Source organism: Ruminococcus sp. SR1/5 (genome assembly GCF_000209835.1).
In the GTDB taxonomy this organism is placed as follows: domain Bacteria; phylum Bacillota; class Clostridia; order Lachnospirales; family Lachnospiraceae; genus Blautia_A; species Blautia_A fusiformis.
Genome location: NC_021014.1, coordinates 405,463 through 447,952, shown reverse-complemented (window position 1 = coordinate 447,952; position 42,490 = coordinate 405,463). Strand labels below are relative to the sequence as shown.

Annotated in this window: 41 protein-coding genes, 4 pseudogenes and 1 riboswitch; all 45 genes and pseudogenes read right to left on the bottom strand. The window is 44.8% G+C overall.

Going from position 1 to position 42,490, the window contains the following annotated elements:
- Positions 1–24: 24 nt before the first annotated feature.
- The 45 genes and pseudogenes from CK1_RS18745 to CK1_RS02050 all read right to left on the bottom strand — a co-directional run bounded on the left by CK1_RS18745 (position 25) and on the right by CK1_RS02050 (position 42,349).
- A pseudogene (locus CK1_RS18745) lies at positions 25–1,525 on the bottom strand (class I SAM-dependent DNA methyltransferase).
- A 112-nt stretch (positions 1,526–1,637) separates the two neighbouring features.
- Complete coding sequence (locus tag CK1_RS17870) at positions 1,638–2,105, bottom strand: Fic family protein (RefSeq protein ID WP_353611104.1); 468 nt, start codon at positions 2,103–2,105, stop codon at positions 1,638–1,640.
- Positions 2,054–2,593, bottom strand: a complete 540-nt coding sequence (locus CK1_RS17865) for a Fic family protein (protein WP_015524697.1) — start codon at positions 2,591–2,593, stop codon at positions 2,054–2,056. The genes CK1_RS17870 and CK1_RS17865 overlap by 52 nt, the downstream gene beginning before the upstream one ends.
- A 250-nt stretch (positions 2,594–2,843) precedes the next feature.
- A pseudogene (locus CK1_RS02245) lies at positions 2,844–3,406 on the bottom strand (Fe-S-containing hydro-lyase).
- A 1-nt stretch (position 3,407) separates the two neighbouring features.
- A complete protein-coding gene (locus CK1_RS02240; RefSeq protein ID WP_015524694.1) occupies positions 3,408–4,250 on the bottom strand; it encodes a fumarate hydratase in 843 nt (280 codons plus the stop codon).
- Between the two features lie 50 nt (positions 4,251–4,300).
- The gene (locus tag CK1_RS02235; RefSeq protein WP_353611210.1) at positions 4,301–5,587 is read right to left on the bottom strand and encodes an FAD-binding protein; all 1,287 of its coding nucleotides are present in this window, start codon (positions 5,585–5,587) and stop codon (positions 4,301–4,303) included.
- A 44-nt stretch (positions 5,588–5,631) separates the two neighbouring features.
- Positions 5,632–5,910: a hypothetical protein gene (locus tag CK1_RS17860; protein ID WP_015524692.1), complete on the bottom strand. Its 279-nt coding sequence runs from the start codon at positions 5,908–5,910 to the stop codon at positions 5,632–5,634.
- 13 nt (positions 5,911–5,923) lie between these two features.
- Positions 5,924–6,532: a 4Fe-4S dicluster domain-containing protein gene (locus tag CK1_RS02230; RefSeq protein ID WP_015524691.1), complete on the bottom strand. Its 609-nt coding sequence runs from the start codon at positions 6,530–6,532 to the stop codon at positions 5,924–5,926.
- Between the two features lie 337 nt (positions 6,533–6,869).
- On the bottom strand, positions 6,870–7,724 hold the full coding sequence (locus CK1_RS02225; RefSeq protein ID WP_015524689.1) for an FAD/NAD(P)-binding protein: 855 nt from the start codon (positions 7,722–7,724) through the stop codon (positions 6,870–6,872).
- A complete protein-coding gene (locus CK1_RS02220; protein WP_015524688.1) occupies positions 7,717–8,754 on the bottom strand; it encodes a 4Fe-4S dicluster domain-containing protein in 1,038 nt (345 codons plus the stop codon). Before CK1_RS02220 ends, CK1_RS02225 begins: the two co-directional genes overlap by 8 nt.
- A gap of 3 nt (positions 8,755–8,757) precedes the next feature.
- Positions 8,758–9,732: a 4Fe-4S dicluster domain-containing protein gene (locus CK1_RS02215; RefSeq protein WP_015524687.1), complete on the bottom strand. Its 975-nt coding sequence runs from the start codon at positions 9,730–9,732 to the stop codon at positions 8,758–8,760.
- Positions 9,720–10,163 carry a hydrogenase iron-sulfur subunit gene (locus tag CK1_RS02210; RefSeq protein ID WP_015524686.1) on the bottom strand — a complete coding sequence of 148 codons (444 nt, stop codon included), beginning with the start codon at positions 10,161–10,163 and terminating at the stop codon, positions 9,720–9,722. The genes CK1_RS02215 and CK1_RS02210 overlap by 13 nt, the downstream gene beginning before the upstream one ends.
- On the bottom strand, positions 10,154–12,142 hold the full coding sequence (locus CK1_RS02205) for a CoB--CoM heterodisulfide reductase iron-sulfur subunit A family protein (RefSeq protein ID WP_059085575.1): 1,989 nt from the start codon (positions 12,140–12,142) through the stop codon (positions 10,154–10,156). Before CK1_RS02205 ends, CK1_RS02210 begins: the two co-directional genes overlap by 10 nt.
- Before the next feature lie 4 nt (positions 12,143–12,146).
- Positions 12,147–12,536 carry a 4Fe-4S dicluster domain-containing protein gene (locus tag CK1_RS02200; RefSeq protein ID WP_015524685.1) on the bottom strand — a complete coding sequence of 130 codons (390 nt, stop codon included), beginning with the start codon at positions 12,534–12,536 and terminating at the stop codon, positions 12,147–12,149.
- Positions 12,533–13,327 carry a CoB--CoM heterodisulfide reductase iron-sulfur subunit B family protein gene (locus tag CK1_RS02195; RefSeq protein ID WP_015524684.1) on the bottom strand — a complete coding sequence of 265 codons (795 nt, stop codon included), beginning with the start codon at positions 13,325–13,327 and terminating at the stop codon, positions 12,533–12,535. Before CK1_RS02195 ends, CK1_RS02200 begins: the two co-directional genes overlap by 4 nt.
- A 373-nt stretch (positions 13,328–13,700) precedes the next feature.
- Positions 13,701–15,140, bottom strand: coding sequence for a L,D-transpeptidase family protein (locus CK1_RS02190; RefSeq protein WP_015524682.1), 1,440 nt, complete (start codon positions 15,138–15,140; stop codon positions 13,701–13,703).
- Positions 15,141–15,354: 214 nt separating this feature from the next.
- Positions 15,355–16,599, bottom strand: a complete 1,245-nt coding sequence (locus tag CK1_RS02185) for a 3-isopropylmalate dehydratase large subunit (protein WP_015524681.1) — start codon at positions 16,597–16,599, stop codon at positions 15,355–15,357.
- 22 nt (positions 16,600–16,621) lie between these two features.
- Positions 16,622–17,113, bottom strand: coding sequence for a LeuD/DmdB family oxidoreductase small subunit (locus CK1_RS02180; protein ID WP_015524680.1), 492 nt, complete (start codon positions 17,111–17,113; stop codon positions 16,622–16,624).
- A gap of 135 nt (positions 17,114–17,248) precedes the next feature.
- Positions 17,249–18,499, bottom strand: coding sequence for a 3-isopropylmalate dehydratase large subunit (locus CK1_RS02175; protein WP_015524679.1), 1,251 nt, complete (start codon positions 18,497–18,499; stop codon positions 17,249–17,251).
- Positions 18,500–18,502: 3 nt separating this feature from the next.
- Entirely contained in the window at positions 18,503–18,655 is a 153-nt protein-coding gene (locus CK1_RS17855) for a 3-isopropylmalate dehydratase small subunit (RefSeq protein WP_353611103.1), read from the bottom strand.
- On the bottom strand, positions 18,652–18,984 hold the full coding sequence (locus CK1_RS02170; RefSeq protein WP_353611102.1) for a LeuD/DmdB family oxidoreductase small subunit: 333 nt from the start codon (positions 18,982–18,984) through the stop codon (positions 18,652–18,654). The genes CK1_RS17855 and CK1_RS02170 overlap by 4 nt, the downstream gene beginning before the upstream one ends.
- Before the next feature lie 139 nt (positions 18,985–19,123).
- Positions 19,124–20,260, bottom strand: a complete 1,137-nt coding sequence (fliB, locus tag CK1_RS02165; RefSeq protein WP_059086870.1) for a flagellin lysine-N-methylase — start codon at positions 20,258–20,260, stop codon at positions 19,124–19,126.
- A gap of 139 nt (positions 20,261–20,399) precedes the next feature.
- A complete protein-coding gene (locus CK1_RS02160; protein ID WP_330383238.1) occupies positions 20,400–21,767 on the bottom strand; it encodes an MATE family efflux transporter in 1,368 nt (455 codons plus the stop codon).
- Positions 21,768–21,908: 141 nt separating this feature from the next.
- Entirely contained in the window at positions 21,909–22,451 is a 543-nt protein-coding gene (locus CK1_RS02155) for a collagen-like domain-containing protein (protein WP_015524676.1), read from the bottom strand.
- A gap of 187 nt (positions 22,452–22,638) precedes the next feature.
- The gene (locus CK1_RS02150; protein WP_015524674.1) at positions 22,639–23,652 is read right to left on the bottom strand and encodes a tetratricopeptide repeat-containing glycosyltransferase family 2 protein; all 1,014 of its coding nucleotides are present in this window, start codon (positions 23,650–23,652) and stop codon (positions 22,639–22,641) included.
- A gap of 104 nt (positions 23,653–23,756) precedes the next feature.
- A complete protein-coding gene (locus CK1_RS02145) occupies positions 23,757–24,407 on the bottom strand; it encodes an HAD family hydrolase (RefSeq protein ID WP_059085572.1) in 651 nt (216 codons plus the stop codon).
- 15 nt (positions 24,408–24,422) lie between these two features.
- Positions 24,423–24,887, bottom strand: a complete 465-nt coding sequence (gene ribH, locus CK1_RS02140; protein ID WP_436286269.1) for a 6,7-dimethyl-8-ribityllumazine synthase — start codon at positions 24,885–24,887, stop codon at positions 24,423–24,425.
- 38 nt (positions 24,888–24,925) lie between these two features.
- Complete coding sequence (locus CK1_RS02135) at positions 24,926–26,143, bottom strand: bifunctional 3,4-dihydroxy-2-butanone-4-phosphate synthase/GTP cyclohydrolase II (RefSeq protein WP_015524672.1); 1,218 nt, start codon at positions 26,141–26,143, stop codon at positions 24,926–24,928.
- 18 nt (positions 26,144–26,161) lie between these two features.
- Positions 26,162–26,815 carry a riboflavin synthase gene (gene ribE / locus CK1_RS02130; protein WP_004844978.1) on the bottom strand — a complete coding sequence of 218 codons (654 nt, stop codon included), beginning with the start codon at positions 26,813–26,815 and terminating at the stop codon, positions 26,162–26,164.
- Positions 26,797–27,923 (bottom strand): annotated as a pseudogene (gene ribD / locus CK1_RS02125) (bifunctional diaminohydroxyphosphoribosylaminopyrimidine deaminase/5-amino-6-(5-phosphoribosylamino)uracil reductase RibD). The gene ribE and the pseudogene ribD overlap by 19 nt, the downstream one beginning before the upstream one ends.
- 274 nt (positions 27,924–28,197) lie before the next feature.
- A riboswitch (FMN riboswitch) is annotated at positions 28,198–28,312 on the bottom strand.
- A gap of 94 nt (positions 28,313–28,406) precedes the next feature.
- Positions 28,407–28,739, bottom strand: a complete 333-nt coding sequence (locus CK1_RS02120; protein WP_306288691.1) for a hypothetical protein — start codon at positions 28,737–28,739, stop codon at positions 28,407–28,409.
- A complete protein-coding gene (locus CK1_RS02115; RefSeq protein ID WP_015524669.1) occupies positions 28,699–29,199 on the bottom strand; it encodes a zinc ribbon domain-containing protein in 501 nt (166 codons plus the stop codon). The genes CK1_RS02120 and CK1_RS02115 overlap by 41 nt, the downstream gene beginning before the upstream one ends.
- Before the next feature lie 183 nt (positions 29,200–29,382).
- On the bottom strand, positions 29,383–30,321 hold the full coding sequence (gene tsf, locus CK1_RS02110) for a translation elongation factor Ts (protein WP_015524668.1): 939 nt from the start codon (positions 30,319–30,321) through the stop codon (positions 29,383–29,385).
- Between the two features lie 36 nt (positions 30,322–30,357).
- Positions 30,358–31,101 carry a 30S ribosomal protein S2 gene (gene rpsB / locus CK1_RS02105; RefSeq protein WP_044960678.1) on the bottom strand — a complete coding sequence of 248 codons (744 nt, stop codon included), beginning with the start codon at positions 31,099–31,101 and terminating at the stop codon, positions 30,358–30,360.
- 198 nt (positions 31,102–31,299) lie between these two features.
- Positions 31,300–32,044 (bottom strand): annotated as a pseudogene (locus CK1_RS02100) (pseudouridine synthase).
- Positions 32,044–32,955 (bottom strand): DUF6449 domain-containing protein, encoded by a 912-nt coding sequence (locus CK1_RS02095; protein ID WP_015524665.1) that lies wholly within the window; start codon positions 32,953–32,955, stop codon positions 32,044–32,046. The pseudogene CK1_RS02100 and the gene CK1_RS02095 overlap by 1 nt, the downstream one beginning before the upstream one ends.
- Positions 32,955–34,226 (bottom strand): hypothetical protein, encoded by a 1,272-nt coding sequence (locus tag CK1_RS02090; RefSeq protein ID WP_015524664.1) that lies wholly within the window; start codon positions 34,224–34,226, stop codon positions 32,955–32,957. Before CK1_RS02090 ends, CK1_RS02095 begins: the two co-directional genes overlap by 1 nt.
- Positions 34,201–35,103: an ABC transporter ATP-binding protein gene (locus CK1_RS02085; RefSeq protein WP_015524663.1), complete on the bottom strand. Its 903-nt coding sequence runs from the start codon at positions 35,101–35,103 to the stop codon at positions 34,201–34,203. Before CK1_RS02085 ends, CK1_RS02090 begins: the two co-directional genes overlap by 26 nt.
- A complete protein-coding gene (locus CK1_RS02080; protein ID WP_015524662.1) occupies positions 35,096–35,470 on the bottom strand; it encodes a GntR family transcriptional regulator in 375 nt (124 codons plus the stop codon). The genes CK1_RS02085 and CK1_RS02080 overlap by 8 nt, the downstream gene beginning before the upstream one ends.
- 279 nt (positions 35,471–35,749) lie before the next feature.
- Complete coding sequence (locus CK1_RS02075; protein WP_242872534.1) at positions 35,750–36,544, bottom strand: CPBP family intramembrane glutamic endopeptidase; 795 nt, start codon at positions 36,542–36,544, stop codon at positions 35,750–35,752.
- Between the two features lie 32 nt (positions 36,545–36,576).
- A complete protein-coding gene (locus CK1_RS02070) occupies positions 36,577–37,224 on the bottom strand; it encodes an HAD family hydrolase (RefSeq protein WP_015524661.1) in 648 nt (215 codons plus the stop codon).
- A gap of 46 nt (positions 37,225–37,270) precedes the next feature.
- Positions 37,271–38,179, bottom strand: coding sequence for a hypothetical protein (locus CK1_RS02065; protein WP_015524660.1), 909 nt, complete (start codon positions 38,177–38,179; stop codon positions 37,271–37,273).
- Positions 38,157–39,398, bottom strand: a complete 1,242-nt coding sequence (locus CK1_RS02060) for a serine/threonine protein kinase (RefSeq protein WP_173760951.1) — start codon at positions 39,396–39,398, stop codon at positions 38,157–38,159. Before CK1_RS02060 ends, CK1_RS02065 begins: the two co-directional genes overlap by 23 nt.
- Positions 39,399–39,673: 275 nt before the next feature.
- Positions 39,674–41,440 carry an arginine--tRNA ligase gene (argS, locus tag CK1_RS02055; RefSeq protein WP_015524659.1) on the bottom strand — a complete coding sequence of 589 codons (1,767 nt, stop codon included), beginning with the start codon at positions 41,438–41,440 and terminating at the stop codon, positions 39,674–39,676.
- Between the two features lie 39 nt (positions 41,441–41,479).
- Positions 41,480–42,349 (bottom strand): DegV family protein, encoded by an 870-nt coding sequence (locus CK1_RS02050; RefSeq protein WP_015524658.1) that lies wholly within the window; start codon positions 42,347–42,349, stop codon positions 41,480–41,482.
- Between the last annotated feature and the right edge of the window lie 141 nt (positions 42,350–42,490).

The following is a 42,490-nucleotide window of genomic DNA, read 5'->3' as shown; positions in this document are numbered from 1 at the left end:
TTTTCGAATCTGCCATCCTTTCTTCTATAATCCCAACAACCGTTCCAGCTCATCCATTTCTTTTCCGATTTCCAGCTCCAGTTCCCGGATATTGGCCATGATTTCTGATGTTGGAGGATATTCCACTGGGGTGTATTCAATTTCTTTGTATTTATTGATGCTGAGATCATAATCATTCTCTACAATATCTTTTTTCGGTACCATAAATGACTGGTCTGTTCGTTTCCGTTCTGCTTCTTTATCAAGGTTTTTGAAACGCTCTATAATATCCGGAATGTCATTCTCTGTGACCGGAGTACGTTTATCGTCCAGACTGAATCCGTCTGCATTCATATCGTAGAACCATACCTGATCTGTTCCACCGTGTTCTGTTTTTGTAAAAATGAGGATCGCTGTGGATACTCCTGCATAGGGTTTAAATACACCGGAAGGCATGGATATTACAGCTTCCAGTCTCTGATTCTCAACGATTTCTTTTCGGATGGATTTATGTGCCCGTGATGATCCGAAAAGTACACCATCTGGTACAATACAGGCGCATCTTCCTCCAATTTTCATAATCCTCAGGAACAAAGCCAGAAATAAAAGTTCTGTTTTCTTTGTCTTGCAAACTTTAAGAAGATCTCCTGAAACAGATTCTGCATCCAGGCTTCCTTTAAAAGGAGGGTTTGCCAGCACAAGAGAATACTGATCTTTATCTGCATTCTGATCAGATAAGCTATCCCGATACTCAATATAAGGATTTTCTATTCCGTGAGTCATCATATTCATAGCTCCAATACGAAGCATGGTGCGGTCCATATCGTATCCATGGAACATATGATTCATGTAATGATTTTTTTCTGCTTATCATAAAAAATTTCTTCTTTTCTTTTTTCTTTCAGATATTCTCCTGCTGCAACCAGAAATCCGGAGGTTCCACATGACGGATCACAGATAATCTCATCACTGGACGGATCCATCATCTCAACCATCATCCGGATAATATGTCTTGGTGTACGGAACTGTCCATTCCGTCCGGACTGAGCTATTTTTGAAAGAAGATATTCATATACATCTCCTCTGACATCTGCTGTCTGGATTTCATTCATAAGTTTGTAAATTTCATCCAGAGAATCCACCACTTTGGATAAAAGGAGTGGTGTCGGAAGCTTAAATATCGCATCGTCCATATATTTGGAATATGCACTGTTTTTATCATTATGAAGATTTTTTATAAACGGAAATACCCATTCCTGCATGATCATATACATTCTGTCTGCCGGAAAATCATGGAATACGGACCATTTCAGCTGACTTCCGTCAATTGTTCTCTCACCTATTTTTACTTCTCCGGAAAAAATACTCTGAAATGGCAAGCCAAGCATTGCACTTTCTCTTGCACGCATATTATCGGAATCATCCAGATCATGAATAAACATCAGGTATGTAATCTGTTCGATTACTTCCAGTGGATTGACAAGTCCTCCTGCCGCAAATATATCCCATAAACCATCTATTTTGTTTTTAATTCACCAGTGATCATTTTTTATCTCCCATCTATCGTTCATTATTCCAGGTATATTTCGTATACCTGCCACCGCCGATTTTTAAAATTTTTTCTGCTGTCAGTAATTCTGCCAGTGTTCTCTGTATCGTTACCACACTGATATCCGGACATTTTTCTGCGATTTCTTTTTTGTAATTATACCCGGATTATTTTTTATAATCTCTTCTATTCGCTCCGGTTTTGATATATTCTGCGTTATCAGCAATTTTATCCTTGAAGAAAATTCTCTGTATGCTCCTACGATAACGCCAAGCATATATTTTACAAATGGTATATAATCATTCTTATTCTCATACCAGTTCTCAGAACTTTCCCTTAAACATTCATAGTATAATTCCTTTGAATTTTCTATCATTCTCTCGATACTGATATATTTTCCCACAATATAGCCGGATCTGTACAAAAGTAATAGTGTAAGTAAACGGCTCATTCTTCCATTGCCGTCATTAAACGGATGTATGCATAGGAAATCCAGAATAAACATTGGAATCAAAAGAAGTGGATCTATTTCTCCTGTTGCCATTGCCTCTTCAAATGCTCTGCATAGTTCTTCCATTGCTTCCGGTGTTTCCCAGGCCGGTACTGGTTTAAACCGTATTTTTTTATTCCCCGGGAATCTTCTTCCTCAATTATATTATCCGCAGTTTTATATTTCCCTCCAATATTGTAGCTTTCAAATTTATACAAATCTCTGTGGAGCTGTAAAATAATCGCAGACTTTGGTGGGATATGGTCATGACTTTCATGAATTGTATTCAATACATCTCTGTATCCGGCAATTTCCTGTTCATTTCTTGTCCTTGGCCTTGTTTTGTCTTTTACCAATTCCCGCAATCTGATATCTGATGTATAAATACCTTCTATTTTATTGGAACTTTCCGTACTTTGAATCTTGGCGATTTCAACTAATTGTGTAAGAGTATCTGCTTTGGCCTCAATAAAAAGAGTTTGTTCTCCTTTAAATTCATGTATCTGTGTCAGGTAAGATACAATTTCAGGAGTCAACAGATTTTTCCACTTTTCCCGATAATCAAACTGTCTCATATATTTTTCATCACCTTCTTTATCACTCTTTTTTCGATTTTATTTACTTCAAGTATATAAATCAATCTTATCATTGTCAACTTTAATTTGATCATTTTCTCAAGAATGATTAAATTGAAAGTGAAATGATAAAATTAAAAAGCCCAACAATAAATGCTTCTGCACGGATTTTCAGCATTTACTGTCGGACTTTTATCCTTTTTTATTCCTTTTTGAAATATATCACAATATCATATTGTAGAGCAAAAGATTATTCTGCATGGTCTTTCAGGTACTCTGCACGCCCCTCTTCGTAGAGGTTATTTCCCTCGCTGTCAATGATGACTACAAGCGGCATGTCTTCCACATAAAGCTTGCGGAGTGCTTCTGCTCCGAGGTCTTCGTAAGCGATAAGCTCTGCTTTTTTGATGCATTTTGCAAGAAGTGCACCTGCACCGCCGATGGCTCCGAAATATACGCCGTCATATTTTTCATTGCATCTACGACTTCCGGAAGGCGGGCACCTTTTCCGATCATTCCTCTGGCGCCTACGGACATCATAGTCGGTGCATAGGCATCCATACGGCCGCTGGTTGTAGGGCCTGCGGAGCCGATGACTTCGCCTGGTTTTGCCGGAGTCGGACCTACATAGTAAATAGTAGCATCTGTAGGGTCAAAAGGAATCTTTTCTCCTTTTGCAAGGGCCTCGCACATTCTCTTGTGACCTGCATCACGGGATGTATAGATGGTTCCTGTCAGTAAAACCTGGTCGCCTGCATGGAGAGTTCTTGCCAGCTCTCTTGTCAGAGGCAGTGTGATCTTTCTTCTTTCCATATTAAAGCACCTCCGTTTTATGACGTGTTACATGGCAGTTGATGTTAACTGCACATGGCATACCTGCGATATGAGTAGGCATAGTCTCAATGTTCAGACCGATAGCTGTGGTCTTTCCGCCAAAGCCCTGAGGTCCGATACCAAGCTTGTTGATCTTCTCCAGCATCTCTTTCTCAAGATCTGCATAGTAAGGATCCGGGTTCTCTGTATTCAGAGGACGCATCAGCGCTTTCTTTGCAAGAAGTGCACATTTGTCAAAAGTTCCTCCGATACCAACACCAACTACCATAGGCGGACATGGGTTCGGACCTGCAGTTTCTACAACCTCAAGAATGAAATCCTTGATTCCCTGAAGGCCTGCAGATGGCTTGAACATACGGATCTGGCTCATATTCTCGCTTCCGAAGCCTTTTGGTCCTACAGTTACTTTCACCTGATCTCCAGGAACGATCTCTGTATAGATCATAGCCGGTGTATTGTCACCTGTGTTTCCACGGCGTACCGGATCCTTGACAACGGATTTTCTCAGGTAACCTTTATCGTATCCGCGGCGTACACCTTCATTGATGGCATCATTTAAATCTCCGCCTGTAAAGTGGACATCCTGGCCAATTTCAAGGAATACGCATGCCATTCCGGTATCCTGACAGATCGGAACATTCTCACTGTCCGCAATATCAAAATTCTCGATAATGTTATCAAGGACACCTTTTGCGATCTCGCCGTCCTCGCAGGCACGGCAGGTTTTGATAGCATCCTTCACATCTTCCGGGAGATGTTCATTGGCTTCGATACAGAGTTTTTCGATAATCTCTGTAAGTCTGTTTACTTCGATTTCTCTCATAATAGACTCCTTTCGCTTATCTCATATGTTTTTATTATCATAACATATTGTTAACGTTCGTGGCGGGCATATTTCGGCAGAAGCATAGGAGATACGTCTCCTGTATCAACTCCTGCATTTTTCAGTTCCTCTTCATATTTTCTGATATGATCCAGATTCATAGTGCCAAGCTCTACCTCTTTGCATTTGGCAGCTGCTTTTTTACCTGCATTTCGTCCGAATACAATTACATCAAGAAGAGAGTTGCCCATCAGTCGGTTTCTTCCGTGGATTCCGCCTGCTGCCTCTCCTGCAACCAGAAGGTTCGGGATTTCTTTTGTAAAGCCGTCTCCGTTGATCTCAAGACCACCGTTCTGATAATGAAGGGTCGGGTAGATCACGATCGGGACTTTTCTCATATCAATGCCGTAATTCATGTACATACGGAACATGGCAGGGATCCTCTTTTCGATAGTTCCCTCACCGCCCAGGATCTCGATCATCGGAGTATCCAGCCATACACCTTTTCGTCCACCTGGAACTTCAACGCCACGGCCTTCCTCACACTCGCGGATAACACCGGAAGCATTTACGTCACGGGTTTCCAGCGGATGAATATAAGCCTCTCCGTTTGCATTTACAAGCTGTGCACCAACGGAACGAACCTTCTCTGTTACCAGGGCACCAAGGATCTGTGACGGATAGATCGCACCTGTTGGATGATACTGGATAGAATCCTGGTAAAGAAGGGAAGCGCCTGCTCTGTATCCAAGCACGAGTCCGTCAGCAGTTGCTCCGTAGTGATTGGAGGTCGGGAATCCCTGATAATGCATTCTTCCTGCACCACCGGTTGCAATTACAACTGTTTTTGCTCTTGCAACGGAATAGTCTCCGGTTTCCATGTTGAGAAGAACTGCACCGGCAGTCTGACCTTTTTCATCCTTCAGAAGTTCTACAGCGGATGTAAATTCCACTACCGGGATCTTAAGATTTAAGACCTCATCACGGATAGTACGCATGATCTCTGATCCGGAATAATCCTTTGCAGCATGCATTCTCTTTCTGGAGGTACCGCCGCCATGTGTAGTGACCATGGTTCCGTCTTCTGCTTTATCAAACTCAACACCAAGGTCGTTGAGCCATTTGATCGCATCCGGTGCTTCCATTACCAGTCTTTTTACAAGCTCCGGTTTTGCGGCAAAATGTCCGCCTCCAAAGCAGTCCAGATAATGCTGTACCGGGGAATCATTTTCTTTATCTGCTGCCTGGATCCCGCCTTCTGCCATCATGGTGTTGGCATCACCGATACGGAGTTTTGTAACGATCATAACGTTGGCACCTGCGTTGTGGGCCTCGATGGCACAGGAAGAGCCTGCTCCACCACCGCCGATGATCAGTACATCTACATCATAATCGATTTTTGTAAGATCGATTTTTCGTTGAGCAGACGGCTTTCTGAATGGAGCATTTTTGTCAGTTCCAGTGGTGCTTTCTGTCCCTTGTTCGGTCCTACCTTAATCTCTGCAAATGCATCCGGGTTATAGTCCGGATGGAATTTTTTGAGAAGAGCATCTTTCTCATCTGCACTCAGACGTCTTGGCTCTGTTGCCATACGCTCCGCTCTTGTAGCCTCTACCTTTTTGATGGATTCCATCATATTTTCTGGATATGGTGCATACATGTTTTACGCCCTCCTACTTCTCGATTTCTCTGCTGTTGTAAAGTTCCTGCATCTCTGTGATCGGCTTCTGCATGATCTTCTCGATCATATCGTCAAATTTGCCCTCGTGGATCTCTTCCACACGTTTCTCCAGATGCTCGCTTTTCGGCGCAATATATTTTCCGGTGAGACGTCTTGCCAGAAGGCCTACCATCGGATGGGAAATTCCTGCCGGACATCTTACGGAACAGCAGCCGCAGCTTACGCAGTCAAAGGATTCCTCTGCACATTTTTCAAGCTCGCCTCTCTGCGCATATGCAATATACTGCATGACATTTAAGTCCTGTGTACAGGCCTTTGTGCAGGCATTGCATCCGATGCAGCTGTAGATCTCCGGATAAAGCTCCATCATTACCTGCTGGTTCGGCTTAAGATCTTCTATATTATAAAGTCTCTTGTCTGTAGGGAAGAACGGGATACTTGCCACATACATTCCCTCCTGCACCTGTGTCTGACAGGCGAGACAGGTTTTCAGCTCATTCTGTCCCTTGATCCTGTAGATGGTCGCACAGGCACCGCAGAATCCGTGTCTGCAGCCGCATCCTCTTTTTAATGTGTAACCGGCATATTCCATAGCTGTCATAATGGTCAGATCACCGGGAACGCTGTATTTTTACCGAAAAAATATACGTTTACCATATTATTTTCCATGTTGGTGTCCTTTCTTTTATCCAAATCGTACGCCATGTGGAACAGCCATCTCACACGTGCCCGTCGCAACGCTCTGCTGAACTAAGTACTAACTGCGACTAAGGAGTTCAGGAGAGCCTTCACTCCTAAGTCTTCGTAAGTACTGGATTTCAGCGCCGCTAAAATCGCTCCTAAAATGGGCATCTTAGCGAGATGGCTGTTCCACATGGCTGTGTACTGGCTATAACCAGCGCATATATTTGAAAGTTTCTTAAGGTGCAATCTATAACTTAGTACTCATTAGGTAATTCATCCACCTCATCACATCGGAATACTGGGCCGTCTTTGCAGACGTATTTGTCTCCGATGTTGCAGCGGCCGCATTTTCCGACACCGCATTTCATACGAAGCTCCAGTGTGGTATATACCTGATCTCTGGAGAAGCCCAGCTCTTCCAGTCCTGCCAGAACGAATTTGATCATGATCGGCGGGCCGCAGACCAGAGCGGTCTTATTGGTATCAAAACCAATCTCCTTCAGATAATTCGGAACAAATCCTACATGACCGTCCCAGCCTTCCTGCTCACGGTCAATGGTAAGATATACATTTACACCTTCTGTTTTCATCCATACTTCCTGGATTTCCTTAAGCTGCACCAGATCATCTGCGGAACGGGAACCATAGAGAATATCTACTGTTCCGTAATCCTCACGGTTATCCAGCACATAATTGATCACGGAACGAAGAGGTGCCAGACCGATTCCACCTGCGATGAACAGGAGATTTTTTCCCTTTAACTTATCTTCCACCGGAAAATGATTTCCGTATGGTCCGCGGACTGCGATCTCATCTCCAACCTGAAGGCTGTGGAGATAATCGGTAAGGGATCCGCATTTTTTGATGCTGAATTCCTGATAATCCTTTACAGTCGGAGAAGAAGTAATGGAAAACATACCTTCACTGACGCCTGGTGCACAGACCATGGCACACTGTCCTGGCATATGCTCGAAAAGCTTTCCACCCTCCGGAGCTTCCACACGGAAGGTTTTTACATCCGGTGTCTCCTGACGGATATCTGTGATCACGCCAACCTTGGGGATCAGCGTATCCAGTGTATAATTTTTATGACAGGTACATTCACTCATTCTTTTCACCTCCCTGTGTTTCAAAGGCCTTGATGACTTTTACGATATTTAAAGATTCCGGACATTTCTCCACGCAGCGGCCGCAGCCAACACAGGAGAACATGCCGTCATTATTTAACGGATAATAAACAAGCTTATGCATAAATCTCTGACGGAATCTCTGCATCTGGCTGGTACGGTTGTTTCCGTGAGCCATCATGGTAAAATCAGAGTACATGCAGGAATCCCAGCAGCGGTAACGGTGAACACCGTGCCCTGTGTCGTAATCCTTAATGTCATAGCACTGACAGGTCGGACATACGAAGGTACAGGTTCCGCAGGCAAGACAAGGCTTGTACAGTTTCTCCCATACAGGAGAATTGAAACGGTCCATGTATTCTTCCTGCGCCCATCCTTCCAGTGAAAGATGTGTATATGGAAGAAGCTCGATAATACCACGGATCGCCTTCTTCTCCTCTTCTACCTTTGTCTCATCAGCATCTGCCAAAAGCTCCTTCACAGCTTCTGTCAGAGCATTTCCTTTTTCTGTGAGAGGCTTCCAGAAAAGTTCTCCCTCGATGATCCAGGCTGCAACATCTGCTTCCGGATCTGCGGCATCAATGCCAAATACTTTACAGAAGCAGCTTTCCTCCGGTTCATGACAGGCAAGAGCTACGATAGTTCCATGTTCTCTTCTTGCCTGGTAAAAAGTATCCACCGGATCCCCAAGGAACACCTTGTCGAGAACCTTCACGCCCTGTACATCACAGGCTCTCATTCCGAATACGACAAAATTCTGGTCTTTCAGTGCCTGAGGCTCAATGCTGATATTTTTCCCATCTTTTTTACAGGTATAGAGATTTTCACTCTGCGGAAAGAAAGCATCCTTCGGTGATTTCACGGTTTTCAGTGTTTCAAGGGAAACTTCTGCATCCTCGCTCCATGCCTTGAAGTTCACCTGCTCACTTACCTTTACCGGTAAATATAATTCCTGGTCTGCGGCAATTTTCCGGAATAATGCCGGCAGATTTTCTACTGCGATCTTATACATACATTATCCCCTTTCTGCCACGATCCCTGGCTCTACATCCTCAAAGGTAAAGCTGGTAAGCGGACCCTTTGACTCCGCATCCTCGCCTGCCTGATACTCACCGTAAAACGCATCAATATCCTTGATAAACTTACGGTTAAACAGATGAAGGGGAATTCCCTGCGGGCAGACTCTGCTGCACTCGCCACAGTCCGTACATCTTCCGGCTACATGGAAGGCACGGATCACATGGAACATCTTTTCTTCAAAGGAATCCACATTTGCCTTCTGGGCGCTGTCGAACTTATTGCTGTCAAAAACGCATTTGCGGCAGCTGCAGGCCGGACATACATTACGGCAGGCATTACAGCGGATACATTTACTCAGCTCGCTCTGCCAGAATGCAAATTTTTCTTCCGGACTCATTGCCTCGATCCGCTCAACTTCTGCGAAACGGTCAGCGTCCTTTGTCTCCTTTGACTCACCGATCAGTTCATCGTAAATTTTATGCTCTTTTCCTTTACATACATGGCAGCGTTCCAGCATGGCATCTTTGTATGCACAGGTTTTTTCTCCGTAAACAGTATCCACAGTCAATGTCTCTGCATCTCCGGTAATCTCTGCTCCGGAAATTCCCCGGATACCCTTGATCCCCATTTTGCGGATCTTTTCAATATCCAGCTTTCCTTTACAGCCAACACCTACGATATAGGCTTTTTCTCTGTCTACACGATGCTCTTTCAAAAGCTGGTTAAAGCTATATGTATCGCAGGGCTTCAGACAGACCATGGTTTTTCCTTCCAGCTTGGAAGCTTCGATCATATATTTGCTTAAATTGGCACCGCAGAATCCATCATAAACAAAATCCTCCAGAGATTCCGGTGTTTCAAAATAGGCTGGTTCCGGATTAAAGGCAAGATCTCCGGCTTTCCACCCAAGAACCCGGACTACCGTGCCATCTGCAAGCAGTTCTTTTGCACGTTTTATCAGCTCCTGCATCTTATATCCTCCAATCTCACGTTTTTACCAAGTGAATGGATCTTCTCAACAAACTCATTCATAGTCTGTGAAAATTTCACGCCCTCTGCGGCAGATACCCATTCCACACGTGTTCTTCCGTTTTCCACACCAATATAATCCAGCATTGAAAACAGAAGTGTCATACGTCTTCTTGCATAATAGTTTCCGGTACTGTAATGACAGTCTCCCGGATGGCATCCGCACATGATCACACCATCGGCTCCTTTTTCAAAGGCACGGAGGATGAACATGGGATTGACACGGCAGGAACATGGAACACGGATGATCTTTACATCCGCCGGATAGCTCAAACGACTGCTTCCGGCAAGGTCTGCTCCGGCGTAACTGCACCAGTTACAGCAGAATGCCACGATCTTTGGTCTGAATTCTTCCTTTGTTTCTATCGACATATTGCATCCACCTCCGCGATAATCTGTCTGTTGGAGAAGCCCTGAAGGTCCATGGCTCCTGACGGGCAGGCTACTGTGCAGGCACCGCAGCCCTGGCAAAGTGCTGTATTGACAACCGCAACTCTTCTTGTCTCACGGATACCGTGATCGTTGACCTGTTTCTCCTCATAGGAAATCGCTCCGTAAGGACATACATTTGCACAGGTAGAGCATCCGTTACAGAGAAGCTCGTCGGATTTTGCCGTACATGGATTGGTTGTCAGCTTGTCCTTTGCAAGAAGCCCTATGGCCTTTACAGCCGCAGCTCCTGCCTGGGCAACTGTCTCCGGGATATCCTTTGGCCCCTGGCATACACCGGAAAGGAAAATTCCTGCTGTCGGTGATTCTACAGGACGAAGCTTTGCATGGGCTTCTGTAAGGAAATTGTTGGTGTCAATACTTGCAGTAAGCATGGTAGCGATCTTACGTACATCCGGATTTGGCTCAATGGCTGTTGCAAGAACTACCATATCTGCTTTCTTGAAGATCTGCTTATTATCAAGAAGATCCGAGCCCTGAACAAGAAGTGTTCCATCCGGCTGCGGAATTACTTTTCCTACCTGACCTTTGATGTAGTTTACGTTATACTGCTCAACTGCTCTTCTGTAAAACTCATCGAAGTTTTTACCAGGTGTACGGACATCAATATAAAATACCGTCACATTGGTATCCGGATATTTATCACGGATCAGCATGGCATGCTTAGCTGTGTACATACAGCAGATCTTGGAACAGTATGGCTTTCCACGGTCATCGGAGCAACGGCTTCCAACACACTGGATAAATACGATCTCCTTCGGTGCTTTTCCATCGGAAAGGCGCTCAAGATGTCCTTTTGTAGGTCCTGCAGCATTCATGATACGCTCCAGCTCCAGAGATGTGATCACATCCTTGCTCTGGCTGTATGCGTATTCATCGTATTTGTCAAGCTTGATGGTATCAAATCCGGTTGCCACCACGATCGCTCCGTATTTCTGTGTTACGATCTCATCCTGCTGATCGTAATCAATGGCTCCTGCCTGACATACTTTGGAGCAGACACCACATTTGCCTGTCTTAAATTTCAGGCAATGCTCTCTGTCGATCACAGGAACATTTGGAATCGCCTGTGCAAACGGAGTATAAATAGCTGACCGGTTGTTCAGCCCTCTGTTGAACTCATTTGGAATCTTTTTGGAAGGACATTTTTCCTGGCAGACTCCACAGCCTGTACATTTGTCCATGTTGACACTTCGCGCTTTTTTGCGGATATCAACAGTAAAATCTCCTACAAAACCTGCAACTTTTTCTACTTCACTGTATGTATAGATATTGATCTTTTCGTGAGCTGCAGCCTCCACCATTTTTGGAGTAAGGATACATGCGGAGCAATCCAGAGTAGGGAAGGTTTTGTCAAGCTGTGACATTCTTCCGCCGATACTTGGTGTTTTTTCCACAATATCAACTTCATAGCCTGCATCGGCAATATCAAGAGCCGTCTGGATTCCGGCGATACCGCCTCCGATGATCAGGGCTCTCTTTGTAACCTGGCTTTCTCCCGGCTGAAGAGGAGCATTTAAATTGACTTTTGCTACTGCTGCTCTTGCAAGGATCACGGCCTTCTCCGTAGCCTCCTGCATATCCTTGTGGATCCAGGAACAGTGCTCACGGATATTTGCGATCTCCACCATATATGGATTCAGGCCGGCCTTTTCCGCTGCTTTACGGAAAGTTGCCTCATGCATACGCGGAGAACAGGAACAGACAACCACTCCTGTGAGATTTTTTTCACGGATGGCTTCCTGGATCCTGGACTGTCCTGCTTCAGAACACATATACTGATAATCTTCTGCATGGACAACTCCTGGCTCTTTTGCAATGATCTCCACAACTTTTTTCACGTCTACCGTAGCGGCAATATTACTTCCGCAATGACAGACAAATACACCGATTCTCTGCACTTTCTCACCTCCTGTATCTTCTGAACGCACTTACAAGCAGCTGCTGAGGAAGCTCCGGATCAAGAAGCTCCGGAATTTCATTTGGTGAAAGATAGTCTCCGCCTTTTTCCCGAACAACCAGCTGTCTTGCCCCGTCAATGATCTTTCCGGGTTTTACGTCTCGCGGACAGCGCTCCACACAGGCAAAACAGGAAAGACATTTCCACAGAGATGCTGAATTTACAAGTGCTTCGATATTTTCATTGATCACGTAGGACACAAACTGATGAGGCTTGATATCCATCTCGTCAAAGGATGGGCAGGTAGCAGAGCATTTGCCACACTTCATACATTTCAGAGGATTGGTCCCGCTGATCTCCTTTATTTTTTCCGCAGCAGAATGGTTATCTCTCATTTTGCCACCTCCTCTTTGACGCCAAGGGCTTCTGCCAGAAGCTCTGTAAAATAGTAAACCGGCATTTTATTTCCGGAATTTTTATTCAGATTGTATTTGCAGAGCGGACAGGCAGTGATCAGCATATCTGCGCCAAAGCCTGCTGCGCTTTCTTCAATCTTTTCACACATATTCTGTGACATTTCTTTTTCTTTCAGGGATATATATCCTCCACAGCATTCATTTCTGTAAGGATAGATCACAGGCTCAGCGCCAAGGGCACGGATAAAATCCTCCATGATCCTTGGATTTTCCGGATCATCAAATGCCATGATCTTTCCAGGTCTCAGAAGCAGACATCCGTAATAGGCTCCGATCTTCTTTCCGGTAAAAGGATTTACTACTTTTTCTTTCAGTTTATCAAAACCGACTCTGTCCCGGAGAACCTCCAGATAATGGAGAACGGTTGTCTCTCCTTCATAGGGAGCTTCCAACTGCATATAATTGTTGGCTCTGATCCGGATATCTTCCACATTTTTCATATCATCATTGACACGCTTGATCACATGATGACAGGCTGAACAGATTGTCACCAGATCCTGGCCTTTTTCTTTTGCCTGGTTTAACGCACGGACGGAAGAAAGCTTTGTGGCGATCTCGTCTGTGCCAAGCGGATAAACACCACCACAACACTGCCAGTCCTCGATCTCCTCAAGCTCAAACCCAAGGGCTGTGGCACTGGCTCTGGCATACTCATCCAGATCTTTGGCCTTTGTTCTCAGGGTGCAACCCGGATAATAACTGTACTTCATACCTTTCATTATCCTTTCTTAGTCTAAAATCTGACGTTTCTAGTAGATATTCTTGTTCATATATTGTCTTTTTTTTAACGATACATGAATAAAAAAATGAAATCTCAACTAACACTTATTTGAGTTTTTTATCAATTTGCACCCAAATAAAAGAGAAAAACACTCTTCCTCCGCAATTAAGAAGTGTATTAGCTCGATTTCCGAAATCATCATATCACGTTATTTCTGTTTCGACAAGGCTTTTTCGATATTTTTTTGTGTTTTTTTAACGTACTTTTGAAAAACCTTATCATTTACGATCCTGCTTCCATGATAATTTTCATTTTCGGGCATAAAAAAAGCTCCGGATCTCTCCGAAGCTTTTTTGCTCCTATCAGTAAATAATGATCGGATAACCTGCATCAATGGTGTTATAGATCAGTGCTGCCTGATCCTTAGGCAGATTGATGCAGCCGTGGCTTCCGTTGGTTTTATAACGGTTCCCGCCAAAGGATGATTGCCAAGACGCATCATGAAGTCCCTGTCCGTAGACAAAAGGCATCCAGTAATTAACCTTTACATCGTAACCATATTCATTGCTGGTAAGGTTAAAGGGACTCGCCTTGTAGGCGATCGGCCATGCACCACGATATGTTTCACGCCCCTTCACCGGCTTACCGCTGACAATATCTGTTTCCGTCACAAGGCTTCCGTCCTTATACAGCCACAAATGCTGTGCATCCAGACTGACCTCTATGTAACTGCCTGCCAGATCGTCTGTTCCGTTTCTCTGGTATCCTTTTTTGCTGTAAACAGGCTCTCTTGTTACAGCAGTACCGCTTTTCAGGTCTTCCAGAAGCTGAGCATATTCTCCGTCCTGATCGATCCGGTATCCGTACTCATTTCCCTCAATGGTCACATCCGTTCCCGTAGATGTATGAAAGGTGCGGGGAACATAAATGGTATTGTATTTGTTGGCAAGCTCACTGATGTAGGCTTTAATGGCTTCTTCATCTAAAGTCAGCGTCTCCCCTTCAGCCTTCAGCCAGGATGTGATCGTATCGGAATCCAGAACAGCCGTTTCACTTCCGAATGTATAAGTTACTGTACTGCTGCGGTATTTCTTCAGCTGGCTGTTCAGGTCTGTAACCTTATTTTTCATATCCTCTGTTGCAGTGACAGTCGGACTTACATACACATGCTTGTTGATCGGTACTGTAATGATATCCCCAAGCAGAGCCGTATCAAATGCTGCGTTCAGATTTGTGTCCACGGTAGTCTCCAGCTTATCCGGATCGATCTCCGTCCCCTGTACCTGCTTCACAAGGGTGAATTCTTTTTTCTCCTTATCGTACTGAATGGCTGCATCAACAGAAGCTTTTCTTTCTTCCGTACCGAAATTTGAAAGATCGAGAGCCTGCTTTTCCTGCTCCTCATCTTCCTCGATCTGACATTCCGGTTCTATATTTTCTTCCTTTGGAAAAAGCTTCCGGCTCTCTTCCCGCTGTTTCTGAATTTCTGTAAGCTTACTCAGAAGGGCTTCTTCATTGAGACTGTAGCCCAGCTCTTTCAAAGTAGTACTGTAAACTTCCTGATCATTTTCCTGAAAGGATACCGGACGATCTGCAAATTCCGCAGTGATCTTTTCTTCTGCCTGCTTTGCATCCAGTCCGGAAACATCCACTCCCCATATGGAAATCTTCCGTCCCAGCGTATTGTGATCTGCCAAGTATGTATAGACAAATAACCCTGCCACTGCCAGGATTGTTACGCCAATGCAGATCCCAAGTATGATCTTCAGTGTCTTTTTACTGATGGTTGATCTTTTCTCCATACCCTTATCCCTCGAGTCTTATGTAATATATGTTATGTTGTCACACTGGCTGTTATTATAATACAATAAATCCCATTTTCTGTAAAAATGACTTATCCCGGATCCTTCTGATCCGGTAAAAAAGACAGACTGACGCCTCTGCGAAAATCTGTCTTTCTCATACGTTTCTTTATCTGTTTCTGGCAACAGTATTTCTCTCAGAATCTTCTGCTTCTTATTCCGGCATTACGATCTTGCCTGCAACGGCACAGGCTGCTGCTGTTTTCGGAGATGCCAGATAGATCTGAACCTTGGAAGTTCCCATACGTCCCAGGAAATTACGATTGTTGGTTGCCACGACCTTTTCACCGTCTGTCAGGATTCCGCCGGTCCTTCCGCAGCAAAGTCCGCAGCCCGGATGTGTAATGATAGCCCCTGCTTCCGCAAGAGTATCCAGAATGCCAAGCTCAATAGCCTGACAGTAAATTTTGCGGCTGGCAGGAGTCACGATCAGCTTTACAAAGTCTGCAACCTTTTTGCCCTTCAGCACCTCTGCTGCCGCCATAAGATCCTCCAGACGTCCGTTGGTACAGGAACCGATGAATACCTGGTCGATGGTCTCACCCTGAAGCTCACTGACATCACGGATCTTGTCCACCTGAGACGGACATGCCATTACCGGCACAAAATCCTCTGCTTTATAAGTTATGGTCTTCATGTAGACAGCATCCTCATCTCCCACAAGACTCTTCTGATAATCATCAAGCTCTACGTTGCAGTAAGCAGCTGTCTTCTCATCCGGTGTGAAAAGTGCACATTTCGCACCGGCCTCAATTGCCATATTCGCCATAGTCATACGGCTTGCCACAGACATATTTTCAATGGTGCTTCCGGAAAATTCCAAAGCACGGTAAGTAGCTCCATCTGCACGAAGGTCACCGATCAGGCGGAGGATGATATCCTTGGACATGACATTCTCCGGAAGTTCTCCGTCGATCACAACCTTTATGGTTTCCGGAACCTTGATCCACATGGTTCCTGTTCCCAGGATGCTGGCCATCTCTGTGTAACCGATGCCGGAAGAAAACGCACCGACACATCCATAAGTCGTGGTATGGCTGTCTGTGCCAAATACAATATTACCGGGTTTAACATAACCTGCCTCAGTCATAAGCTGATGACAGATACCGTCACTTCTGTGTACGTTTTTCATGCCATATTTAGCTGCAAAAGCATCTCCCACATGGAAATGTCTGGTATCATCCTGCTGACTTGCCGGTACAAGATGGTCATAGATCAGAACAACCTTGTCCGGATCCCACAGCTTCTGAAAGCCCATCTCCTCAAATTTTTCCGCTACAAACGGAATAAAGATATCATGGATCATCACTCTGTCCACATTGACCGTCACGATATCACCAGGCTTTACTGCCTTGCCTGTATTATGTCTGATAATTTTTTCAATGATCGTCTCGCCCATTATTTCTCTCCTCTCCGTTTTTTTAGTCCAGGCCGTTCAGCTTACGCATGGCTTTTACCAGTCCGCCAGCCTGGATGATATCCATCAGATTCTCTGGAAGAGAAGCGATCGGGTACTGTTTTCCATTGTGCTCTACATGCTCATTCATTACTACCGTAACCTGATCTCCCTCTTTTACATTGTCATGAAGATCCGGCTGCTCAATAAGAAGAAGGCCGTTGTTAATGGAGTTGCGGAAAAAGATCCGGGCAAAAGATTTCGCAATGACACACTGCACACCCAGTGCCTTGATGATCTCCGGTGCCTGCTCTCTGGAGGATCCGCATCCGAAGTTCTTTCCTGCTACAATAATGTCGCCCTTTTGGATCTGTCCGGCCAGCTCCGGACGAAGGGGACTGAATCCGTACTGTTTCATATCGTCAATGGTTTTCAGTGCAAGGTACTCTGTCGGGATAATGATATCCGTATCGATATCATCACCAAGTACCCATACTTTTCCTGTAAATGCTTCCATATGTATATCTCCTGTTTATTCCGTTCCGTATCATCAGGCAAATGTTTTCTGTCTGCCCTGTTATAAGAACCCACGCCGAAACGGATCATCCTCTGATAATTTCTGAATATATTATTTAAATCTTTTCTGAAACTCTTATACTCTGTCAGCAATTGCGATCTCACCTGCAACGGCAGATGCAGTAACTGTTGCCGCAGATCCCAGGTAAACCTTGGAGCTCGGATGACCTGCACGTCCCTTGAAATTACGGGTTCCTGTGCTGATCAGGACCTCATTCTCGCCGATAACACCCTGGCAGCTTCCCCAGCATACACTGCAGTTCGGGTTCATAACAATAGCCCCTGCTTCCATGAAGATATCGATAAGCCCCTCCTTTAATGCCTGACGATAGATGGTCTGGCTTGCAGGAACAACCAGGAAACGAACTCCCTCTGCAACTTTTTTGCCTTTGATCACCTCTGCGCCTACACGGAGGTCTTCAATACGGCCGTTATTGCAGGAGCCAAGGAACGCTTCGTTGATCTTGATGCCGCAGGTTTCCTCAGCCGGAACCACATTGTCAACAAAGTCTGGCTTCGCTACAACCGGACGAACTTTTGAAAGATCAAAGGTATACTCTCTTGCGTAAACAGCATCCGGATCGCTGTGATATACCGCTTTTGGCTCACGTCCATGCTCTTTCAGATATTCCAGAGCTTTATCATCAGCCTCAAAGATCCCTGTCTTCGCACCGGCCTCAACAGCCATGTTGCAAAGTGCCATACGGTCGCTGATGCTTAATGTTCTGGCGCCCTCACCGGCAAACTCCATTGCCTGATAGTTGCAGCCGTTTGCCCCGATCTCGCCGATAATGGTAAGGATCAGATCTCTTGCGTAAACGCCCTCAGGAAGCTTCCCTGTCAGGTTAAATTTTACGGTTTCCGGAACCATGACCCAGGATGTTCCGGTTACCATTCCGTAAAGGAAATCTGTGCATCCTACACCGGTACCGAAAGCACCAAGTGCTCCGTAGGAACAGGTATGGCTGTCAGCACCGAAGATCAACTGTCCCGGACGGACATAATTCTCGATCATGATCTGGTGGCAGACACCCTTTCCTTCCCAGAAATCAATATTATTTTCTCTTGCAAAATCTCTCATCTTTTTCTGGGATGCCGCTGTTTTCGGGCTGTCAGACGGTACGTTATGGTCTACGATAAATACCAGCTTCTTTGTATCTGCAATATGAGGATTTTTTAATTTATTGTTGTACATATCAACAGTCAGATGTGTGGTTCCGTCATTACTCATCAGATGATCCAGTGAAACTGTATAGATATCTCCGGGTTTTACACTGTCCACTCCAGCCGCTGCCGCGATGATTTTTTCTGCGATCGTCATTCCCATCTCTTATTCCTCCTCACGGTTCAGAGAAGCGATAAGGCCGCCCTGATTCAGTATATTCTGCATGTATTCCGGCAGTTTTGTGCAGGAATAAGTCTTACCATTGGCAACAGCAGTTCCCTCGGACATATGAAGCTCCAGGGTATCTCCTGTCTTCACAGCATCCGGAAGATCCTTACAGACAATTGCCGGAAGTCCGATATTAATGGCATTGCGGAAAAAATACGGGCAAAAGATTTCGCAATAACTGCCTTTACTCCAAGTGCCTTAAGAACACCCGGTGCCTGCTCTCTGGAGGATCCGCATCCGAAGTTCTCTCCTCCAACTACAAAATCTCCCGGTTTAACCTTTTTGGAAAAATCCGGATCCAGTGATTCAAATGTGTGGCCCTTCATTTCATCCAGATTCGGCAGAAGCAGATACTGGGATGCAATGATCTGATCGGTATCAAGGTCATTATGAAATTTAAAAATTGTTCCCTTATCCATAAAACAAGTTCCTTTCTGATCGTTATCCATTTCCGGGTTAACATTCCTCTGTTACCCTTTTCGTCCTATATTCTAACACAAAACGTCATATAATTAAAATGTATATTTTTAATACTTAATATAACTTTAAGTTATAAAGTCATTTCCCTGTGATCAGCGCAAAATATCCCCACTCCCACAGAAGCTCTTCAAAACTGTTCTCAAGATATTCCCGGATATCGTCTTCCTCATATCCGGTCATTCTGGAGATCACTACCATATAATCCCGGAGTGTTTCGTAGGGAAGAGATCCCCGTCCATCTTTCTGCCACCGAAGAAAAACAGCCTGGCGGATGGTGGCATATTCCATACCGATCCACTGCATATGGACCAGGGCATCTTCCAAATCTCCCTCCGGTGTCAGAAGATCTGAATATACTTCGTTGGCAAGAAAGCTCCGGAGAAGGTCTTCATATACACGAAATTTCCGATAAAAATCCTCCCGGGCTTCCACCAGTTCCTCTTCCTCATATTCTTCGGACAATTCCTCCGCAAGCTCCATCACCGGCTCCAGATATTTCCGGTAAAGTCCCTCTTTCCGGTAATTTACAGCCAGGTCCTGCAAAAGTTCATTGCATTCGTCCATGGTATCCAGAACAGGCAGCTCTATTTCATTAATAGCATGTTCCAGTTGGCGAATCGTTTTCTCTGAAAAATAATCTTCCACAAGCTCTGTGGTAAGCGGCATGTTCCAGTGAAGTTCCTTCAGAACATAAAAACTTTCAAGAAGGATTTCCTCCGGTGTTTTTTCAGGATCCATTATAAGATCCATAACCTTCCGGCGCACAAGAAAAAGCGGCTGTTCCTTTTCTTTTGGAGTTTCCGGAAAAGCGATTCTTTTCTTCTCCTTCCAGATGTCCAGGACAGCCGGGCAACAGGGCATCATGGTCGCTTCCTTATGATCCTGAAATTCATGGATCTCCCTTGGAAAAATCTGGCAGGTCTCTGAAAGCATCGAATCCCCATAAGCACTTACCAGATAGCACAGTCTGTTCTTTGCAAGAAAAGGACAATCGTGCTCTTCCGTCATCTTCATGATCCGGCTGCCGTCCTTTTTCATGGTATAGGCCTGCAGGCAGCTTCTGTGTCCGGGCACCTCTGACGGCGGCTGGATGGTTTTCCAGTTTCTGTAGGTTTCATCATCTATGTTGATCTTCCATTCCCTGCAGCAGCTGATGGTGCATTTGTCTGCAATACAGGTAAATTCGTCGTAATAATCAGGTTTTAATAATTCCATGTTTCCTCCATATTCTTTATTTTCCAGCTCCAATGTCTCCTGTTTGCAAAATGGACATGAGTTGACCTGTTTTATTTTCCCCGTAAACACAGAAAAGCGGAATTCTATCCGCTTTTTCTGATATTCTGTGTATTCGTTTTTATTCTGCAGTCTCTCCCAGAAGCTGCCTGTGAACTTTCCGCCTTACAAACCAGAAACAGGTCACCTGCATGATGATCGTAAGGATCCAGGATGCCGGGTAGGAAATAAACAGTACCTTCAATGATCTGTGTGCCGGGAAAATTCCGAATATCCACACGATCCGGAGTCCGACGGTTCCGATGATCGACAGGATCATGGGGACACCGGAGCGTCCCATTCCGCGCAGTGCTCCCGGAAACAGATCCATCTGTCCGCAAAGGAAATAGGTAACTGTGGTATAGACAAGAATCTCCATTCCGCATTGGATAACCTTAGGGTCTTCCGTATAGATCTTCAGAAGCTGCGGACCGAAAAAGTATGCACCACAGCCCATGGCAAAGGATACGACAAAGGACAGGATCATACAGTCAACAAGCACCCGGTCCATACGTTTCGGTTTTCGCACACCATAATTCTGACTGGTAAAGCTCATGCAGGCCTGGGTAACTGAATTTACAGACACATACAGAAATCCGAAGATATTGTTTGCTGCCGTATATCCTGCCATTGCAATGGAGCCAAAAGAATTTACAGAGGACTGGAGCAGCACATTGGAAAAATTGATCACTGTACTCTGGATTCCTGCTGGAAGCCCTACCTGAAAGATCTGTTTCAGATATTCCATATTTATGGACAGACTCGAAAAACGCAGCTGATAGCTTCCCTCTGTCTGATACAGGCATCGGAGAACAAGGATACAGGAGATCAGCTGAGAAATCACGGTTCCGATTCCGACACCTGCCACACTTAAATGACAAATAATCACAAAAAACAGGTTCAGAAGCGCATTGGCACAACCGGAAATGATCAAAAAGACCAACGGCCGCTTGGTATCTCCCACTGCACGCAGAATTGCTGCGCCATAGTTATACAGCATAAAAAACGGCATTCCCAGAAAATAGATACGCATATAAAGAGTAGAAAGATCGATCACATCCTCCGGCGTATCCATCAGCTCCAGGCAGATTCTGGCAAAGATTACTCCCAGAACTGCCATGATGATCCCGCTGATCAGAGCCAGCAGGATCGATGTATGTACTGTTTCTGACATTTCTTCATCCTTACCGGCAGCATAAAATCTGGCTGCCAGCACATTGGCACCAAGAGAAATCCCGATAAAAAGGTTGGTAAACACATTGATCAGTGCGGTAGTGGAGCCTACTGCCGCCAGCGCCTCACTTCCGCTGAAACGTCCCACTACCACGATATCCACTGCATTGAACATCAGCTGCAGGATACCGGACAGCATCAGCGGCAGTGAAAACGAAATCAGCTTGTCCATGATCGACCCATTGCACATATCGATCTCATACTTGTTTTTTTTCACGATTTCATCCCCCATAATCATACTTAGACAAAAATATTATAGCACCTTTCGTCAGAAAGCTACAATGAAATATTTTTATGGAGAATATACAGCGGCTGCATAAAATACGCAGCCGCACAGTAACGTGTGTTTATCATTTCACTATCTTTCCAGGAGTCCTGCATCACGAAGGTTTGCAAGAAGTGCATTAAAATCCTCTACAATATCATCTACCGTTGTTGCATTTCCAACAGCAGCTGCCGGGGTTACTGTTCCGGCAGGGCCAGTGGCTCCTGTTGCTCCTGTTGGACCTGCTGGACCGGTGGCTCCGATCGCACCAGCCGGACCTGTTACCCCCGTCGTTCCCGCTGGACCCGTGGCTCCTGTTGCTCCTGTTGCTCCTGTCGCTCCCATTGCTCCCGCTGGACCCGTGGCTCCCGTTGCTCCCGTCGGACCTGTTACTCCTGCCGGACCGGTGGCTCCTGTTGCTCCCGTCGGACCCGTGGCTCCCGTATATCCCTGTATTCCCGGTTCCCCCTGCGGTCCCTGAGGACCCATAGGACCCGGAACTCCCGGACAGCCTCTTGTTCCACATCTGTCACATCCACAGGAACTATGATTTCCATAACAGGACATACAGGACAAATCCTCATGACTGTCCTGCTGCATTTCCATTTCCTTACGTTTTCGATGCCTGAACAGCATTCTTCGATCACCTCATAGGAAAATAACTTTCCCTACAGTATATGACAACAGCTTTTACCTGTGCATAGGATCCCCGCAAGCTTGTACCCTGCCAGAAAAATATAATAAAGATATCTTTTCTTTTATGCCAGACCATATTTTTCCCAGAAATATTTCTGATCATACAATACTCCCGGATCTTCCGGCTTCAGTTCCATCGCTTTCTTATGAAAAAAAATGCCTGCTCCGGGCATCCCATTTTATCATAACAAACGCAAAGCTGCATATATGGCACAAACCCATGATACTCAGCCATAAAAAATCCACCCTTTTTCTTATCTGAAGGCACAGTGAGCGCCTGCCCGTACCAGTAGGCAGCCTGTCTGGGCAGCTCTCTTTCCAGAAAGATCTTACCGACCTCACAGCAGATTTCCGCCCTCGGCACATCCATAGTCAGACTGTACAGAAAAGCTTCCAGTGCGTACTTTTTTTCTCCCATTTTCCGGTAGCACTGTCCAAGTACAAAACAGGCATCGATCTTATTTTCCAGCCATCCGGACGGATTTTTCAGGAACTCCACCAACACAGCCTCTGTCTCCGGATAACGCTGATGATAATACAGTTCTCTCCCATAATAAAGCTGATGTCTGGGTTCCAGCGTTTCTCCTCCTGCCAGCATTTTTTCATAAATGCGAAGATTACGGTCCGGATCACCTTTTCCACATTTCCGGTGCCGGATCACCACATCCGAATAAATGATATTTCCCTCCGGAATCACAGTTTCATGAACTGCCCCATTCCATCTGAAATTTCTGGATGTTTTCATTATCCGCTCCCGAAAATAAGAAAATGTTGTTCTCCCGCTCTGGTCAAACCCTGCCGCATATTCCATCATTACAACATCTGTTCCGGGATCCAGAGTTTCTTTAAGACTCTTCAGTTTTTCCAGATTTTCTTCATCTAGGACATCATCCGCATCCAGCCACATCCAGTAATCGGTGCGGACTTTTTCCAGAAGAAAATTACGCGGAGCAGAAAAATCATCACACCAGGGAAAATCAAACACCTGCGACGTATACTGCTCCGCGATCTCTTTTGTTCTGTCTGAAGAACCGGTATCTGCGATCAGGATCGCATCCATCACCTGAGAAACCGGCTTCAAGATCCTCTCAAGAACTGCTTCTTCATTTTTTACGATCATACATAGACTGAGGGAAATCATATTTTAGGATCCTTCGGATTTTTATAATATTTATGCCGTTCCCGTCAGTCCTATGCCTTCTGTCAGTGTACAGCTTCTACTTTCGGATAAAGCTGAACTCATCCTCATATCACCAACTGTGGTATATCCTCTATATGTTCCGCAAGACGATCTGCTCCGTTCAGCTCCCCGCTCTCACCATATCCATACAGGCATCCTATAAATGGGCTTTTGCAGGCTCTGGCACATTCCAGATCCTGCCTCCTATCTCCGACCACCAGATAAGGGCCTGTATATTCCCGGATGATTTCCTGCACAATTTCTGTCTTTGGACGGAATCCATACGATTCGCAGTCATAAAAATGATCGAACCATCGTTCCATCCCAAATTCCTTCCAATGCGCCTCACGATAGGAAGCTTTACAGTTACTTAAGATCACAAGATGATATCCCCGGTTCTTCAAGGCTGTAAGCATCTCCTCTGCTCCCGGATACCACACTGCCTTATGCTTCCTGATCTGTCTGACCATCAGTTCTCCTACCATCCTGCTCGCCTGCTCTTTATAGCTCTGATCCAGCTCCGGCAAAAATGTATTCCACATCTCCTTACTGTTAAATCCCAGCCAGCCGGCAATTTCCGCCGAGCCTATCTCCCGTTCTTCTGCAGCCTTCTGTTCTGTCAGCCACTGATAGGTTTCGCGAAATGCCGGTTCATAGATTCCAAGGGTATGATGGATCGTTCCATCATAATCGAATATGATCGTTTTTGTCATCATTTATTTTCCTGTCTTTTAGAGTTGCTTCATCAGATTAACCATCTCGATCGCAGATAACGCACAGTCATAGCCTTTATTACCTGCTTTGCTTCCTGCACGCGCAATAGCCTGCTCGATATTCTCAGTCGTGATCACTCCGAATAAGACCGGGATCCCTGTTGCAAGTTCAACCTGTGCGATCCCCTTGGCAGATTCATTGCACACCAGATCATAATGTGAAGTATCTCCACGAATGACAGCTCCCACGCAGATAACTGCATCATATTTTCCGGACTGTGCCATTTTCTGTGCTGTAAGCGGAATCTCAAATGCTCCCGGCACCCATGCTGCAGTAATATTCTCTTCTTCTACTCCATGTCTTACCAGTCCGTCGACTGCCCCTCCCAATAATTTATTCACAATGATCTCATTGAATCTCGCTGCAACGATACCAACTTTCATTCCCTCCGGTGCTACTACTTTTCCTTCTACTAAATTGATCTGTCTCATTTTTTCTTCCTCCTGCTATTTGCTGTTTTTTATAAATTTATTTCCTTAAAAATATGACCCATCTTTTCCTGCTTCGTTTTCATATACTTCCGGTCATATTTTTGTACCGGAATCTCCAAAGGTACTCTCTCATTGATCTTCAGCCCGAATTCACCAAGCCCATAGACTTTATCCGGGTTATTGGTCAGTAATCTTAATGATTTCACACCAAGGTCTGACAGTATCTGTGCCCCAACCCAGTACTCTCTAAGATCCGGTGCAAACCCTAACTTCACATTAGCCTCCACGGTATCGTATCCCTGTTCCTGAAGCGCATAGGCTTTGATCTTATTGATCAGTCCGATCCCTCTGCCTTCCTGTCTCATATACAGAATGATCCCTCTGCCTTCCGCCTCTACCTGGCGCATCGCTGTCTGCAGCTGCAGGCCGCAGTCACATCTGAGCGATCCGAATGCATCTCCTGTCAGGCACTCCGAATGTACACGGCAAAGCACATCCTCTCCATCTCCTAGATCACCTTTTACCAGTGCCAGATGATGCTCTCCTGTAATGTCATTGATATAGCCATACATTTTAAAATCACCGTACTGCGTTGGGAGGTTTGCAGCTGCTTCCTCCTTTACATGCTTTTCATGTATTCTTATATAATCCTGCAGATCACGGATCGTAATAAATGTAAGGTTATGCTCTTTTGCCATTTCCCATAGCTGTGATGTACGCATCATAGTGCCATCTTCTTTCATAACTTCACAGCACACGCCGCATTCTTTCAGTCCGGCAAGTCTCATAAGATCTGTTGTTGCCTCCGTATGGCCATTTCGTACCAGAACCCCGCCTTTTCTGGAAATAAGCGGAAATACATGTCCCGGTCTTCTGAAATCCTCCGGTTTTGACTGATCATCCACACACTTCATAATGGTATAGGAGCGTTCTGCCGCAGAGATACCGGTGGTTGTATCTGCGTGATCCACTGCCACGGTAAATGCTGTACTGTGATTGTCCGTGTTCTCAGCAACCATCGGCGGAAAATTCAATCTCGCCGCAATTTCTGCACTCATCGGTGTACAGATAAGACCCTTTGCATAAGTCGCCATGAAATTAATATTTTCCCGGGTCGCAAACTCTGCCGCACATATCAGATCTCCCTCATTTTCTCTGTCCGGATCATCTGTGACCAGAATTATTTTTCCTTCCTTAAGATCCCTAAGTGCCTCTTCAATTGTGTTGTACTGATAATTTTGTGACATACTGTATATCCTCCTGTTCTAAAAGCCGAATTCTTCAAGAAACTCCATCGTAATTCCGGATTCTTTTTTCTCTTCTTCATTTTTTCTGATGCCAAGCAGTTTTTCTACATATTTTCCGATCACATCATTTTCCAGATTAACCAGATCCCCCGGCACCTTTTCCAAAAGGGTGGTTTCTTCTCCTGTATGTGGAATGACCGACACCTGAAAACCAGCTTCATCAACCCTTGCAACTGTCAGGCTGATTCCATCAATACAAACGGATCCTTTTTCCACGATCAGATGCAAGATCTGTGGCGATGTCTCAATTGATACCCAGATGGCATTTTCTTCCCGGAGCATGGAACGTATCACTCCAGTTCCATCAATATGACCGCTTACTATGTGTCCCCCGAACCTGCCATCTGCAGCCATTGCACGTTCCAGGTTTACCTGGCTTCCAGCTTTACAACTGCCAAGACTGCTTCTTCTGATCGTCTCTGCCATCACATCGGCAGTAAATCCGTCCGGCTGGATCGACGTAACTGTCAGACACACACCATTCACAGCAATACTGTCACCGATCCTTGTCCCTTCCAGGACTTTCCGGGCTTTCACTGCCAGGATCCCTGATTCTCCTGTCAGCTGTATATAACGGACTTTTCCTTTCTCTTCTACGATTCCTGTAAACATGATTCCTCCTGTTTTTTCTCACACACCTGACATCTTATCCGGATGTCCTCACCGATCTGGCAGATATCTGTATATTTCAGTTCTACTGCTTCAGACGGGAATTCAACTCCGATACCTTCTACCGGTGTCTTCCCGGCCACACCACCAAACAGCTTTGGTGCCACAAAAGCCTGTACTTCCTTTACAATTCCGGCTCGCAGGGCACTGTCATTTAACGTACCGCCTCCCTCCAGGAGGATGCTGTCAATACCCCTGTTTCCAAGATCTGTCATCAGCTTCTTAAGGTCTATCTGATCCTTTTCATCCGGACAGTAAATGGTCTCAACTCCCATGGTATGTAATATTTTTATTTTTCTTCTGTATTTTTCTGATCTGCATAAGCCACGATCGTCCGGTACTTTTCCGCACTTTTTACGATCTGACTGTCCGGCGGGATCCTGAGCTTACTGTCGCACACAATCCTGACAGGACTTTTCCAGCCTTCTACCCGGACGTTTAACATCGGATCATCTGCAAGCACAGTTCCAATACCTGCCATGATCCCCATGTACTGATGCCGCATATGCTGTACTTCTTTTCTTGCCGCTTCTCCGGTGATCCATTTTGATGCTCCTGTCTTCGTTGCGATCTTCCCATCCAGTGTCATGGCATACTTCATCACCACGTATGGGGTTTTCGTAGTAATATAATGGAAAAACACCGGATTCAGCTGATCACATTCTTCTCTCATAAAATCTTCAACTACTGTTACACCGGCTTCCCTTAACATCTGTACACCTTTTCCTGCCACTTTCGGATTCGGATCTCGGGAACCGATCACCACTTTTCTGATCTTCTGTTCAATGATCGTTTCCGTACATGGAGGTGTTTTTCCATGATGACAGCAAGGCTCCAGTGTAACATAAATCACCGCACCTTCTGCTGGTTCTGTAAGAGAAGCAATAGCATTACGTTCTGCGTGAAGTTCTCCATACTTTTTATGATAGCCTTCCCCGATGATCCTTCCGTCTTTTACGATCACTGCCCCTACCATCGGATTGGGATTCGTCCAGCCTTCTCCTTTTTTGGCCAGCTGAATCGCCCGAAGCATATATTCCTGATCCGTCATTTCTATTCCTTCTTTCTTATTCCTGTTCTTTGTCTGGTACGCTAAGGCTTTTAGACCTGTGCAATCGGATTCACAGACAAGTGAGTGGTATATTTATTTCAAAAACGATGTGCCAAATACAAAAAAGCCTGCAGAAATATCTGCAGGGTGGAATTGATCTGTTACATATGATCAATAAATGAATGTCTGATTATTTCCTACATAAAAAGCTCTGAAATGGATCACCATCTCAGAGCTCTGATACTACATTCATTCATACAAAAATCAACTGTACTATCATCTTCTTCCATCCAGACTATACTGTCGGCCCCGGAATCTCACCGGATCATACCTTTCGGCTCGCGGGCTCTACCGCCGGTAGGGAATCACACCCTGCCCTGAAGATATCTTTTTGTTTATTTTAATACTTTATCTGTTATTTGTAAAGCGGAATTTTTATTTTACTCATTCCATGCGGAATATTATCAGTGAACGGTAACGAAACTAATCACTAATCCGCATACTATACTCATCTTTTTTGTATATAACCAATTCAGGATTTTCACCGTCTTTCTCATATGTACATATCATAATAAAATCCATATTTGCCAGAATACCGAAGTATCTGTCCCCTCCGAATTCAGATTCCATTTGATTTCCCAGATAAGTTTTCTGGTCATCCAGAAATTTCACTTTTTGTCCATTTGGCAGTGCATATTCCAGATTTACATATTTACCTACAAGTGCATTCAGTCTGTCTACCCTTGGAAGTCCATCTATATGTAAATCATTTATTTCATTTATCAATTGCTTTTTTAAACTCTTCAAACTGCCCATTGTCACTAAGTTCCTCATACCTTTTCCAGTAATCTAACTTTGGAAGCATTTCTTTCAGATAAGTGCGTGCCTGTTCTTCGGTAAAGCTTTCATTTACCATATTCTTTACACAAACATCAATCAATTCATCCATATCATTATATGTGTATGTTCCATCTGCATAGCACCACTTACAATACTCCTCATTTAATGTGCCATCCTTATCACGTCCCAATATGGAATCATCATCAATTGGCATCCCGCAGCACTGGCAGATCAGCTTTCTCGGTTCTCCCAAAAGCGTATTGATCGAGACATCAAATTCTTTCGATAAGAGCTTAAGTGTATCAGTATTCGGAACGGTATCTCCATTTTCCCAGCGTGATACAGCCTGTCTCGTTACCATGATTTTATCTGCCAGCTCGTCCTGTGACATTCCTCTTTCCGTTCTAAGTTTTAAGATTACATTTTTTGTTTCCATAGCCGTCACCTCCATTATCCTATTATAAAGATAGATCCATGTTCTGAAAAGCAACTTCCTGTTACTATAGTCTATCCATATTTTATAATGTAGTATATGAAGTGGATAATATAAGAAAAACCCTTGAAAATACTGGATTTTCAAGGGTTTTATGGATCTTATTAAAGATCTGCAGATATCAGATTATTTACCCATCTGCTTTGCAACTTCCTCAGCGAAGTTCTCTTCTTTCTTCTCAAGACCATCGCCTGTCTCGTAGCGAACGAAGCCTTTGATCTGGATCTTAGCGCCGTTCTCTTTTGCTACCTGCTCTACGTATTTAGCAACGGACTGTTTTCCGTCCTCTGCTTTTACGTATGTCTGGTCAAGAAGGCAGATCTCTTTGAGCTCTTTCTTGATACGTCCTGTGATCATTCCCTCGATAACCTTAGCCGGTTTCTGGGACTCCTTCGGATCGTTCTGGATCTGAGCCATAAGGATCTCTTTCTCATGCTCGATATAGTCAGCGCTTACTTCCTTGTCGCTTGTGTACTGCGGTTTCAGAGCTGCGATCTGCATAGCTACGTTCTTAGCCATCTCTTTAACAGCATCGTTAACAACATCTGTCTCAACGTCTACAAGAACGCCGATCTTTCCACCCATATGAGTGTAGGAAGCGATGAATCCGTTCTGCTCCTCAACCTGAGCAAATCTACGGATGTTCATGTTCTCGCCGATTACTGCGATCTGAGCTGCAAGAGCCTCTTTTACAGTCTTAGTTGTATCAAGTGCCCATGCCTCAGCAAGGAAAGCATCGATATCAGCTGCTGTTGTGTTAAGTGCCTGTGCTGCAACATCTGCAACATAGCTCTGGAATTTCTCGTTCTTTGCAACGAAGTCTGTCTCAGCATTAACCTCAACAACGACTGCTTTCTTTCCATCCTCTGTTACCAGAGTTTTGCAAAGACCCTCTGCTGCGATACGGCTTGCTTTCTTCTGTGCTGTAGCAAGACCCTTCTCACGCAGGAACTCAACTGCTTTATCCATATCGCCTTCTGTAGCTGTAAGAGCTTTCTTACAATCCATCATTCCGGCGCCGGTCATCTCTCTTAACTCTTTTACCTGTGCTGCTGTAATAGCCATTGTTCGTTTCCTCCTGAAATATTCTGTTTATACGAATTATTCCTCTGTAGCTGCAAACTCCTCAGACTCAGCCTCGATCTCGCCATCTGCCTCAGCAGTTCCCTGCTTAGCCTCGATAACAGCGTCAGCCATCTTGGAAACGATGAGTTTTACTGCACGGATAGCATCGTCATTTCCCGGGATCACATAGTCAAGCTCTTCCGGATCACAGTTAGTATCGCAGATACCGATAAGCGGGATTCCAAGTGTATGAGCCTCCTGTACGCAGATTCTCTCTTTCTTAGGATCTACGATAAAGATAGCATCCGGGATTCTCTTCATCTCTTTGATTCCGCCAAGGTTCTTCTGAAGCTTAACAAGCTCTTTGCGAAGCTCGATAACTTCTTTCTTAGGAAGTACGTCGAATGTTCCGTCAGCTTCCATTGTCTCGATCTCTTTCAGTCTTGCGATACGGCTCTGGATTGTCTTGAAGTTTGTAAGCATACCACCAAGCCATCTCTCATTTACGAAGAACTCTCCACAACGCTCTGCCTCTGTACGGATAGCATCCTGAGCCTGTTTCTTAGTTCCTACGAAAAGGATGTGTCCACCGTTGGCAACGATATCTGCTACTGCATTGTAAGCATCGTCAACCATTCCTACAGACTGCTGAAGATCGATGATATAGATACCATTTCTCTCTGTGTAGATGTACGGAGCCATTTTAGGGTTCCATCTTCTTGTCTGATGTCCGAAATGAACACCTGCCTCTAAAAGCTGCTTCATTGAAATAACGCTCATGTCTTTTCTCCTTTTTGGTTAAATTCTTCCGCACAGGTCGCCTTCTCTCTGGACCCATCCTCACACCGTAGGGCACCATCCTTATAGAATCGCCGTGCGTGCTTATTTTTGCAACTTCTGAATTATAGCATAGAAAATCCCCTTATGTAAAGGGGATTTTTCCAATTTTTTCTGTTTTTCAGCGGTTTCCGGCAGACTTCAGAAGCTCCAGCTCTTTTCGGTGAGCGAACGATATTTTCCTGTCGGAAGATCTGAAGGAAGCGCCAGCGGCCCCATGGATAGTCTTTTCAAATAAGTTACTTTTTTCCCAGTGCCTCCATCATCCGTTTTACCTGATGGAATTTTCCCTCGTGGATGGTAAGTCGGATCTCAGATTCCCAGTTCTTACCGGCTTCTGCAGATTCTGTGCCGGACTCCCAGGTAGAAAGGATCTCCAGCCTTGCCGGTCGTGTGAGATCTTTTTCCCCGATATCCACGCCTTCTGCCAGCTTCACGACATCTTCTTCTGTCACTTTCCCGGATACTTTTGCATAGTAGGTCTTATCCACATGCTTTTTCGGAGAAAGAAGCTCGTGTGCCAGAGGACCGTCATCTGTGATCAGAAGAAAGCCTTCTGTATCTTTATCCAAGCGTCCCACCGGAAAAAGACCCTTTCTTCTGTCTTTCTCTTCAATGTAGTCGAGAACCGTTTTATCTCTGAAGTCCTCCGTTGCGCTGACACAGCCTGCCGGCTTGTTAAAAAGATAGTATACATATTCCGGTGCAGCATGGAGCTCCTGCCCGTTCATAACCACCTGATCTTCTTCTGTTACCTTCAGCTCCGGTTTCTTCACAGATTTCCCGTTAACCTGCACCTGACCCTTCTGTATGTATTTTTTACCTCGCTTCTTGTACCTGCGCCGGCATCTGCCAGAAATTTATCCAGCCGGACTGGTTTTTCCATTAATCATTTACCTCCCATTCTGTTACATGGGCTGCCTTTGCATCTGCTCTGATAAAATCCGGGATCTCACCGACAAATGTCATATAAAGTCCGGAATCCCCGCCGGTGCTCTCTTGTCCTTCCAGAACCACTTCCATTGTGGCATCTGCATTCCAGATAGTCCATCCGTTTACCAGCTGTGATGGACGGATACATTTTTTCAGGGCTTCCAGCTGTTCCTTTTTATCGTAACGGACTTTATAACCGTTATCTGTTTCTTCAAGATCCGAAATGGGCTCAGTGTCGGAAAAAACTTCATCATCTTCGCCGGCAGCTTCGGAGCTGAAGTAATAAACATCAATATACTCAACAGACAGCTTATCCATAGAAAGAGGATATCCTGTTTCTTCCAAAATTGCAAGTGTTCTCTTATATGCCGGATACACCAGAACGGAGGTAGACACCCTCTCTCCTTCCTGAACAGCCGGTACATTCATTCCCCATTCATCCATGTATCCTTCTGACGGAATTCCCGCATAATCGAACATCAGCATTGCACATGGCTGGTCTTTTACTGTCTGACCGCCGTTTTCCAGAATGTCCTTTCTCAACGCCTCTGCCAGCGCCTGACGCTTCTCTGCATTTTTCTCAAATAAGGTTTGAATATCTCCGTCACAGAAAATACCGGTGACCTCTTTCAGATACTGTTTGTCCAGCTGAAAAAATGAATATCTGTCTTCTTTCCATGTCTGCTCATCATACAGGGCTTCCATAAGATTCTGTGCCTGTGCAGAGGATACAATATAGCCTCTGCATACACTGAATCCCTGTTTATTTATGTAGCGCACATACATGCGCCTTCCTGATTTTTTTCCTTTTTCATTCTGAAGCCTGATATCCTTCAGACTGTTATATAATGCTTTACTTTTCATTACCGGCTGATCCAGCAGACCAGAACTATTGTCTGAGGTAGCAGTATACCGGATCTTATAGATTCCGTCTTCTTTTTTTCCACATTGCAAAGCTGCTCTGCATATGAGAGATTGCTTACATTTATCACAACTCCCTGAAGATTGTCATAAGCCGGAAAATAACTGTCATATCCCAGAAGATCCATTTTCATGGTCAGCGCACAGATTGCCACAACACCTCCAAAGATCATAAGCTGCACTTTTCCGCGGAAAAATCTGCGAAAATCCATTTCATAGATCACTTCCAGAATTCCATGGACCAGGATCGTTCCCAGTATCATTCCGAAGATCCACCATGCTGTTTTGGATGAATCTTCCGGAATCATATAAAAGATCAGACCGATCCCCAGTCCGGATGGTATTGTGATCAGGGCACTTAAGACCGGCTCCATCCAGGTATATACCAGAGCTTTTCCGGTATTCTCTGACCTTCGTCTACAAAATGCCATCCAGGAAAGTGCTGCCATGATAAACAGCGTAAGGATCAGTATCAGCAACTGCTTTCCAAAGCTTCCGCTGCTGTATCTATCTATAAAGCTTACGATCACCATAAGAGGAGATCCCAGATTCCGCACTGCTGCCAGAATTCCGTAACTGCCCTCGTACCAGGTATCAAAAAATAAATGTCCGCTTAACTGCAGCATCACTGCCAGAACGATACTGTAGGTAAACAGCCCTGCCCATGCAAGTGCTCCCATCAACATGGTACCGGTGCAGGCGATCACCAGCACTGTGGAAAAATACACCAGAAGATACATCAGGAGATGGAGCACCAGCAGGATCAGTGCCTTTTTCATAATGGAAAGGCTGTAATATCCTCTGGCTGCCCCGATGCATACCGCAGCAAATTCCATGATCACATATGGCACTAGATAATAAAGAACAGCCAACAATACTCTGTGCAGAAACAGTGCACTTCGCTTTACCGGAAGGCTGTGATAGAAATCCACTTTTCTCGGGGAATACAGATACCAGAAGCCGCTTACTGCTGCAAAAAATGCGGTTACCGCAGCCACAGCTGCTCCCATTGTGAGAAAGTCACTGTTCCACAGGCTGGAATACAGATAGGAAAGCTGACTCTGAGTATAACTGCGCTCATTCCATTTTCCCATCAGAATAAGTTCCGCTACCGGAAATGCAAGGAGAAATGCGATCATGGCAAATGCCGGGATCCATCTTTGTCCTTTAGAAGAGGATTTCATATACTCACTGGAATAAATTTTTGACTTCATAGCCTGCCACCTCCGTTTCGCTGATAAATATTTCTTCCAGAGTCAGTGGGAGCACTTCGCAGAAAAGAGGATTTTTTGCCTGTATCTTCTCCATGATCTCTCTTCTTGTTCCCCTTGCAGTAATAAGCAACAGGGAGCCCTGATGCTCTGTTTTCAAAACATCCAGCTCTTTCTTTAATTCTTCTTCTTTCTTTTTGTCAGTAAGTACACACTGGATCTTATGGATGTGGAATTTCATATCCTCCAGATCTCTGGAAAGGAGAATTCCTCCCTGATGAAGAAGCCCGATGTGATCGCAGATATCTTCCAGCTCACGAAGATTGTGGGAAGCGATCACCGGCGTAAATTCACGACTCATGATCTCTGATGCAAAAATACTTTTTACTGCCTGGCGCATTACCGGGTCCAGGCCATCAAAGGTTTCATCACAAAACAGATATTTCGTTCCTATACTGATTCCCAGGATCACCAGAAGCTGTTTCTTCATTCCCTTGGAAAAAGTGCTGATTTTTCGTTTTCCATCCAGATGAAACTGCTTCATCATTGTCTCAAAACGCGCCTGCTGAAATCCCGGATAAATACAACGGTAAAATTCTGCCATGTCCAGAGCATTGTAATTTGCCGGAATATATGCATCGTCCGGGATGTAGAAAAAATGCTCTTTGATCCTTTCATTTTCAAAAACCGGTTCTTCATCCATCAGCACCTCTCCTCTGTCCTGACGGATGATCCCGGCCATGATACGGAGCAGAGTACTTTTTCCCGCACCGTTGGAGCCGATCAGTCCAAAAACCTCCCGTTCCCCGATATCCATGGTGACCTTATTTACTGCCTGTATCTTACCAAAAGCTTTGCTGCAGTTTTTTATCTCAATCATTGTTTCCCTCCTTATAGCATAAGCGGATCACACCGATCATTTCTTCCTCCCCTACTCCCAGAGCCATTCCCTTTTCTGTGATCTTTTTCAGCTCACTTAAGGTTTCTTCCATACCAATCTGCCTGATCCTGCTGCTGTCTGTGACAAAACTGCCTTTTCCCTTCACCGGACAGATCAGCCCCTGCTGCTCCAGTTCCATATATGCCCGCTGGATGGTATTGGGATTGATGGATAATTCCACGGCCAGCTGCCGCACAGACGGCATCTTGGAAGATGGCTCCACAGCTCCTGACAGGATCAGCATCCGGAATTTCTCTACGATCTGCTCGTAAATGGGACGTCTGTCCTGATAGTCCAAGAATAACATACGACGCTCCTTTCTCTGTAATCTGTGTATTAAGTGTATTAATTCTTTTAATACACTTATGATAGCACATGATACAAAGGTACGCAAGAAATGGTCTCTTAAATAAATATAAAATCTATATAAATTTACCGGCAGCAAAAGATTCCGGCATATTTTTATAAAAAAATCTGTAATGGCATCCTTATACTATGATTCCACTACAGATTCTCTGTAAAGCAAATATTCATCTATCACTCTGCCTGATCCAGTAGCAGGCAGACATTCGTGTTCCACATTGGATCAGACAGCCCGGTAGCCACGTTTTTCTCCCCGGCGTGCAAAATACTGATATCCTCCAATCATCGTTGCCGCAAAAACACCATAGATCATCAGAAGGCTTCCTGCTCCGGCTTTTTCCACCAGAGTCTGGGCGTATTCACTGAAAATAAGTATCCAGGTATTGGCTCCGATGTGCATCAGCACACTGGTCCACTTATTACCGCCCATCTCCAGAAACCACGCAAAAATCCCTCCCAGAACAAACGCATACACAGCCTGCAGGACATTTCCGTGATAAATTCCGAAAAACGCCGCAGAGATCACAGCGGAAAACAGTACAGAAAAGTGATCCCGAAGTCGCAGATAGATCAGCCAGCGAAAGATCATTTCTTCTGCAACAGGCGCTATGATCCCCATCCAGAAGATCATCATAAACAAACTCTTTCCTGAGGTAATCTTCGTCATCGTCTCTCCATAGCTGGATGAGATCCAGTTCTGCAGGATCGCCACCAGCACATTGGCATACTGGGCAAATCCGGCTCCAGCAGCAAGAAGAAGCAGCATTTCAGGAATAGATAGCCTTTGTTCCTCAACGGAAGTCAAACCGCCGATCAGCCTTCCTATACGATCCTTCCGGTAAAAATATACTGCCGGAAACATAACCAGCACTCCGGTAAGTCCGGTGATCACCAGCGTATAACTATAGTACCTTTCCTGTGCGTTGCCGACATGCCCTGCCAGCCAGAGAAGCACGGCGCTTCCGAGGATCTGTCCGATAAGATAATGGATTCCTGCCGGATAAAGCTCCCTCCACACTATTTGAAAAATATTCTGTCTGTGCAGAGGGGTCAGACGAAAAAATTCAGAAGTTCATCTGCGGAAGCTACGATCTGAAGAGGCTGTGCCTTTTCCAGTTCTTCTCTGCTTCCATATCCGTAAGATACAGCCACACACTGGATCCCGCATCGTCTGGCTCCGAAAATGTCATGTTCTCTGTCACCCACCATGATCACCTGGTCACGGTGGTCAGAAAGGCTCATTCTTTCCAGAGCTTCCTCGATCACCTGAGATTTGGTTACTTTCGGTCCATTGAGGTCCGTCCCGGCGATCACCTCAAAATACCGGCTCAAATTAAAATGGTCCATGATCTGTGTTACGTAAAAGGTCGGTTTCGCAGACGCCACAGCCAGTCTGTAACCACGACGTTTCAGTTCTGCCAGAGTGTTTTCCACACCGGGATAAACGGTGTTCTCATACATTCCTTTTTCTGAATACCGCTCTCTGTAATATTCAATTCCCTTCTGTGCTGTCTCTTTATCAAATCCCGCATACTTCATAAACTGTTCCAGAAGCGGCGGACCCACAAAAACCTTCAATGGCTCCAGCTCCGGTGCCGAAACTCCAAGCTTCTCCAGTGCATACTGTACAGATTTCGTAATCCCCTCTCCGGATTCTGTCAGTGTTCCGTCCAGATCAAAAAAGATTGCCTTATACATAAATTCCTCCTGTTGTATAAAATAATCAGTAAGTATGCCTATTGTATCACTGTTTTTCTGGTAAGTCCATGGTTTCATAGTACAGCTTCCCGGATTTCACAAAACCCATGAGTTCTGCTTTCCAGGGATTTCTGCTTTTTTTCGGTAATTCCGCCAGAAGCTTTTTTCCTTGCCAGTAAAAATCACATTCTTTTCCATTGATCCGAAATGAAAGGATCTGGAACGGAATATCCGGACTGATCTCTATCCGGATCCTGTTACCGTCTGTTTTCATTCGGATCACCGGTTTTTGCTCTTTTTCTTTTTTCCTATCCGACGTTCCTGTTGGTTCTGTCCGATAGTAAGATAATGCCGGATTTTGCTTCTTCTCCCTCTTTGATGCATCTGTCACTGACTTTCGAACTGGTTTTTGAGTCAACGTTACAGATGGACTTGCTGTCACTGTCTGTATAGGGATCGGTTGTTCAGTCAGTATTGGCAGTTTTGTTGGTATCGGCGTTTCCGTCAGTTTTTCCGCAGGTGTATCAGCTATTTCTACTTCTGCCGCAGTATTTCCATTTTCCATAAAGCTTTCTTCCTGAGAACGTACCTCATCTGTCTGAAAATCTAAATTCCATTGTGCAGACTCCTCCTGATCATTCTCTGATTCTGCCCAGGCAGCGGAATACTCCTCAGTATTTCCTTCTTCTCTGTTCCAATTACTATCATCACTTCCTTCTCCTGCATAGCTTTCTTCCCAGTCTTCCGGCAGCTGTCCGGTTCCTTCTCCCACATTCATATCAAATCCGCCGGTATCAAAACTATCCATTCCTGACACATCAAATCCATAGACAGCAATGGAAGGGATCATCCAGCTGCATAAGACCAGCAGAAACAAAATAATAAAGCAGGCTTTCCTACTAGGAATTTTCATTTCTTTTGGTTTTTTCTGATCACTTTCTCTTCTTTTTCTCATTGATCTCCTCCCAAAGCTGCAGATTTCTGCTTTCACTGTCATCCAGTAATTCCGCTTTTTCTTTCTCTTTATAATCTTCCCACAGCTTTCTGCTGGCCTCTTTCTGACCGGTCCGAATAAGAAACATCCCATATTCCCCGTAGGCCACAGGATATTCTGCATCATACAGAAGAAGATTTTCATAATATAAAGCCGCTTTTTCCGGTTCACACAAAAGCTCCGCATTCCATGCCAACAATAGCTCAATACGACGCTGCTGTTCTTTTCCCCCATAATTTCTACTTAACCTCTGGAGTCTCTTTTCCGCTGCCATACAGCACTTTTCCCGATCTTTTGAGTCTTCCGGATACTGTCTGGCTTCGTAATACAAATCTGTTACTTCTGAGATCGCCACAGAAAATTCTTCCGTTTTCAGCAATCCTGCTATCAAGATCAGTGTTCCTATCAGAATCCCTACAGCTGCCGCTTCCAGAAATCGTTTTCTCCAAGTGATCATCCGATATCTGTTTTCCAGCTTTTGGATTTTCTTCTGAACCACTGACATATCCGAATATCTGTATTTTTCCTGTTTTCTGGTACATCGGAACAGAAGCAAGAAAAAATCCGGATATAAAATCCACTGCCATTTCTTTTTTCCGCAAAGCTTTTCCAGGGTCTTCCCCAGAGCATAAATATCACTTCCCGGTCTTAAGTAGCCCTGATACTGCTCCGGCGCCGCATAGCCTTTCGTTCCTTCACAGATCTGTTTTCTTTTTCCATGATCGAACATGGCACTTCCAAGATCTATCAGATACAGATGCCCGGTTTCAGAAAACATAAGATTATCCGGTTTCAGGTCCCCGTAACAGACCGGTGGTTTCCGACTGTGAAGATATTCCAATACTCTGGCAATCTCCTTTCCCAGAGCAAGGATTTCCCGTAAAGAAAACCGTTTTCCTGAACGGAGAAGTTCTCCCAGCGACTGACCCTTGATATATTCCATGATCAGATAACAGTACTCCCCTGTTTCCACATAATCGATAATCTTCGGTATTGCAGGATATTCCAGATGCTGCATGAGTCTGGCTTCTTTTTTCTTTGCGATCGGTATCTCTTTCACTGCACGGCAGATACCAAGCTCCATATCTTTTGCCAGATAAAGGCTTCCACCTCCGCCATGTCCAATTTGTTCTACAATGCAATAACGTTCTTTCAGAACATTTCCGATCAGACAGATCACCTTCCTCTCATTTCTGTCAGACAATATTTATAATTACGTTTCTTATTGATTTGGGATAATCCGGTGAATTCCGGTTTGAAAAAAATCAGATAACTTATAGTCAGGCAGAAATTCGTGATCTGCCCTCGTTTAGGATAAGTCCTATTATAGCACGTCCTGTTCTTTTTGCAAAGAACTTTCTATATAAAAAAGTCCGCCGAATATAGCAGACAAAAATGTCTCTTTATCCGGCGGTCTGTCATTATTCATAGTGTTTGTATCTGCAAAGCTATACCTTACATACGATCCGGTGCAGAGAATCCAAGAAGATCGATGCTTGTCTCAAGCACTCTTCTTGTAAGCTGGAGCAGCTGAAGGAAGGATTCCTTCTGTGCCTGATCCTCTTCGCTTAAGATCTTGGTCTCATGGTAAAAGCTGTTAAATGCATTGGATACCTCATAGATATATGCACAGATCTTATGTGGTGCTTTTTCTTCAAAAGCGTTCTCAACCATTGCTGCAAAGCCGGAAAGCTGAAGCATCAGGTTCTTCTCACTGGCATTGACTGCCGGAAGGATCTTACCTGTACTTAAATCTCCTCCCTCCTGTACATAACGGTTCAGGATCGACTTAATACGAACGATAGTATAAAGGATATACGGACCTGTATTTCCCTCAAAGGATGTAAAGCGGTCAACATCAAAGATGTAATCCTTGGTCGCCTGGTTGGAAAGATCTCCGTATTTGATCGCGGAAAGTCCTACGATCTTGGCAGTATCCTTTGCATCTTTATCTTTTACACTGCGATTCTCCACGATCTTACGATACATTTCCTCATCAATATCTGCGATCAGGTTCTCCAGACGCATAACACCGCCTTCTCTTGTCTTAAACGGTTTACCGTCTTTTCCATTCATGGTACCGAAACCAAGGAAGGAAAGCTTGGTCTCCGGATTTACAAGACCGGTTTTTCTTGCACAGCGGAATACCTGGATAAAATGCAGCTCCTGACGCTTGTCAACAACATAAAGAATCTCATCCGGCTGAAAGAGTTTCATACGCTCTACGATAGTAGCAAGGTCTGTGGTCGTATAGAGAGAAGCTCCGTCTGATTTCAAAAGCATACATGGAGGGATCTCCTTGGTATCACTCTCTTCTTTTACATCTACAACAAGAGCACCCTGGTCCTCATAGGCAAATCCTCGCTTCTTCATATCCTCTACCATATCCGGAATGTATGGCTGTGCATCGGATTCTTTTTTCCAGAGGTCAAAGTCTACGTTCAGATTCGCGTAGTTTCTCTTAAGGTCTGTTACAGATACATTCATGATGTGGTTCCAGAGAGCCATGTATCCGGGTTTACCCTGCTGAAGAAGATGGGTTGCCTCCAGTGCCTCATTACGGTAAGCCTCATCCTCTTTGGACTTCCCACTGGCACATGGATAGATCTCTTCCAGCTCGCTGATAGTAAACGGTGCTTCTGCCGGATATTCACCGGTAAAGCTGTCATCAAAATATACCAGCTCCGGTTTCCGGTGTTTCAGCTCGGTGATGATCAGTCCCATCTGAAGGCCCCAGTCTCCAAGATGTACATCACCGATCACCTTATGTCCTACAAAACGTCCGATACGCTTGATGCTCTCACCGATGATCGCAGAACGGAGATGTCCTACGTGAAGCGGCTTGGCAACGTTTGGTCCGCCATAGTCGATAATGATCGTCTTCGGATTCTTGGCAGTCTCAACAGAAAGCTTCTCGTCCTCTGCCATCTTATTCATGTATTCTGCAACAAATTCCGGGTTCACATCCAGGTTGATAAATCCAGGCTTTACAACTTCTGCTCTGGAAAAAATCCGACTGTCTGACAGCTGTGCTACCACATCATCAGCGATCATAAACGGTGCCTTGTGATATGCTTTGGCTCCTGCCATAGCACCATTACACTGATACTCACATAAGTCCGGTCTGTTGGAAACAGTAACTTTTCCGTAAGACGGATCATAACCTGCTTTTTCAAATGCTGCGGAAAGTTCTTCCGCCATCTGTTCCATAATCTTCTTCATGTTTCAAACTCCTCATATCTTTGTTTCTGTATTTTATGCTTATAACGTCACTTTTCTTGAACATGCGACTGCAAGGGCACCATAACCGATATGGCAGGCAACACTTAAAGAAAGGGGATCCATATGTATCTCCATTCCCGGAAATACCTCCTGGATCTCTTTTTTAAATTCTTCTGCTTCTTCCAGATTTCCTGTATAAGCAGCCTGAAGACACATCTCACCGTCAGATGCGTATTCCTTAAAACGTGTTTCCCAATCATTCTTCATTGCCTTCAGCATGGCACGTTTGGCCTGCTTCTTGCCACGGACCTTGGCGTAGGCATCCAGCTTCTCTCCCTGGATCTGAAGTACAGGCTTCAGGTTCAGAACCGTTCCGATGGCTGCGGCTGCCGGTGTGATCCTGCCACCTTTTTTCAGATATTTCAGGGTGTCAAGTGTGATATAAATACTGGAATCGAGTTTCTGATCTGTAAGGATCTTCTTGATCTCTGCAGCACTTTTTCCTGCCTCGGCAAGCATCTTAGCATCCATTACAGACTGTCTCTGTGTTACGGAAATCCGCTGATTGTCCACTACCTGAACACGACCATTATAATCAATAGCAAGTCCCATTGCAGTAGAACAGGATGCACTCAGTCCGCTTGACATCGGAATATGAACGATTTCCTCATAATCTCTCAGAAGCTTGTCCCATAGATCACAGAGATCAGCCGGACTTGGCTGAGATGTGGAGATCGGTTCATCCTTCTTAAGCTTCTCATAAAACTCTTCCTGTGTGAGAGTTACACCTTCAAGATACATTTTTTCATTAATATAAAACGGCATCGGTATCACATAAACGCCAAGCTCTTCGGCCTGGGCCTGTGTGATACCACTGTTGCTGTCTGTTACAATGGCAATTTTGCCCATTCTTTTCTCTCCTCCTGGTCTGTTATCTCACAGTTCAAAGAATTAATGCATCAGCCCCTGATGGACTAATTCTTTGAACTGCTGTAGAAAGCCATGATGTTAGTGTATCATATTTTTTCTATATCACAATTGGAAATTTTC

What these genes read in the sequence shown, in the direction of transcription:
- CK1_RS17870 (WP_353611104.1), bottom strand. Translation starts at nt 2,105, where the DNA reads ATGGAAGAACTATGCAGAGCATTTGAAGAGGCAATGGCAACAGGAGAA.
- CK1_RS17865 (WP_015524697.1), bottom strand. Translation starts at nt 2,593, where the DNA reads ATGAGACAGTTTGATTATCGGGAAAAGTGGAAAAATCTGTTGACTCCT.
- CK1_RS02240 (WP_015524694.1), bottom strand. Translation starts at nt 4,250, where the DNA reads ATGAGAGAAATCGAAGTAAACAGACTTACAGAGATTATCGAAAAACTC.
- CK1_RS17860 (WP_015524692.1), bottom strand. Translation starts at nt 5,910, where the DNA reads ATGTATGCACCATATCCAGAAAATATGATGGAATCCATCAAAAAGGTA.
- CK1_RS02230 (WP_015524691.1), bottom strand. Translation starts at nt 6,532, where the DNA reads ATGACAGCTATGGAATATGCCGGTTACACATTAAAAAGAGGATGCGGC.
- CK1_RS02225 (WP_015524689.1), bottom strand. Translation starts at nt 7,724, where the DNA reads ATGAGTGAATGTACCTGTCATAAAAATTATACACTGGATACGCTGATC.
- CK1_RS02220 (WP_015524688.1), bottom strand. Translation starts at nt 8,754, where the DNA reads ATGTATAAGATCGCAGTAGAAAATCTGCCGGCATTATTCCGGAAAATT.
- CK1_RS02215 (WP_015524687.1), bottom strand. Translation starts at nt 9,732, where the DNA reads ATGCAGGAGCTGATAAAACGTGCAAAAGAACTGCTTGCAGATGGCACG.
- CK1_RS02210 (WP_015524686.1), bottom strand. Translation starts at nt 10,163, where the DNA reads ATGTCGATAGAAACAAAGGAAGAATTCAGACCAAAGATCGTGGCATTC.
- CK1_RS02200 (WP_015524685.1), bottom strand. Translation starts at nt 12,536, where the DNA reads ATGAGAGATAACCATTCTGCTGCGGAAAAAATAAAGGAGATCAGCGGG.
- CK1_RS02195 (WP_015524684.1), bottom strand. Translation starts at nt 13,327, where the DNA reads ATGAAGTACAGTTATTATCCGGGTTGCACCCTGAGAACAAAGGCCAAA.
- CK1_RS02190 (WP_015524682.1), bottom strand. Translation starts at nt 15,140, where the DNA reads ATGGAGAAAAGATCAACCATCAGTAAAAAGACACTGAAGATCATACTT.
- CK1_RS02185 (WP_015524681.1), bottom strand. Translation starts at nt 16,599, where the DNA reads ATGGGCGAGACGATCATTGAAAAAATTATCAGACATAATACAGGCAAG.
- CK1_RS02180 (WP_015524680.1), bottom strand. Translation starts at nt 17,113, where the DNA reads ATGGAAGCATTTACAGGAAAAGTATGGGTACTTGGTGATGATATCGAT.
- CK1_RS02175 (WP_015524679.1), bottom strand. Translation starts at nt 18,499, where the DNA reads ATGGGAATGACGATCGCAGAAAAAATCATCGCGGCAGCGGCTGGAGTG.
- CK1_RS02170 (WP_353611102.1), bottom strand. Translation starts at nt 18,984, where the DNA reads ATGGATAAGGGAACAATTTTTAAATTTCATAATGACCTTGATACCGAT.
- fliB (WP_059086870.1), bottom strand. Translation starts at nt 20,260, where the DNA reads ATGGAATTATTAAAACCTGATTATTACGACGAATTTACCTGTATTGCA.
- CK1_RS02155 (WP_015524676.1), bottom strand. Translation starts at nt 22,451, where the DNA reads ATGCTGTTCAGGCATCGAAAACGTAAGGAAATGGAAATGCAGCAGGAC.
- CK1_RS02150 (WP_015524674.1), bottom strand. Translation starts at nt 23,652, where the DNA reads ATGATTTCCCTCAGTCTATGTATGATCGTAAAAAATGAAGAAGCAGTT.
- CK1_RS02145 (WP_059085572.1), bottom strand. Translation starts at nt 24,407, where the DNA reads ATGATGACAAAAACGATCATATTCGATTATGATGGAACGATCCATCAT.
- CK1_RS02135 (WP_015524672.1), bottom strand. Translation starts at nt 26,143, where the DNA reads ATGTCACAAAATTATCAGTACAACACAATTGAAGAGGCACTTAGGGAT.
- ribE (WP_004844978.1), bottom strand. Translation starts at nt 26,815, where the DNA reads ATGTTTACAGGAATCGTAGAAGAGAAAGGAAAAGTCCGTTATATACAG.
- CK1_RS02120 (WP_306288691.1), bottom strand. Translation starts at nt 28,739, where the DNA reads ATGGGCAGTTTGAAGAGTTTAAAAAAGCAATTGATAAATGAAATAAAT.
- CK1_RS02115 (WP_015524669.1), bottom strand. Translation starts at nt 29,199, where the DNA reads ATGGAAACAAAAAATGTAATCTTAAAACTTAGAACGGAAAGAGGAATG.
- tsf (WP_015524668.1), bottom strand. Translation starts at nt 30,321, where the DNA reads ATGGCTATTACAGCAGCACAGGTAAAAGAGTTAAGAGAGATGACCGGC.
- rpsB (WP_044960678.1), bottom strand. Translation starts at nt 31,101, where the DNA reads ATGAGCGTTATTTCAATGAAGCAGCTTTTAGAGGCAGGTGTTCATTTC.
- CK1_RS02095 (WP_015524665.1), bottom strand. Translation starts at nt 32,955, where the DNA reads ATGAAAAGTAAAGCATTATATAACAGTCTGAAGGATATCAGGCTTCAG.
- CK1_RS02090 (WP_015524664.1), bottom strand. Translation starts at nt 34,226, where the DNA reads ATGAAGTCAAAAATTTATTCCAGTGAGTATATGAAATCCTCTTCTAAA.
- CK1_RS02085 (WP_015524663.1), bottom strand. Translation starts at nt 35,103, where the DNA reads ATGATTGAGATAAAAAACTGCAGCAAAGCTTTTGGTAAGATACAGGCA.
- CK1_RS02080 (WP_015524662.1), bottom strand. Translation starts at nt 35,470, where the DNA reads ATGTTATTCTTGGACTATCAGGACAGACGTCCCATTTACGAGCAGATC.
- CK1_RS02070 (WP_015524661.1), bottom strand. Translation starts at nt 37,224, where the DNA reads ATGTATAAGGCAATCTTTTTTGATCTGGACGGAACACTGACAGAATCC.
- CK1_RS02065 (WP_015524660.1), bottom strand. Translation starts at nt 38,179, where the DNA reads ATGAGAAAAAGAAGAGAAAGTGATCAGAAAAAACCAAAAGAAATGAAA.
- argS (WP_015524659.1), bottom strand. Translation starts at nt 41,440, where the DNA reads ATGAAGAAGATTATGGAACAGATGGCGGAAGAACTTTCCGCAGCATTT.
- CK1_RS02050 (WP_015524658.1), bottom strand. Translation starts at nt 42,349, where the DNA reads ATGGGCAAAATTGCCATTGTAACAGACAGCAACAGTGGTATCACACAG.